Source organism: Shewanella sp. YQ_9 (assembly GCF_043103185.1).
GTDB lineage: Bacteria > Pseudomonadota > Gammaproteobacteria > Enterobacterales > Shewanellaceae > Shewanella > Shewanella algae.
Map to the genome: position 1 here is coordinate 1 of NZ_JBICJO010000076.1, position 54,846 is coordinate 54,846.

General features: G+C 52.8%; 60 protein-coding genes (1 of these 60 only partly in view). 35 read left to right on the plus strand and 25 right to left on the minus strand.

What is annotated here, in order from left to right:
* Positions 1 to 407: 407 nt before the first annotated feature.
* Positions 408 to 797: a GreA/GreB family elongation factor gene (locus ACF8D4_RS20615; RefSeq protein WP_162173448.1), complete on the minus strand. Its 390-nt coding sequence runs from the start codon at positions 795 to 797 to the stop codon at positions 408 to 410.
* A gap of 231 nt (positions 798 to 1,028) precedes the next feature.
* On the minus strand, positions 1,029 to 2,003 hold the full coding sequence (locus ACF8D4_RS20620; protein WP_392465130.1) for a LysR substrate-binding domain-containing protein: 975 nt from the start codon (positions 2,001 to 2,003) through the stop codon (positions 1,029 to 1,031).
* Between the two features lie 100 nt (positions 2,004 to 2,103).
* On the opposite strand from ACF8D4_RS20620, the gene ACF8D4_RS20625 reads away from it, so the two are divergent.
* The 4 genes from ACF8D4_RS20625 (at position 2,104) to ACF8D4_RS20640 (ending at position 5,643) form a co-directional block, all read left to right on the plus strand.
* Positions 2,104 to 3,153 carry an HlyD family secretion protein gene (locus ACF8D4_RS20625; protein ID WP_101058367.1) on the plus strand — a complete coding sequence of 350 codons (1,050 nt, stop codon included), beginning with the start codon at positions 2,104 to 2,106 and terminating at the stop codon, positions 3,151 to 3,153.
* A 13-nt stretch (positions 3,154 to 3,166) separates the two neighbouring features.
* Entirely contained in the window at positions 3,167 to 4,747 is a 1,581-nt protein-coding gene (locus ACF8D4_RS20630) for a DHA2 family efflux MFS transporter permease subunit (RefSeq protein WP_392465132.1), read from the plus strand.
* A 110-nt stretch (positions 4,748 to 4,857) separates the two neighbouring features.
* Entirely contained in the window at positions 4,858 to 5,325 is a 468-nt protein-coding gene (locus tag ACF8D4_RS20635; protein WP_025889954.1) for a GNAT family N-acetyltransferase, read from the plus strand.
* A complete protein-coding gene (locus tag ACF8D4_RS20640; RefSeq protein ID WP_025889955.1) occupies positions 5,326 to 5,643 on the plus strand; it encodes a putative quinol monooxygenase in 318 nt (105 codons plus the stop codon).
* A gap of 58 nt (positions 5,644 to 5,701) precedes the next feature.
* On the opposite strand, the gene ACF8D4_RS20645 is transcribed toward ACF8D4_RS20640, so the two are convergent.
* Positions 5,702 to 5,953, minus strand: a complete 252-nt coding sequence (locus ACF8D4_RS20645; protein ID WP_025888228.1) for a hypothetical protein — start codon at positions 5,951 to 5,953, stop codon at positions 5,702 to 5,704.
* Between the two features lie 206 nt (positions 5,954 to 6,159).
* Here ACF8D4_RS20645 and ACF8D4_RS20650 point away from each other — a divergent pair, with 206 nt between their 5' ends.
* Positions 6,160 to 7,038, plus strand: coding sequence for a radical SAM protein (locus ACF8D4_RS20650; protein ID WP_028781372.1), 879 nt, complete (start codon positions 6,160 to 6,162; stop codon positions 7,036 to 7,038).
* Here ACF8D4_RS20650 and ACF8D4_RS20655 read toward each other — a convergent pair whose 3' ends face one another.
* Complete coding sequence (locus tag ACF8D4_RS20655) at positions 7,039 to 7,884, minus strand: mechanosensitive ion channel family protein (RefSeq protein ID WP_025011552.1); 846 nt, start codon at positions 7,882 to 7,884, stop codon at positions 7,039 to 7,041.
* Positions 7,885 to 8,007: 123 nt separating this feature from the next.
* On the opposite strand from ACF8D4_RS20655, the gene ACF8D4_RS20660 reads away from it, so the two are divergent.
* Entirely contained in the window at positions 8,008 to 8,499 is a 492-nt protein-coding gene (locus ACF8D4_RS20660; RefSeq protein WP_392465134.1) for a hypothetical protein, read from the plus strand.
* Between the two features lie 19 nt (positions 8,500 to 8,518).
* Here the strand turns inward: ACF8D4_RS20660 and ygiD are convergent, their stop codons facing one another.
* Positions 8,519 to 9,298: a 4,5-DOPA dioxygenase extradiol gene (gene ygiD, locus ACF8D4_RS20665; RefSeq protein ID WP_044735319.1), complete on the minus strand. Its 780-nt coding sequence runs from the start codon at positions 9,296 to 9,298 to the stop codon at positions 8,519 to 8,521.
* A 710-nt stretch (positions 9,299 to 10,008) separates the two neighbouring features.
* Between ygiD and ACF8D4_RS20670 the strand changes: the two genes are divergently transcribed.
* Positions 10,009 to 11,184, plus strand: a complete 1,176-nt coding sequence (locus ACF8D4_RS20670; protein WP_144131716.1) for a type III PLP-dependent enzyme — start codon at positions 10,009 to 10,011, stop codon at positions 11,182 to 11,184.
* Positions 11,185 to 11,257: 73 nt separating this feature from the next.
* On the opposite strand, the gene ACF8D4_RS20675 is transcribed toward ACF8D4_RS20670, so the two are convergent.
* On the minus strand, positions 11,258 to 11,470 hold the full coding sequence (locus ACF8D4_RS20675) for a YdcH family protein (protein ID WP_025011556.1): 213 nt from the start codon (positions 11,468 to 11,470) through the stop codon (positions 11,258 to 11,260).
* 307 nt (positions 11,471 to 11,777) lie between these two features.
* Between ACF8D4_RS20675 and udp the strand changes: the two genes are divergently transcribed.
* Complete coding sequence (gene udp / locus ACF8D4_RS20680) at positions 11,778 to 12,536, plus strand: uridine phosphorylase (RefSeq protein ID WP_025011557.1); 759 nt, start codon at positions 11,778 to 11,780, stop codon at positions 12,534 to 12,536.
* A gap of 58 nt (positions 12,537 to 12,594) precedes the next feature.
* On the opposite strand, the gene ACF8D4_RS20685 is transcribed toward udp, so the two are convergent.
* Positions 12,595 to 13,347: an outer membrane protein OmpK gene (locus ACF8D4_RS20685; protein ID WP_054744496.1), complete on the minus strand. Its 753-nt coding sequence runs from the start codon at positions 13,345 to 13,347 to the stop codon at positions 12,595 to 12,597.
* Positions 13,348 to 13,758: 411 nt separating this feature from the next.
* Here ACF8D4_RS20685 and ACF8D4_RS20690 point away from each other — a divergent pair, with 411 nt between their 5' ends.
* From ACF8D4_RS20690 to ACF8D4_RS20700, 3 genes are read left to right on the plus strand one after another with little or no spacing between them, the layout of a single operon-like run.
* Entirely contained in the window at positions 13,759 to 14,220 is a 462-nt protein-coding gene (locus tag ACF8D4_RS20690; RefSeq protein ID WP_093981954.1) for an NfeD family protein, read from the plus strand.
* Positions 14,221 to 14,242: 22 nt separating this feature from the next.
* Positions 14,243 to 15,169: an SPFH domain-containing protein gene (locus ACF8D4_RS20695; RefSeq protein ID WP_025011560.1), complete on the plus strand. Its 927-nt coding sequence runs from the start codon at positions 14,243 to 14,245 to the stop codon at positions 15,167 to 15,169.
* A complete protein-coding gene (locus tag ACF8D4_RS20700) occupies positions 15,166 to 16,113 on the plus strand; it encodes an SPFH domain-containing protein (protein ID WP_025011561.1) in 948 nt (315 codons plus the stop codon). Before ACF8D4_RS20695 ends, ACF8D4_RS20700 begins: the two co-directional genes overlap by 4 nt.
* A 64-nt stretch (positions 16,114 to 16,177) precedes the next feature.
* On the opposite strand, the gene rho is transcribed toward ACF8D4_RS20700, so the two are convergent.
* A complete protein-coding gene (gene rho / locus ACF8D4_RS20705; RefSeq protein WP_025011562.1) occupies positions 16,178 to 17,443 on the minus strand; it encodes a transcription termination factor Rho in 1,266 nt (421 codons plus the stop codon).
* A gap of 212 nt (positions 17,444 to 17,655) precedes the next feature.
* Complete coding sequence (trxA, locus tag ACF8D4_RS20710) at positions 17,656 to 17,982, minus strand: thioredoxin TrxA (RefSeq protein ID WP_025011563.1); 327 nt, start codon at positions 17,980 to 17,982, stop codon at positions 17,656 to 17,658.
* 153 nt (positions 17,983 to 18,135) lie between these two features.
* Here trxA and rhlB point away from each other — a divergent pair, with 153 nt between their 5' ends.
* Positions 18,136 to 19,449 carry an ATP-dependent RNA helicase RhlB gene (rhlB, locus tag ACF8D4_RS20715; protein ID WP_025011564.1) on the plus strand — a complete coding sequence of 438 codons (1,314 nt, stop codon included), beginning with the start codon at positions 18,136 to 18,138 and terminating at the stop codon, positions 19,447 to 19,449.
* Positions 19,450 to 20,379, plus strand: a complete 930-nt coding sequence (locus ACF8D4_RS20720; protein WP_144220637.1) for an exopolyphosphatase — start codon at positions 19,450 to 19,452, stop codon at positions 20,377 to 20,379.
* Positions 20,380 to 20,465: 86 nt separating this feature from the next.
* On the opposite strand, the gene ACF8D4_RS20725 is transcribed toward ACF8D4_RS20720, so the two are convergent.
* From ACF8D4_RS20725 to rraA, 13 genes are all read right to left on the minus strand, one after another.
* Positions 20,466 to 21,002: a thioredoxin family protein gene (locus ACF8D4_RS20725; protein WP_025888240.1), complete on the minus strand. Its 537-nt coding sequence runs from the start codon at positions 21,000 to 21,002 to the stop codon at positions 20,466 to 20,468.
* A 203-nt stretch (positions 21,003 to 21,205) separates the two neighbouring features.
* Complete coding sequence (gene hemB, locus ACF8D4_RS20730) at positions 21,206 to 22,216, minus strand: porphobilinogen synthase (RefSeq protein ID WP_025011566.1); 1,011 nt, start codon at positions 22,214 to 22,216, stop codon at positions 21,206 to 21,208.
* Positions 22,213 to 24,114, minus strand: coding sequence for a diguanylate cyclase (locus ACF8D4_RS20735; protein WP_392468950.1), 1,902 nt, complete (start codon positions 24,112 to 24,114; stop codon positions 22,213 to 22,215). The genes hemB and ACF8D4_RS20735 overlap by 4 nt, the downstream gene beginning before the upstream one ends.
* The gene (locus tag ACF8D4_RS20740) at positions 24,107 to 24,910 is read right to left on the minus strand and encodes a TatD family hydrolase (RefSeq protein WP_101058375.1); all 804 of its coding nucleotides are present in this window, start codon (positions 24,908 to 24,910) and stop codon (positions 24,107 to 24,109) included. The genes ACF8D4_RS20735 and ACF8D4_RS20740 overlap by 8 nt, the downstream gene beginning before the upstream one ends.
* On the minus strand, positions 24,907 to 25,410 hold the full coding sequence (locus ACF8D4_RS20745) for a hypothetical protein (protein WP_025011569.1): 504 nt from the start codon (positions 25,408 to 25,410) through the stop codon (positions 24,907 to 24,909). The genes ACF8D4_RS20740 and ACF8D4_RS20745 overlap by 4 nt, the downstream gene beginning before the upstream one ends.
* 48 nt (positions 25,411 to 25,458) lie before the next feature.
* Positions 25,459 to 26,214 carry a twin-arginine translocase subunit TatC gene (gene tatC / locus ACF8D4_RS20750; protein WP_025011570.1) on the minus strand — a complete coding sequence of 252 codons (756 nt, stop codon included), beginning with the start codon at positions 26,212 to 26,214 and terminating at the stop codon, positions 25,459 to 25,461.
* Between the two features lie 10 nt (positions 26,215 to 26,224).
* Positions 26,225 to 26,632 carry a Sec-independent protein translocase protein TatB gene (tatB, locus tag ACF8D4_RS20755; protein WP_028781365.1) on the minus strand — a complete coding sequence of 136 codons (408 nt, stop codon included), beginning with the start codon at positions 26,630 to 26,632 and terminating at the stop codon, positions 26,225 to 26,227.
* A 6-nt stretch (positions 26,633 to 26,638) separates the two neighbouring features.
* On the minus strand, positions 26,639 to 26,884 hold the full coding sequence (gene tatA, locus ACF8D4_RS20760) for a Sec-independent protein translocase subunit TatA (RefSeq protein ID WP_044735310.1): 246 nt from the start codon (positions 26,882 to 26,884) through the stop codon (positions 26,639 to 26,641).
* Positions 26,885 to 26,943: 59 nt separating this feature from the next.
* A complete protein-coding gene (gene ubiB / locus ACF8D4_RS20765) occupies positions 26,944 to 28,593 on the minus strand; it encodes a ubiquinone biosynthesis regulatory protein kinase UbiB (protein WP_025011571.1) in 1,650 nt (549 codons plus the stop codon).
* Positions 28,590 to 29,222 (minus strand): SCP2 domain-containing protein, encoded by a 633-nt coding sequence (locus ACF8D4_RS20770; RefSeq protein WP_044735309.1) that lies wholly within the window; start codon positions 29,220 to 29,222, stop codon positions 28,590 to 28,592. The genes ubiB and ACF8D4_RS20770 overlap by 4 nt, the downstream gene beginning before the upstream one ends.
* Before the next feature lies 1 nt (position 29,223).
* Positions 29,224 to 29,979 carry a bifunctional demethylmenaquinone methyltransferase/2-methoxy-6-polyprenyl-1,4-benzoquinol methylase UbiE gene (gene ubiE, locus ACF8D4_RS20775; protein ID WP_025011572.1) on the minus strand — a complete coding sequence of 252 codons (756 nt, stop codon included), beginning with the start codon at positions 29,977 to 29,979 and terminating at the stop codon, positions 29,224 to 29,226.
* A gap of 270 nt (positions 29,980 to 30,249) precedes the next feature.
* The gene (locus tag ACF8D4_RS20780; RefSeq protein WP_025888250.1) at positions 30,250 to 31,272 is read right to left on the minus strand and encodes a formimidoylglutamase; all 1,023 of its coding nucleotides are present in this window, start codon (positions 31,270 to 31,272) and stop codon (positions 30,250 to 30,252) included.
* Positions 31,273 to 31,380: 108 nt separating this feature from the next.
* The gene (gene rraA / locus ACF8D4_RS20785) at positions 31,381 to 31,866 is read right to left on the minus strand and encodes a ribonuclease E activity regulator RraA (protein WP_025011574.1); all 486 of its coding nucleotides are present in this window, start codon (positions 31,864 to 31,866) and stop codon (positions 31,381 to 31,383) included.
* A gap of 334 nt (positions 31,867 to 32,200) precedes the next feature.
* Here rraA and ACF8D4_RS20790 point away from each other — a divergent pair, with 334 nt between their 5' ends.
* The 3 genes from ACF8D4_RS20790 to ACF8D4_RS20800 all read left to right on the plus strand — a co-directional run bounded on the left by ACF8D4_RS20790 (position 32,201) and on the right by ACF8D4_RS20800 (position 34,181).
* Entirely contained in the window at positions 32,201 to 32,443 is a 243-nt protein-coding gene (locus ACF8D4_RS20790; protein ID WP_028781361.1) for a YgjV family protein, read from the plus strand.
* 121 nt (positions 32,444 to 32,564) lie between these two features.
* On the plus strand, positions 32,565 to 33,077 hold the full coding sequence (locus ACF8D4_RS20795; protein ID WP_025011575.1) for a phosphatase PAP2 family protein: 513 nt from the start codon (positions 32,565 to 32,567) through the stop codon (positions 33,075 to 33,077).
* A gap of 9 nt (positions 33,078 to 33,086) precedes the next feature.
* A complete protein-coding gene (locus ACF8D4_RS20800) occupies positions 33,087 to 34,181 on the plus strand; it encodes an MJ1255/VC2487 family glycosyltransferase (protein WP_144218127.1) in 1,095 nt (364 codons plus the stop codon).
* A 43-nt stretch (positions 34,182 to 34,224) separates the two neighbouring features.
* Here ACF8D4_RS20800 and ACF8D4_RS20805 read toward each other — a convergent pair whose 3' ends face one another.
* The 3 genes from ACF8D4_RS20805 to ubiD all read right to left on the minus strand — a co-directional run bounded on the left by ACF8D4_RS20805 (position 34,225) and on the right by ubiD (position 37,007).
* Entirely contained in the window at positions 34,225 to 34,605 is a 381-nt protein-coding gene (locus tag ACF8D4_RS20805) for a gamma-butyrobetaine hydroxylase-like domain-containing protein (protein WP_025011577.1), read from the minus strand.
* Between the two features lie 156 nt (positions 34,606 to 34,761).
* Entirely contained in the window at positions 34,762 to 35,460 is a 699-nt protein-coding gene (fre, locus tag ACF8D4_RS20810; RefSeq protein WP_392465141.1) for an NAD(P)H-flavin reductase, read from the minus strand.
* Between the two features lie 65 nt (positions 35,461 to 35,525).
* The gene (gene ubiD / locus ACF8D4_RS20815; protein WP_054744491.1) at positions 35,526 to 37,007 is read right to left on the minus strand and encodes a 4-hydroxy-3-polyprenylbenzoate decarboxylase; all 1,482 of its coding nucleotides are present in this window, start codon (positions 37,005 to 37,007) and stop codon (positions 35,526 to 35,528) included.
* A 216-nt stretch (positions 37,008 to 37,223) separates the two neighbouring features.
* On the opposite strand from ubiD, the gene ACF8D4_RS20820 reads away from it, so the two are divergent.
* From ACF8D4_RS20820 to ACF8D4_RS20910, 19 genes are all read left to right on the plus strand, one after another.
* Positions 37,224 to 37,733, plus strand: a complete 510-nt coding sequence (locus ACF8D4_RS20820) for a hypothetical protein (protein WP_392465142.1) — start codon at positions 37,224 to 37,226, stop codon at positions 37,731 to 37,733.
* Complete coding sequence (locus tag ACF8D4_RS20825; protein WP_071238652.1) at positions 37,730 to 38,392, plus strand: SDR family NAD(P)-dependent oxidoreductase; 663 nt, start codon at positions 37,730 to 37,732, stop codon at positions 38,390 to 38,392. Before ACF8D4_RS20820 ends, ACF8D4_RS20825 begins: the two co-directional genes overlap by 4 nt.
* Before the next feature lie 136 nt (positions 38,393 to 38,528).
* Entirely contained in the window at positions 38,529 to 39,308 is a 780-nt protein-coding gene (locus tag ACF8D4_RS20830) for a thermonuclease family protein (RefSeq protein ID WP_392465144.1), read from the plus strand.
* A gap of 175 nt (positions 39,309 to 39,483) precedes the next feature.
* Positions 39,484 to 40,731 carry a malic enzyme-like NAD(P)-binding protein gene (locus tag ACF8D4_RS20835; protein ID WP_392465146.1) on the plus strand — a complete coding sequence of 416 codons (1,248 nt, stop codon included), beginning with the start codon at positions 39,484 to 39,486 and terminating at the stop codon, positions 40,729 to 40,731.
* A gap of 191 nt (positions 40,732 to 40,922) precedes the next feature.
* The gene (gene csrD, locus ACF8D4_RS20840) at positions 40,923 to 42,836 is read left to right on the plus strand and encodes an RNase E specificity factor CsrD (RefSeq protein ID WP_071238653.1); all 1,914 of its coding nucleotides are present in this window, start codon (positions 40,923 to 40,925) and stop codon (positions 42,834 to 42,836) included.
* A gap of 220 nt (positions 42,837 to 43,056) precedes the next feature.
* Positions 43,057 to 43,941, plus strand: a complete 885-nt coding sequence (locus tag ACF8D4_RS20845; protein WP_144190980.1) for an MSHA biogenesis protein MshI — start codon at positions 43,057 to 43,059, stop codon at positions 43,939 to 43,941.
* Complete coding sequence (locus ACF8D4_RS20850) at positions 43,938 to 44,537, plus strand: PilN domain-containing protein (protein WP_129979912.1); 600 nt, start codon at positions 43,938 to 43,940, stop codon at positions 44,535 to 44,537. Before ACF8D4_RS20845 ends, ACF8D4_RS20850 begins: the two co-directional genes overlap by 4 nt.
* Entirely contained in the window at positions 44,534 to 45,193 is a 660-nt protein-coding gene (locus tag ACF8D4_RS20855) for an MSHA biogenesis protein MshJ (protein WP_317058750.1), read from the plus strand. Before ACF8D4_RS20850 ends, ACF8D4_RS20855 begins: the two co-directional genes overlap by 4 nt.
* Before the next feature lie 88 nt (positions 45,194 to 45,281).
* The gene (locus ACF8D4_RS20860) at positions 45,282 to 45,503 is read left to right on the plus strand and encodes a general secretion pathway protein GspB (protein ID WP_208171572.1); all 222 of its coding nucleotides are present in this window, start codon (positions 45,282 to 45,284) and stop codon (positions 45,501 to 45,503) included.
* Complete coding sequence (gene mshL, locus ACF8D4_RS20865; protein ID WP_096141129.1) at positions 45,503 to 47,194, plus strand: pilus (MSHA type) biogenesis protein MshL; 1,692 nt, start codon at positions 45,503 to 45,505, stop codon at positions 47,192 to 47,194. The genes ACF8D4_RS20860 and mshL overlap by 1 nt, the downstream gene beginning before the upstream one ends.
* Positions 47,195 to 47,202: 8 nt before the next feature.
* Positions 47,203 to 48,114 carry an ExeA family protein gene (locus tag ACF8D4_RS20870; protein ID WP_167717167.1) on the plus strand — a complete coding sequence of 304 codons (912 nt, stop codon included), beginning with the start codon at positions 47,203 to 47,205 and terminating at the stop codon, positions 48,112 to 48,114.
* Positions 48,111 to 49,466 (plus strand): tetratricopeptide repeat protein, encoded by a 1,356-nt coding sequence (locus ACF8D4_RS20875; protein ID WP_345869511.1) that lies wholly within the window; start codon positions 48,111 to 48,113, stop codon positions 49,464 to 49,466. Before ACF8D4_RS20870 ends, ACF8D4_RS20875 begins: the two co-directional genes overlap by 4 nt.
* Positions 49,463 to 51,217, plus strand: a complete 1,755-nt coding sequence (locus ACF8D4_RS20880) for a GspE/PulE family protein (protein ID WP_107005199.1) — start codon at positions 49,463 to 49,465, stop codon at positions 51,215 to 51,217. Before ACF8D4_RS20875 ends, ACF8D4_RS20880 begins: the two co-directional genes overlap by 4 nt.
* Before the next feature lie 2 nt (positions 51,218 to 51,219).
* The gene (locus ACF8D4_RS20885; protein WP_045282601.1) at positions 51,220 to 52,440 is read left to right on the plus strand and encodes a type II secretion system F family protein; all 1,221 of its coding nucleotides are present in this window, start codon (positions 51,220 to 51,222) and stop codon (positions 52,438 to 52,440) included.
* Complete coding sequence (locus ACF8D4_RS20890; protein ID WP_107352863.1) at positions 52,440 to 52,934, plus strand: MSHA biogenesis protein MshF; 495 nt, start codon at positions 52,440 to 52,442, stop codon at positions 52,932 to 52,934. Before ACF8D4_RS20885 ends, ACF8D4_RS20890 begins: the two co-directional genes overlap by 1 nt.
* A gap of 65 nt (positions 52,935 to 52,999) precedes the next feature.
* A complete protein-coding gene (locus tag ACF8D4_RS20895; protein ID WP_044735297.1) occupies positions 53,000 to 53,602 on the plus strand; it encodes a Tfp pilus assembly protein FimT/FimU in 603 nt (200 codons plus the stop codon).
* A 34-nt stretch (positions 53,603 to 53,636) separates the two neighbouring features.
* Complete coding sequence (locus tag ACF8D4_RS20900; RefSeq protein ID WP_025011848.1) at positions 53,637 to 54,155, plus strand: type II secretion system protein; 519 nt, start codon at positions 53,637 to 53,639, stop codon at positions 54,153 to 54,155.
* A 17-nt stretch (positions 54,156 to 54,172) separates the two neighbouring features.
* Positions 54,173 to 54,673: a type II secretion system protein gene (locus tag ACF8D4_RS20905; protein WP_045282603.1), complete on the plus strand. Its 501-nt coding sequence runs from the start codon at positions 54,173 to 54,175 to the stop codon at positions 54,671 to 54,673.
* A 108-nt stretch (positions 54,674 to 54,781) separates the two neighbouring features.
* Positions 54,782 to 54,846: the 5' portion of a Tfp pilus assembly protein FimT/FimU gene (locus ACF8D4_RS20910; protein ID WP_044735296.1), read on the plus strand. 403 nt of this gene lie beyond the right edge of the window; only the first 65 of its 468 coding nucleotides appear in the window; it begins with the start codon at positions 54,782 to 54,784; its stop codon lies off the right edge, out of view.

Below are 54,846 nucleotides of genomic sequence, written 5' to 3' on the forward strand. Positions count from 1 at the left end.
TTCTTGCAAAGGACTAGGGCCATTTGCTGCGAACCACGCCTTGCATTCAGGCCTGTAAGCCGACGCAGAGCACACATGGGACTTATTTGCACCTTCCCCAAGGAGTAGTTTGGGATTACTCCTGATCTGCGCGTTTTTCGCGTTTTTCCCGTCGTTTTTCTTTCAGGGATTTAGTCGGTTTTTTCTTCGCTTTTTCTTTACTCATGAGCGTATCTCCTCTTCAATGACCTCTCTCTACGCCGCCGCTTTGCCAGAGAGAGGGCTGTTTCCCCTTCGACCGACCGGGAAAGAGGCGGTGGCCGTCGAGGATTAAGCCAAACCCCGGATCATCCTGTCCGGGCCATTCACGGCTGAGTTAAACACTTCAAGGCACTGTCTCCTCTTTTTAAGCGTCAATAAGCATGCAATCAGGCCGGCAGGCAGGGCCTTGGCTGGTTCAGGGACAGGATCTGAAACAGCACAGGGCCACCCGGTACATCCACTTCAATCAGATCATCCAGCGTACATCCGAGCAGGGCCTCACCGAGATCGGACAATACAGAGTAGCGGCCGGAGTCGGGATCATGTTGTTGTGGATAAACCAGCTCCACCTCCAGAAACTCGCCGGTTTTCAGGTTTTGCAGACGCGCCTTGGTTCCCGGGTGCACCACACCGCCGCCGGGACAGGGCTGCGCCAGCCTGGCGATCACAGATGCCAGGGTCAGTGGCCTCAAAGACACATTGAACGAGTTTTGCAGATAGAGCTGCGATGTTTTGAATGAAAATAGATCTGCCAGTGCAGACAAAGATTTATACACCACCACAACCTCACAGGCTGAAACGGAAAATGAATAGAAAACTTTGCTACTGCCGGATGCGTGGCCGCACCCGGCTTACACTGGAAATGTCAGTGAAGTGCTCTTGAGAGGTAAAGTGTGACTGTACATAATGAGACTCCGCAACATCAATGCAAGTGCAAGCACTTAAAAATAAGGGAAAAAATCTAACTGGCCCTCACCATAGCCCAAGGAGATCGGAAAAGCAAACCCTCATTGGTCACAGCAGATATTGGCCGGGGTCATCTGGGCCAAATTCTCCGGGGGAATGACATAGGGAGGGATGTCCAGTACCAGGTTGCCCCAACGTTGGAACAAGGCCTGGTAGAAATATTCGACAAAGGTGCGGCACTTTCTCGGTAGATAGGCGCGTTTGGGGTAGATGAGATTAACAGTGACATGTTCCATGGGAAAATCTTGCAGTATCGGCAACAAGTCACCCCGTTGCAGCGCATCATGGGCGATCATCATAGGTAGGCTGGCGATCCCAAGGCCATCTATGGCGGCTTCTCTGGCCAGGGTGATATTGTTGACCTGCAAGCGACAGTCGGGGACTATCTCTTGCCACTGCTTGCCATCAAAAATCCGCCAATTGCCGTCTATGTAGGGCGATGCCAGGCGTATTCCTCTGTGGTTGAGCAGTTCATCGGGTGTCGTTGGCGTGCCGAACCTCTCTAGATATTCCGTGCTGGCCATCAACACCTTGTGGGCATGTACCAGGCGAAAGTGTTCCAGTCTCGGGTCATCCAATCCCTGGACGTGAAACATCACATCGACACCTTCTTCGACCATATCCACCTTGCGGTTGGTCAGCTCGGCTTCTATCTGCATTTGCGGATAGTCTTCCAGAAACCTGGCGATTACAGGACCGAGTGCCTGTTGGCCAAACTCTATCGGGCAAACGATACGCAAATTACCACGGATTGTCTGTTGGCTGGCGCTGAGTTGATCTTCGGCGCTGCGTAAATCTGTGAGTATTTTATTGACTTTGTTGAAGTAAATTGAACCTGCCTCAGTCAGTTTCAGGCTACGTGTGGTGCGCAACAACAGCTGTACCCCTGTGCTGTGCTCCAACTCGGCTATCTTACGGCTGACGGTCGCTTTGGTGATGCCCATCGCTTTGGCTGCGGCAGTAAAGCTTCCTTTATCAACGACTTGCGCAAAAATCTGTACCCGATTGAGATCCATATTATTGTTACACCTGTGAAACAGTGGGTTGAGTGTATGGCATCTAATAAATCTGCTGAGACAGTTGTAAAATACCACTCCAAAATTCAGGAGTCTAATTATGTTGAAGCCCAAGATGCTGGTTGGGGGATCTGTGCTGCTGGTGGCCATCTTGGGCGGCGGTTGGTACTGGTATCAGCAACTCAGATTTATCGAAACCACAGACAACGCTTATGTTGAAACCGACATTTCTCACCTGAGTGTAAAGGTGCCGGGTTATGTGGTTAAAACCGATATTACAGACAACCAGCACGTAGAAGCTGGGCAGTTGTTGGCACAACTGGAAGACAGTCAGTATCAGGCCAAGTTGTCGCAGGAGCAGGCGGCACTGGACAGTGCCAGAGCGGAATTGACCACTTTGGCTGCCAAGGTCGATCTGCAGCAGGCATTGATCACTCAGGCCAAGGCTGGAGTGGTCGCCGCCGAGTCAGATTTGCATCGTGCCCGTCAGCAATTGGAGCGCTCCGAAAAACTCAGACAGAAAAATTACAGTTCCCAGGATGATGTGGATCAACTGACGGCCGCTGCCGATTCTGCCGCGGCTCGTCTGGATGAAGCCAAAGCCGCACTCAATGCCAAAGAGCGGGAACTGGCAGTATTTAATGCCCAATTAACCCAGGCCGAGGCCAAGAGTCAGGAAGCGGGTGCCAGTTTGGAACTGGCTAAAATTCAACTGGCAGATACTCAGGTGCGGGCTCCATTTTCTGGAGTTGTGGGCAAACGCGGCGCCATGGTGGGGCAATACGTCCAGCCGGGGCAGTCGCTGTTCAGTTTGGTGCCGGATGGGGCCGTATGGATCACGGCGAACTTCAAAGAGACCCAGATCCAGCATATGCAGCCCGGTCAGCCGGTGCAGGTAAAGCTCGATGCGTTTCCCGACAAAACCTTTACTGGTGTTATCGATAGCCTGTCACCGGCCTCCGGCGCCAAATTCAGTCTGTTACCGGCGGAAAATGCCACGGGTAACTTTACCAAGATAGTTCAGAGGATCCCGGTAAGGATCCGCCTGCAGTTGGCAGAAGAAGATGCCAGAGTGATGCCCGGACTCAGTGCCGTTGTCAGTGTTGATACCGAGACCGGTGGCACCCTTGATGCCATCGCCCGCCGCTGAAGCTTGAACTCAGATGACTCAAGTTGTAATCACAGCAGCCACTGCCGCGTCGCAGGATGACAGCTATGGACCCGGCTCGCGCCGCGCCTGGATAGCCGTATTCGGCGGCCTGATTGGCGCCTTTATGGCGATTCTGGATATTCAGATCACCAATGCGTCGATGAAGGAGATCCAGGGTAGTCTGGGGGCCACGTTGGAAGAGGGATCCTGGATCTCGACTGCCTATCTGGTGGCCGAGATGATAGCTATTCCCCTTTCAGGCTGGTTGAGCACAGGTCTGTCGGTGCGGCGCTATCTGCTTTGGAACGCGCTGGCCTTTATTGTGGCTTCGTTGCTCTGTTCATTCGCCTGGAATTTGGAGGCGATGATCGCCTTTCGGGCACTGCAGGGTTTCTTTGGTGGCGCCCTTATTCCTCTGGCGTTTCGCTTGATTCTCGAATGCTTGCCCACTGAAAAACGCGCCGTCGGTATGGCATTGTTTGGGGTAACGGCAACTTTTGCGCCTTCCATTGGCCCCACTCTGGGCGGCTGGTTGACCGAACACCTCAGCTGGCACTATCTGTTTTACATTAATCTTCCCCCGGGCTTGGTGGTGATGGCCATGTTGGCCTACGGTTTGGAGAAGAAGCCGATTCTCTGGGACAAACTCAGCAACGCCGACTATTCAGGGATAGTGACTATGGCGCTGGGGATGGGATGCCTGGAAGTGGTGTTGGAGGAAGGTAATCGCAAGGATTGGTTTGGCTCGGATTTGATCCGTAATCTGGCCATCATAGCGGCAATCAATATCAGCCTGTTTATCTGGATCCAGCTGCGCAAGTCTGCACCTTTGGTGAATTTAAGGCTTCTTGGGCAGAGAGACTTTGCTATTTCTACCTTAGCCTATTTCCTATTGGGGGCGGCGCTGTTTGGTGCCATCTATATGATCCCGCTGTTTCTGTCGCAGCTACATGACTACAGTCCGTTGGAAATCGGTGAGGTCATTATGTGGATGGGATTTCCGCAGCTCCTGGTGTTGCCTCTGGTGCCGAGACTAATGCAGAAAGTTGACGGCCGTTACCTGGCGGCGTTCGGTTTTGCCATGTTGGCGCTCAGCTATTACATGAACAGCCATATGACCATGGATTATGCCGGACCGCAAATGATAGCGTCGCAGGTGGTTCGAGCCTTGGGACAGCCCTTTATCATGGTGCCGATTGGGATCCTGGCGACAATGCATCTCAAGCCTGAGCAAACGCCATCTGCGTCGACCGTGCTCAATGTCGTGCGCAACCTGGGCGGCGCCTTTGGGATTGCGCTGGTGGCGACTCTGACAGACAACCTTTCCAGAATGCATCTGGCGCATATCAAGGAAACTGTGCCCGCCGTGAGTGCCGGAGCCTATGAGGCGCTCAACGCCAACGCGGCGCTGTTGCAGGCAGCCGGCTCAGATCCGGTCACGGCTTCGGCACAAGCCAAGGCCTTATTGGCGCAGACCATGACCCAACAAGCCTATGTACAGGCCTACAACGATGTGTTTTTTATCATGGGCTGCCTGTTGGTTCTTGCCGTGGTGGCCGTGCTGTCTATCCGTAAGGCGGCACCTCAGGCGTAATCCGAAACATTTTCTTCATACCCTTTGGCCCGCCCCGTTGCGGGCATTTTTTTGCGCCGGATTTCAGACTGGTGTAGGCTGAGTTCCCGATAAATAACAGAGTACTATCCGTGCAGTGGCAATTATTACCCTTTGCTGAGTTAACCTTGGACACCCTCTATGAATTGATGAAACTCAGGGTGGATATCTTTGTGGTAGAGCAAAATTGTCCCTACCCAGAGTTGGATGAAAAAGACAGAGCGGCTGGGGCCATGCACCTGCTTGGCCGCAGCAGTTCCGGGGAGCTGTTGGCCTATGCCAGGCTGCTGCCTGCCGGGGTCAGTTATTCCCAGGCCAGTATCGGCCGGGTGGCCGTTGCGGCCAAGGCCCGAGGTGGTGGCCGTGCCAGACAGCTGATGCAGGAAGCGATTGGCGGCTGCCATAAGCTGTGGCCCGCTGAAGATATCAAGATTGGTGCGCAGGAGTATCTGCGGGCGTTTTATCAGAGTTTGGGGTTTGAAGCGGTTTCAGAGGTCTATCTGGAAGATGGCATTCCCCATCTGGATATGTTGTTGCACTCTCAAAAGAAGGACACTTGAATGTCGTTATATCGTATAAACCAGCGTCAAATCGTTTGTGTGGCCAGCTTTCTGGCCAAGCCGGGTAAAGAGCAGGCCTTGATTGAGGCTCTGGGAGCGCTGATCCCGGACACCCGCAAGGAGGATGGCTGCATTCGCTACGAATTGAACCAGAGCCGCGACGAGCCGCGCAGGATCACTTTCATTGAGAAGTTTGTCGACATCGAATCTTTCGACCAGCACTGCGCCAAAGACGCCATCCAGCACTATTTCCATCAGCAGATGCCTGAGCTGGTAGAGTCCCATCACGTAGAGACTTATCAGGAAATCATCGTCTGATATTTCTGGTATGAGTTGAAAACAGCTGCAACTAAAAATGCCCCGTTAGGGGCATTTTTCAGGCTCGGAGGCGAATATCCGGTTGCAAGTCCAGCTCACCTGCCGAGGAGATGGTCGCCAGCTGCGCATGCTGAGCTATGATGGCCAAGGGGCCACTGAGCAGGTTACGTACAAACAGCAAGCGATAACCATATCCCTGTAAGCGATAGAAGGCGAGTTGTTGCTCGGCAGTCATGGCATGCCAATGAATGCTATTGCTGACCTGCTCAGCATCCGGCTTTCGTCTGTCAGGTACTTGTGTGGCAATCATAGTGATTCTTACCCCAGGTTGGCACTCGCGGACTATAAGGCGCTGCAGTTGTTACGTATTCGGCTAATATAACAGGCTTGCACGGGGTAAAATATGACTTTGGGCAAAAAATATGCAAATTAGTGCTTCGGGATTAGCATCAGGGCTTAAGCCTGCCGCCTCCGGTAACAGGGGCAAAATCGATTGAGTCATAAACAAGGAGCAGCATGTTGTCATATATTGAACCTGTGTTTCGGCCGCCATCGGAGTGGAAATCTCTCATACTGCAGGTGACCAATGGTTGCAGCTGGAATCGCTGCGCCTTTTGCGACATGTATACCCAGGAGCAGAAGCGCTTCAGGGCGTTCAAGTTGGAAAAGGTGGAAGCAGACCTGCGCCGGGTAGCGGCTTCCGGCGCCGAGGTGAACCGGGTGTTTCTGGCCGATGGTGATGCCATGACGTTGCCGTTTGCCAGGCTGGAACAGATTTGTGAGCTGATTCATCACTACTTGCCCAATGTCAGTCGCATCAGCAGCTATTGTTTGCCGCGCAACCTAGACAACAAGAGTGTGGAGCAGCTACTGCGGTTGCGGCAACTCAAGTTGTCCTTGCTGTATGTCGGTTGCGAGAGTGGTGATGATCAGGTGCTGACCCGTATCGGCAAGGGTGAGAGTTACGCCTCCTCGCTGGCGGCGCTGGAGAAAATTCGTGCCGCCGGAATAAAGTCATCTGTGATGATACTCAATGGTCTGGGTGGCGTGGCTTTATCAAAGCAACACGCACTTAATTCGGCGCGACTGATGAATGCGGCGCAGCCGGATTATCTCAGCACCCTGGTGGTGACTCTGCCACTTGGCAAGGAAAGAATGGATAGTGCGTTTGATGGCAACTTTCAAATGCCGGACCAAAGACAACTGTTGCAGGAGATGCGTTATTTGCTGCAGGAGTTGGAGTTAGAGCAGACCATTTTCCGCTCGGATCATGCTTCCAATTATTTGGTGTTGAAAGGCATACTTGGGCGGGACAAGGCCAGGTTGTTGGCGACGGTTGAGGAGGCGCTCGCAGGACGCTTCGCCCTGCGAGCCGAGTGGCAAAGAGGCTTGTGATCAGTCCTCTTGCCGCTCAGTGATCCTTATGTCCCGTGCCGGACAGGGGATCTGGATCCCTGCTTGTTGCAGACCTTGCCAAATTTGCAGATTTATTTGGTATTTGTCCTGGAAATAGCTGGCAGTGGGAACCCAATAGCGTACGCCGATATCTATGCCTGTGCTGTTGAAACCATTGATACCCACCTGTGATGGGGAGTTGGCATCGACACTGGGATGGCTGCCGAGCACAGCCTGAGCTATGGCTATCGCCTGCTGGGGATCGGCTTTATAGTCGATGTTGAAGTGGGTTTCTACCAATTTGTTGGCAAAGGAGTTGTGCAGTATCTCGCCGATAATGTGTTTGTTGGGAATACTGATCTGCTCGCCCTCCTCGTTGGTGAGTATGGTCAGCCCCAGGCGAATATCCTTGACCAAGCCTGTGACGCCTTTGACCGTGATGGTATTGCCCACGATAAAGGGACGGGTGACAATAATGGTCACCCCGGCGGCATAGTTGGACAGCATGCCCTGAATTGCCAAACCGGCGCCCAGTGATGCGGCACCTATGGCTGCCACCATGGGGGTGACGCTGATCCCCAGTTTGCCCAAGGCGATGATGGCAATCATTATGATGATCAGTATCCGCACCAAATGAGTGACAAAAGTGGCCAGAGTGACGTCGACATTGTGTTTTTCCAACTGGCGGCTGACTGTGTTGGCTACCTTGGCGGCCAGCCACAGTCCCAGCAGAAAGATGATCAGTGCCCCCAAGAGTTGGAAGCTGTATTTCACCAAAAACTCGGTTATAAGATCATAGACATTTTGCAGCTGTGCCAACTCCAGCTCCAACCCGGTATTCTTCATTGCTTGGCTCCTTTCCTGAAATGCCGCAAGATATGGAAACAATATTCCTGAGTCATGTCACTCACTTGTATTCAATAACAGGGTATTCTGCCTCTTTGTTGTGGCAAATTAAAAGGGAACTATATGAGGTCTTTTGTAATACTGCTCTCTCTGTGTCTGACCATGCTGGCCAGCCCTATGATCCAGGCTTCCGAATATGCCGTGGGTGACACGCTGAAACCGATTTCACTGCAGGATCAACATGAAGCCGCCATGGTGTTGGACACTTCAGCCAAGTATCTATTGTTTGGCCGCAGCATGAAAGGTGGTGAGATCATCAAAACCGCACTCGAAGGCCGCGATAATCAGGCGTTGCAGCAGGCGGGTATCTTTTATCTGGCCGATATCAGCGGTATGCCATCCTTGATTGCCAAATTTGTTGCCATCCCACAGATGCGGGATCTGAGTTTCAGTATTGCCCTGGACAAAGAGGGTGAGATCAGCAAATTACTGCCCGCCGCCAAGGATGCCGCCAGCCTGATCTCTCTGGACCAGTTGACCATCACCAAACTGCAATACTTTGATGACGCCGAAGCCCTGAAACAGGCTCTCAAAGACGCTGGGTTGCAAGACTGAACACTTCGCAGCTCTAGCTTCAGCCGAGCTGCAGACTCAACATACTGATAGCCCCCATCTCCAGGCTGTTGTTGAACAGCAGCCTGCGCTCTCTGGGGAAGGCACTTCCCAACAAGTAAAACAGGGGCTGCAGATGCTCATCTGTTGGATGACACAGCTCGGCCGTGTCGGCATCGACCAAGGTTTTGTAGTCCAGCAGCGCCGGATCTTCTTCAGCTATTAAACCCTCGGCAATCGCCTGATTAAACCGGGATGCCCAAGGCAATGGTGGGCTGCCTGGTGCCAAGGCGCGCAGATTGTGGACCACATTGCCTGAACCTATGATCAGTACGCCTTGCTCGCGCCAGCGCCTTAACTCGCGTCCAACCTGGAACTGCTGCTGCGCTCTGAGGTTTTGATCCAGACTCAATTGAAATACCGGAATATCGGCCTCGGGATAAAGGTGAACCAAGGCCGACCAACTGCCATGATCCAACCCTTGCGAGTCGATACGAGTGACAGGAATGCTCAGACTGGCAGCAATCTGCTTCGCCAACTCCGGCGCGCCGACGGCCGGGTATTGCATGGCAAAGAGTTCGGCGGGAAAACCGCCGAAATCATGTATGGTTTGCGGCCGACTTGCAGTGGAAATTGCGGTGCCCCGTGTCAGCCAATGGGCCGAAAGCAACAATATCGCTTTGGGCTTGGGGAGTGTTTGTCCCAGTTCTTGCCACTGCTTTGTGGTGGTGTTGTTTTGCAAGGCGTTCATCGGGCTGCCATGGCCCAGAAACAGCGCCGGCATTATCTGTGTTGCGGACATAGAGTCTCCAAATCAGCGGTAGGATGCAGTATGCAGTTCCTGACATATCTGCATTCAGCTTACCCGGATGCTCGGTTGAAAATAATCGCAAAATACTCGCCATACTCTTCCATTAAATCGAATATCCCGTGCTCTCTTGCTTGCCGCTATGCTTTAGGGAAGGTGCGAATAAGTCCTCGTGGCCTTCTCTTTTGTAGAGAGTGGCTTGCACAGCAATTGGCGTTCAAGGCATCAGACTGAAGGCATGCCGGGGCCTGTCGAAGTCGGATAACGCAGAGAGCCTGTTGCTGTGAAAGCCCCAAAGGGCGTGGCTTACAGACCTGCCTGCTGTGTTCTGCTTCTTGCAAAGGACTAGGGCCATTTGCTGCGAACCACGCCTTGCATCCAGGTCCGTAAGCCGACGCAGAGCACACATGGGACTTGTTCGCACCTTCCTTAGGTACCAGATTCGTTTCCGGTAGCTGCTTGCACCAAGCGCTCTAAAGCGAGTAGCAATCATGGTGTATATTTGAGGGTGAAAGTAGTAATTGTATGATTCTTAATGCTTTTATTTTGTATTTGCTGTGGTTTGAATTTGCGGAATAAAAAATTGATTTTAATGTATAAAAATTCATTGCGTGAGAGGCGGAAATATCGTTTACTGCGCTGGATTTTAACCCGCTTCGGCGAGGCTGTTCGCCGTACTTGAATGTCGAGGAGACACAGGGCCAATGAGCCAATTTCAATCTATTGATGTTGCTGATTACTATGACAATGAAACCTTTGAGCGTATCAAAGCTTTTGCCAGTGATAAGGTGACACCTTTTGTGGTGATAGATACCAAGATCATCGCGAAACAGTATGATGATATGGTGCAGAGCTTTCCCTTTGCCAGCGTTTATTATGCAGTGAAGGCCAACCCGGCACCTGAGATCCTCAGCTTGCTGCGAGATAAAGGGGCCAATTTTGACATAGCTTCCATCTATGAGCTGGATATGGTGATGGAGTTGGGTGTTTCCCCTGAGCGGATAAGCTATGGCAACACCATTAAAAAACGCAAGGATGTCAGAGCCTTCTACCAGCGTGGCGTGACTATGTTTGCCTCCGACTCAGAGGCCGATCTGCGGATGATTGCCGAAGAAGCCCCTGGGGCCAAGGTCTATGTGCGGATCCTTACCGAAGGTACAGAAACCGCCGATTGGCCGTTGTCGCGTAAGTTCGGCTGCCAGAATGAGATGGCCTACGAGCTTTTGGTACTCGCCAATGAGTTGGGGCTAAAGCCCTATGGCTTGTCGTTCCATGTGGGTTCACAGCAGCGGGACATAGGGGCTTGGGATGCGGCAATCGGTAAGGTTAAGGTGATCTTTGACAGGCTCAAAGAGGAACATGGCATAGTGCTGGAGATGATCAATATGGGCGGCGGCTTTCCGGCCAACTATATCGACAAGACCAATAGTCTCACCACTTACGCCGAGCAGATCATTCACTTCCTCAAAGAGGATTTTGGTGAGCAGTTGCCCAAGATAGTGCTGGAACCCGGGCGCTCCTTGATTGCCAATGCCGGTGTGCTGGTCTCTGAGGTGGTGCTCATCAGCCGCAAGTCCAATACGGCACTGGAGCGCTGGGTATTTACCGATGTCGGTAAGTTTTCCGGGCTGATTGAGACTATGGACGAAGCGATTAAGTTTCCGATTTACACTGAGGCTCAAGGGGAGCTGCAACCTTGCGTCATTGCCGGGCCTACCTGTGATAGCGCCGATATCATGTATGAACAGTACAGTTACGGTTTGCCAGAGGATCTGGCCATAGGTGACAGGCTCTATTGGTTGACCACAGGCGCTTATACCACCACATATTCGGCGGTGTGCTTCAATGGTTTCCCACCCTTGCAAGACTACTATTTGTAATCTCGGCCAAGAGTGAGGTTTTTGCTGAGATTAATTTCAACAGGGCGCCAAGTGGCGCCCTGTCTGTTTTGGATTAACCGTTAGCTTTGAGAATGTCGTAAAGCTGTTCTTTCAGCTCCAGTTTGCGCTTTTTCATCTCTTTGACTTCTTGGGTATATTCACTGGAAAGCTGCTGCTCCTTATTCTTTATCTCTTTATCCAGCAGATTGTGTTCATCAAAAAGCTTCTGAAAATGGCTATCGCTGCTCTTGAGATTGGTGATCAGATCGCGGTATTCCGGAAACATTGGCGCACTCCTGTTGGCTGGGGGATTATTGTTAACCCTAACCTGTTTGGGATGACGAATATGTGACCTTGATCAATGGAAAGATTAACCGTTTGGTGGAGGTGAGTGAGGCCTTTTACTGCTATGCTTTCGAACAATCTGTTGTAAAAACAGTCAGACAATCGTAGCAAACTTGGTAACTCTGTTACGGCTGATTATTTAATTATTGCCGTAAAATCTGTGATCAAGTTAATCTTATCCGCTTCCATACTGGGATAGAGTCTCGGTAAGACGAATTTTATAATCAAAATTGAAAGGGGTTTTCACTATGGCTGATGTATTTCACTTGGGTTTGACCAAGCAGATGTTGGATGGCGCCACACTGGCTATCGTGCCTGGCGATCCTGAACGAGTTAAACGTATCGCTGAACTGATGGACAAGCCGACTTTCCTGGCCAGCCATCGTGAGTACACCAGCTATCTGGCTTATCTTGATGGTAAGCCGGTAGTGATTTGCTCTACCGGTATTGGTGGTCCTTCGACCTCTATCGCAGTGGAAGAGCTGGCGCAACTGGGGGTTAATACTTTCTTGCGTGTTGGCACCACAGGTGCGATTCAGCCCCACGTGAATGTCGGGGATGTGATCGTGACTCAGGCTTCTGTACGTCTCGATGGTGCCAGTTTGCACTTTGCGCCAATGGAGTTCCCTGCGGTGGCTAACTTCGAATGTACCACTGCCATGGTTGCCGCCTGTCGTGATGCCGGTATTGAACCACACATTGGGGTTACTGCCTCATCTGATACCTTCTACCCGGGTCAGGAACGCTATGATACCGTTAGTGGCCGGGTAACCCGCCGTTTTGCCGGTTCAATGAAAGAGTGGCAGGAAATGGGCGTACTCAATTATGAAATGGAGTCTGCGACTCTGTTCACCATGTGTGCCTCTCAAGGCTGGCGCGCCGCTTGTGTCGCCGGTGTGATTGTCAACCGTACCCAGCAAGAGATCCCCAATGAGGCAACAATGAAACAAACTGAAGTCAGTGCGGTTTCCATTGTGGTCAACGCCGCCAGAAAACTGCTGGCCTGATTAGGTAAAAATGGAAAAGGCGCTCACTGAGCGCCTTTTTAATGAACCATGACCCGGCTCAGAAATGATATTGAGCTATCACCGAATAGGTGTTCTGGTCGACACCGTCCACACCATACTTGTTCTGCCAGTAATCATACTCGATACCTACCAGAAACTTATCCTTCTTGGCTTCGCCAAAAAGCACTGCGCCCAGGTCGTATTTGATCTGGGGGTTGATATGGATATTTTCTTTATAGCCGTCTTCATCGGCGGCAAATACCCAGTCGATAAAGCCATCGAAGACAATCTTGCTGTTGCCCACGGGAATGTCCATGCGGAACACAGGAGTCAACTGCCAGCCATCGCTGATATTGGCACTGTTTTGGGCGTCACGGCGATAGGTGTTCAGCTGGAAATAGGTGAAGTAGGGCAGCTTGAGGTCCATACCTATACCGTAGAGCAGTGTTTCCACCGGGCCTTCGCCCTCTTCGAGTGTCAGCGCCAGTGACAGATCTGTCACTGGGCCAAAACCCACAGGTTTGCCGAGAATTTTACCGGCGCTGAAGCGAGTAGAGATCTCGCCATAGGTGGTGCTGTCCTTACCGCCATTGTGGCCGTTGAAATTGATAAAGTCTTGAAACACAAACCAATCGCCGTATTTCCAACCGCCGGCGGTTTCCAGGGTAAAAGTGGTTTGCTTATCCGATGGTGCCAGGTCGTAATCCTGGCCATAGAGCGCAGTGATATTGACATCCCACCATTGCACCAGAGGTTCGCTGAATGCTTGAGGTGAGAACAACAGAGCTGCGCACAGGCAGATTTTTTTCATCTTAGAGTATCCCTTTGGTAGAGTCAGAAGCAGTTTGCTGTTGTGCCGGCGGCTATCTGTTGGCAAAACGTTTTACCAAGGCTGAATTCTGTGATTCGATTGCCGGTCAAAAAGCCATGGCAATATAGGGAAAAACGGCGTCGGACTCAAAGCTTTTTTAACCTGTTGAAACGGTCGTTGAATAATGACATTTTTTGATTTAATTCAATTGATTGGAAAGGTAAATCAAATAATTTCCAATAGCTTTGACTCACAAAGATGTAAAGAAAAGTTGAATTTTGTGAGCTGAAAGTCATTTGGTCAGCGAATCCTGAAGGTATCAATTGATTCAAGTTGACATATTATGTCGCCAAGGGATGCAACTGCTGATATAGTGCCAAGATGGACACTTGATTTCTGGGGGATGGATATATGGCGTCTTCGGATCCCATGCTTTATTGGGCCTTAATCGGTATAGTGCTGATGCTGGCTGAACTGATACTGCCTGGCGGGATAGTGGTATTTCTCGGTGCAGCCTGTTTATTGGTAGCCGGGGCTACCTGGGTGGGTTTGGTCGAGGGCTGGGCACAAAGCCTGACCCTGTGGTTTATCTCCTCAATCGTTTTGCTGTTGAGCTTCAGGCAACTGACTCAACGTTTGGTGGGAGGCGACTCTCACGTTGGCAATACCGACGAGGAGCTGGATCTGTTTAATCTGCCGGCCCGGGTCAAGGAAACCATTGGGCCGGGTGAAAAAACCGGTCGCATCGAATTTCAGGGGGCGGATTGGCCCGCACTGGGAGACGGCTCGGAGATCCCGGTCGGCACCAGAGTGAAGGTTATCTGTCGCGATAATATTGCTCTGGTAGTGGAACCACTCGACGACTCTGAATAATCAATCAAGCAGGAAGGACTCTATGTTTGCATTTACCATTTTTATACTTTTTGTTCTGTTCATTCTCTATAAGCTGATGTTGATTGTGCCCATGCGTGAGGTGCATGTCATTGAGCGTCTGGGGAAATTCCGTACTGTACTGCAGCCGGGCTTTCACTTTTTAATTCCCTTCTTCGATCGAGTCGCTTATCGACACGATACCCGTGAGCAGGTGCTTGATGTACCGCCGCAGAGCTGTATTTCCAAGGACAATATCCAACTGGAAGTCGACGGCCTGGTTTATCTCAAGGTGATGGACGGCAAGCTGGCCAGCTATGGTATTGAAGACTATCGTCTGGCGGCGGTAAACCTGGCACAAACCACAATGCGTTCCGAGATAGGTAAGCTGACTCTGAGCCAGACCTTTTCCGAGCGTGATGCGCTTAACGAGGCGATTGTCCGCGAAATCGACAAGGCGTCCGATCCCTGGGGGATCAAGATGCTCAGATATGAGATCAAAAATATCAGCCCATCCAGGCATGTGATCCACACCCTGGAGAAGCAGATGGAAGCCGAGCGCCGCAAGCGCGCCGAAATCACCCTGGCCAGCGCCGAGAAAGAGGCGATGATCAACCTGTCTCAGGGTGAGCGTCAGGAAGCGATTAACATCTCAGAGGGCCAGAAACAGAAGCGCATCAATGAGGCTCAGGGTACGGCGCAGGAGATTGCGATTGTTGCCAACGCCCAGGCCGAGAGTATGGCCATGGTTGCCAAGGCGCTGGCGGTCAACGGCGGCAACGAGGCGATGAACATGCAGCTGAAGGAACAGTTTATCGAACAGGTCGGTGAGATATTGCAGAAGGCGGATATTTCCGTGGTTCCTACCGAATTGGCAAAGATGGAAGGTTTTTTCGAGGGTATTCAGCAAGTCAGCAATACAGCTGCCGGTAGCAAAGGAGCGCGCAAATGAATCTGGGACAGATAGATACCGATATGATAGTACTGGGGATCTGGGGGCTTATCTTCCTGATCTTTATCGTCAAGCTGTTTCAGTCGATTCGCTTGGTGCCAACTAAATCTGCCTATATCGTGGAGCGTTTGGGTAAATACCATATGACTCTGGATGCTGGCTTCCACGCTTTGTTGCCCTTTATCGATAAGGTCGCTTATATCCATGACCTTAAAGAAGAAACCATAGATGTGCCACCTCAGGAGTGCTTCTCCAGTGACGAGGTGAATGTCGAGGTGGATGGGGTTATCTATATTTCTGTGGTGGATCCGGTCAAGGCCAGCTACGGGGTAACCGATTATCGCTATGCGGCCATTCAACTGGCGCAGACAACCACCCGCTCTGTGATAGGCACTCTGGAGCTGGACCGCACCTTTGAAGAGCGCGACTTGATTAGTGCCAAGGTGGTAGAGGTACTGGATCAGGCCGGCGCCTCCTGGGGGATTCGGGTGCATAGATATGAGATCAAGAATATTACTCCGCCGGAAACCGTGAAAAACGCCATGGAGATGCAGGTCAATGCCGAGCGTGAACGCCGGGCATTGCTGGCCAAGAGCGAAGGTGATAAGCAGAGCAAGATCAATCGTTCCGAGGGTTTGAAGCAGGAGATGATCAACCACTCAGAGGGTGAGATGCAACGCCGAATCAACGAGGCCGAAGGTAAGGCCGAGGAGATACTGGCGATTGCCCGCGCTACTGCAGATTCGATAGAGAAGTTGGCCGAAGTTATCGCTGCGCCCGGTGGCAAAAACGCGCTGCGGATGCAACTGGGTGAGCAGTATCTGGCGCAGCTCAGCGGTCTGAGTAAGCCTGGCAGCAAGATAGTCCTACCGGGGAATATGGTGGACTTTGAATCCTGGATGGCCTCAATTGGGCTGACGGAAGAGAAGGCCCCTGACGCTTGATAAGCTAGCTGGATCAAAAAAGCCGCTCTTGGAGCGGCTTTTTTATGGTTTACTAGTCAGTCGATCAAGACTTGGTGCGTTTCATCGCAGTGAAGAACTCTTCATTGGTCTTGGTCATTGCCAGCTTATCGATCAAGAATTCCATCGCGCTGACTTCATCCATAGGATTGAGGATCTTACGCAGGATCCACATCTTCTGCAGCTCATCCGGTGTAGTCAGTTTCTCTTCACGGCGGGTACCACTGCGGTTGAAGTCAATGGCAGGGAACACCCGCTTCTCGGCGGCCTTGCGTGACAGATGCAGTTCCTGGTTACCTGTACCCTTGAACTCTTCGTAAATTACTTCGTCCATCTTGGAGCCGGTATCGATAAGCGCAGTGGCGATAATGGTCAGGCTGCCGCCATTTTCGATATTACGGGCTGCACCGAAGAAACGCTTGGGTCTGTGCAGTGCGTTGGCATCTACACCACCTGTCAGTACCTTGCCTGATGAAGGCACAACTGTGTTGTAAGCCCGTGCCAGACGGGTGATAGAGTCCAGCAGAATCACTACGTCTTTCTTGTGCTCAACCAGGCGCTTGGCCTTTTCGATAACCATCTCTGCAACTTGTACGTGACGGCTTGCAGGCTCATCGAAGGTGGAAGCGATCACTTCGCCCTGAACCAGACGCTGCATTTCAGTCACTTCTTCAGGACGTTCGTCGATCAGCAGCACCATCAACACCACTTCAGGGTTGTTGTAGGTGATGGACTGGGCAATATTCTGCAGCAGCAGAGTCTTACCGGCTTTGGGTGGCGCAACAATCAGACCACGTTGGCCCTTACCCACGGGTGAGCAGAGATCCAGAATTCGGGCGGTGATATCTTCGGTGGAACCGTTACCGCGTTCCATACGCAGACGTTCTTCTGCATGCAGTGGGGTAAGGTTTTCAAACAGGATCTTGTTGCGGGAGTTTTCAGGCTTGTCGAAGTTAACTTCGTTGACTTTCAGCAGAGCAAAATAGCGTTCGCCTTCTTTGGGTGGACGTATCTTGCCAAAAATAGTGTCACCCGTTCGCATGTTGAAACGACGGATCTGGCTTGGAGAGACATAAATATCATCGGGACCGGCCAGATACGAACCATCGGCACTGCGCAGGAAACCAAAACCATCCTGAAGTATCTCCAGAACGCCTCCACCGAAGATGTCTTCACCACTCTTGGCGTGGGCTTTCAATATAGAGAAGATGATATCCTGCTTGCGGGCACGAGCCATATTCTCCAGCTTCATTTCTTCGGCCAGTGCGACTAAGTCTGCAATAGACTTGTTTTTTAATTCAGTTAAATTCATTTTTGGTGGGTCTTGTTTCACGCGACAAAGCTTACGCGCTCAATCTCTCAAATTGGACTTGATGGATGTTGATTGAACAGCGAGAAGTGGGTTAGTAGAAAGAATCTGGTTATTAAAGTAGCACTATCAGGACAGGGCGTCCAGAAGTTTAACTGAACCCGGCACATTTTTATTTCGGGGCGTGCCGGGTGTCACTTATTTGATTTGAGTGATCAAATCTGGGCGTCGATGAACTCTTTCAACTGAGTCTTGGACAGGGCGCCAACCTGATTGGCAACCAGTTCACCGTTTTTGAACAACAGCAGAGTAGGGATACTGCGAACACCGTATTTAACAGGTGAAGCGTTGTTCTGATCTATGTTCAATTTGGCGATGGTTAGTTTGCCGGCGTACTCTTCGGCAACATCGTCCAGGATTGGAGCGATCATCTTGCATGGGCCACACCACTCGGCCCAGAAGTCTACCAATACAGGCAGTTCTGATTTCAGGACGTCATTTTCAAAGCTGTCGTCGCTCAGGTACACAATTTTATCGCTCATGATGTTCTCCAGTTGGGTTGCCATTGCTGGTCTGTTAATGGCTTAACCTGTATATTGGGTTGGATTAACGGCAATTCAAGTCACCGTTTTTTTCTTGTCGCTATTTCAAACGATCGAGTATCTTATTGCAACCCTAACTGGTATGCTTGCGCTATGAGCGAAACACATTTATCCCAACAAAAATTTGCCGAACTGCCACTCCATCCTGAAGTAATTCAGGCACTTGCAGAAAACGGTTTCGAATATTGTACGCCTATTCAGGCGCTTTCCCTGCCGGTACTTTTGCAGGGCAAAGATATCGCCGGTCAGGCGCAGACAGGTACGGGCAAGACCCTGGCCTTTCTGGTAGCAACTTTTAACCACTTACTTTCTACCGACATCCCCGCAGAACGCCAACTTAATCAGCCCAGAGCCATCATCATGGCACCAACCCGGGAATTGGCGATTCAGATAGCCAAAGATGCCACCTTGCTGTCCAAACACACCAAACTCAAGGTGGGGATTGTCTATGGCGGCGAAGGCTATGATGCCCAGCGCAAAGTGCTGGACAAGGGCGTGGATATCCTGATTGGTACTACAGGACGCATCATAGATTACGTGCGTCAAGGGGTTATCAACCTCAGCGCTATTCAGGCCGTAGTGTTGGATGAAGCGGATCGCATGTTCGATCTCGGCTTTATCAAAGACATTCGCTTCCTGTTCCGCCGCATGCCGGATGCCAAAGACAGGCTCAACATGCTGTTCTCGGCAACCCTGTCGATGAAGGTGCAGGAGCTGGCTTATGATCATATGAATGATCCGGTCAAAGTCGAAATTGCACCGGAAGAGAAGACCTCAAAAAACATCAAGGAAGAGCTGTTCTATCCTTCGATGAAGGACAAGATCCCACTGCTGCTTACCCTGATTGAAGAAGATTGGCCGGATAAGGCGATAGTCTTTGCCAACACCAAGCATCAGTGTGAGAACCTCTGGGGCTGGCTCGAAGGTGATGGTCACAGAGTCGGTCTGCTGACTGGTGATGTGCCGCAGAAGAAACGTCTTAAGATCCTGGAGTTGTTCACCAAGGGTGATCTGGATATTTTGGTGGCCACAGACGTAGCGGCCCGTGGCCTGCATATTTCTGATGTGTCCCATGTCTATAACTTCGACCTGCCTGATGACTGTGAAGACTATGTTCACCGTATCGGTCGTACCGGCCGTGCCGGTGCCAAAGGGGTTTCAGTCAGCTTTGCCTGTGAAGAATACGCCCTCAACCTGCCGGCTATCGAAGACTATATCAAGCACTCGATTCCGGTAACCTCTTACGATGCCGAAGCCTTGCTTGATGATATTCCAGCACCGGTTCGTATTCATCGTAAGCATGCCGGACCACGTAATACCCGTGATCGCGGCCAGGGACGTCCTCAGGGAGCCCATCGTAGCGGCGGTCGTCCGCCCCGTCACGACAGGACCCGCAGACATTCCTGAATGCCGAAACCCGCCTACGCAGCCATAACCCTTGGCTCCAATAGCTTCAATATGCTGGTTGCCCGCACTGTCGGCGGCCAGCCCAAGGTTCTCGCCAAATATAAACGTAAGGTGAGGTTGGCCGAGGGAATCGAGGCCGATGGCAGTCTCAACCTGGCGGCATTCGAACGTGGCCTTGATTGCCTGGCCATGTTCGCCAATATGCTCGTCGAGCATCAAGTCGATGATGCCAATGTGGCCGTCATTGCTACCGCAACCCTGCGCTGTATCAGCAATGCCGATGAATTCAATCGTTGTGCTTTGCAAATATTAGGTCACCCGATAGAGATCATCTGTGGTATGCGCGAAGCCGAACTTATCTATCAAGGCATGGTGGCGACCACTCATGGTGAAGGGCGACGCTTGGTGATAGATATAGGTGGCGCCAGTACCGAGTTTATTGTGGGTGACGGTGAAAAGGTGCTGTTTAAAACCAGCCTGCCCATAGGCTGTGTCACCTACAATCAATGCTTTTTCACCTCAGCTCCCCTGCAACCGCTGGACTTTGACGATGTGCGAGACAGGGTGGATCAGACCTTGGCTGACCACAAATCGACTTTGAAAGCGCTGGGCTGGCATTCGGTGGTCGGCGCTTCCGGAGCAGTGCAGTCAGTGGTTGAAGTGTTGCAACACAGGCAGGAATCGGAAACTCTGACCCTGACGGTGTTGGAATCACTGAAGCAGGAGTTGTTGGCTCAGGAGAGCCTGACTCTGAATGGGATCAGCGGTCTGTGTCCCGAGCGGGCACCGACCTTTGCATCCGGTATCGCTATTCTGCTGGCGCTGTTTGAACTGCTGGGTATTGAACGCCTGCATTTATCCGGCGGCGCTTTGCGCGAAGGGGTGTTGCAGATGTTGGCCAAAAGGCAGTCTTTAGCACCGGCACAGTAAAAAGGACCTTCACCAGGTCCTTTTCTCATTTTTGGCTGCTACGGCCCGAGTGCACCATAGGTTACCCGGCCTAGTGGCTTGAAAGATTACTTGAGGATCTTGGCCAGATCCTGCTCCAGAGAGACTTCCGGGCGTTCAACGATACGGCCAATCTCTTTGCCATCCTGAAGCACAATAAAGGTTGGGATCCGCTGGAAGTCATATTGGGCGGCCAGGCCCTCCGGATCCTGTTTCTGGCGATCTACCCCGATATAACGCACCTGGATATTAGGGTTGGCCACTTGCTCCATGATACGGATAAAGCGTGGTGTTTCTCTGTGGCAGTCCGGGCACCAGGTACCTATGATGACTACAATTTCTGTAGCTTTATCGACGGCTTTTATTGGGGCCAAGGCATCTGTCTCTACCTGATAACTCTGGTAGCCACTGCTGAATTCGGGTAATTCTGTCACCAGTTTCTGCGCTTCGACTGCGCCCGTTAAGATCACTTCCTGTTTCTCCTCGCTGCAGGTGGCGATAAAGCCTTCCTGTTTGTCTTCGAAACCACAACCGCCATTGGCCATAACCTGGCAACTGAAGAATAACGCGGTGGTGGCGAGTAACGCTTTTACATTCTGGTGCATCATACTACCTCGGGTGGGGTGACTCCATACCCTGATTCAACCATTGGTGAGGGATATGGCAAAGAGACAAACACTATGTATGTTAGCAAGATCACTAAATAATTTTGATCTGAACCAACAGGGGAGTCAGCGGGGGAATTAACTCATGCCGGGAATGGGGCAAATACAAAAAAGCCGCCTTGAAGGCGGCTTTGGAGTTCAATTTACTTGGCGTCTTTCAGCCATTGGGCGGCTTGCTTGGCAAAGTAAGTGAGAATGCCATCGGCGCCTGCGCGTTTGAAGCACAACAGAGATTCCATCACTATGGCTTTTTCTGCCAGCCAGCCGTTTTGAATTGCTGCCATATGCATGGCGTATTCACCGCTGACCTGATAGGCGAAGGTTGGTACACCCAGCTCGGTTTTGACTCTGCGCACTATATCCAGATAAGGCATGCCTGGCTTCACCATCACCATATCGGCACCTTCCTGGATATCCAGGGCGACTTCATGCAATGCTTCGTCCGAGTTGGCCGGATCCATTTGATAACTGTGTTTGTTGCCGCCTTTGAGGTTGCCGGCAGAGCCGACCGCATCGCGGAAGGGGCCATAATAGTTAGAAGAATACTTGGCGCTGTAGGCCATGATCTGGGTGTTGACATGGCCGGCGGCTTCGAGTGCCTGACGTATGGCGCCGATGCGACCATCCATCATGTCTGAAGGAGCCACCATATCGGCACCGGCAGCGGCGTGGGACAGCGCCTGCTTCACCAGAATTTCAGTGGTGACATCATTGATAATATAACCTGTCTCATCGATGATGCCGTCCTGTCCATGAGTGGTGTAGGGGTCCAGCGCGACATCTGTCATCACGCCCAGCTGAGGGAACTCTGCCTTGAGCTCACGAACGGCTCTTTGCACCAAACCATCGGGATTGTAGGCTTCTTCGGCCATCAGGGACTTTTTCTCCGCCGGCGTGACGGGGAATAGGGCAATCAAGGGGATCCCCAGCTCTACCAGCTCTTCGGCTTCCTTGAGCAGCAGATCTATGCTGTAACGCTCAACGCCTGGCATAGAGGCCACCGACTCGGTACGTTTGTTGCCTTCGAGCACAAACATGGGGTAGATGAGGTCATTGACCGTCAACTGGTTTTCAGCCATCAGGCGGCGGCTGAACTCATGCTTGCGCATACGGCGCATACGACGCTGTGGGTAGGCACTGGTAATTATGTTCACTTTGGGCTCCTGGCTGGATCTGAAAGGGTATCTTGCTCGGGATCGAAGGCGTAGACCCGATCCCTGCCTGAATTCTTGGCACGATACAGCGCCTTGTCGGCTTGCTCCAGCAACTGGGTGATGTGCATGTCCGACTCTATGATGGCGACGCTGACGCCGATACTTGCCGTCAGAGGGATAGTCTGTTTATCCCAACTGACATCCAAGGCCGAGATGGCGTGACGTATCTGTTCTGCCACTCTCAAGGCCCCGCTAGTATCAGTATTGGGCAATATAATAGCAAACTCCTCACCGCCAAAACGTGATACCAGATCACTTGGACGCCTGAGGATATTCTTGAGGGTATCGGCAATACTCTTAAGGGTTTGATCGCCGGCCAGATGGCCATGCTTGTCGTTAATGGTCTTGAACCTGTCTATGTCCAGCATCAGCAGTGCCAGCGGCGTCTGTTGCCGGCGGCTGATCCGCCCTTCGGCCTGCAGACGCTTGTCGAAGGTGGAACGATTTTTAACTCCGGTAAGGCTGTCTATTGTGGCCTGCTCGGTGAGCTTCTGGTTGGCTTCGTTCAGCTCTCTGAGCGCTATTTCCAGCTCCAGAGTACGCTCTTGCACCATACGCTCCAGCTTTTCGTTGCTCTCGGCTTCCATCCTCAGGGTTTCTTCCCTGGCTTCGCGGATCCGCTCTGCCTGTTTTAGGGCTTCCTGCTGAATTCTTTGCTTGGCCTTGCGCTCATCGTTGTAGCGTATTGCCAGCACTGCTGCCATAAACACCACTTCGAAAGTGAGCCCCAACAACACTGGCGTTTGTGGCATCAAGGGCAGTTTGATAAGACCCAGATACATGAGACAGGAGACGAAGATCCCCATCGTCATTCCACTCCAGGAGACGGTGTAGAGCTTGGCGAGTTTATTGCCACGCACCGCTTGCAGGATACTGAAAATCAGCAACATCAAACTCACTGACATCACTGAGATTATCTCAATATAGATGGCGAGTGCATAATCGATAAGCACAGTCGCGAACATCAGCAGTATGGCGCAGGCCGCCGTGTAGCGACAGGCCCTCAACATGCGAATGCTGTGATATTTGAGCTGTAATACCTTCTCGGTAAAGAGGATCCCAAAGGCGATAACCAGGGGAACCAACAAAGGGATCACATACTGTTGCAACTGTGGCACATTGGGCCATAGGTAGCGAAATGCCGTGCCATTGATGCAGGCAACCAATAGGGTCATTGTGAGCACATAACCGGCGTAATAGCTGTAACTGAAGGAGCGGGTAGTCACTGCAATGAACAGTGCAAACAAGCCTATAGCGGCCAGGGCGCCTAACTGTATGCCATTGAGCATATTGCGGGTTTCATGGCTTTGCAGTAGCGCGTATGGCTCCCAAAGGTGAATAGGCAGATAGCTGCTGCCGGCCGTGGTCAGCTTCAACCAAAATTGGTGCTGTTCCTGCTGCCTGATGTCAAAGGCGTAGAGGAAGTCGGTACTCAATATGCTTCTGTGGCCAAAGGGTTGGGTATCTCCCAGAGTCAACTGACGTTTGAGACGACCATTGACGTAGTGGTAAACCTCCAGCCTGTCCATACTGGGGTTATTGAAGGCCAATATTCTGTTGAAACTGCCGGGTTCATCGGCGTAGAGGCTAAAGTTGAACCAGAGGCCATCGGTTCCCATGTCGACAAAGCTGTAGTCATTCGCTGGGTGCCAGGCTGAATCCGGCAGGTTGAGCACCTGGCTGAGGCGACTATCTGGGCCTTGCTCTGTTACTCGGGCACTGGGGCGCAAGTCCGAATCCAGCCCCTTTGAGGCTGAAACTTCGACGCTGGGCTCGGCGTTAACCGCCAGAGATAGCAAACTACAGAAGAGCAGCAGTACAGAGTAAGCATTAGCCATGGGTGCTCTCCAGCTTAAAGAAACGCAAGCTGTTGCTATAGCACTGGCGTGCCAGACTGTCCAGCGACTGACCGCGGATGTCGGCGACAGCCTGGGCGATATAAGGCAGATATTTGGGCTCATTGCGGCCGGATTTGGGCTTGGGTCTCATGCTGCGTGGCAGTAGATAGGGACTGTCGGTTTCCAGCAATAATCTGTTATCCGGGATCAAGGGCAGGGCGTTTACCAAGTCCTGCCCCCGGCGTTCATCACAAACCCAACCTGTCACACCCAGGTACAGATCTCTGGCAATATAGTCCTCGGCCTGTTTGGGGCCGTCGGTAAAGCAGTGCAGTAGCGCCGCCGGTAGTGCTTCCAGATAGTCGTCCAAAATAGCCAAAAAGTCATCATGGGCATCGCGCTGGTGCATCAGTACCGGGTATTGTAGTTCTGCCGCCAGTGTCAACTGGGCCTCAAAAGCCTGGCGCTGCTGCCGGCGCGGCGAAAAGTCCCTGTTGTAGTCCAGGCCGCATTCCCCTATGGCAACGACTCCAGGTTGCCTGGCCAGTTGCCTCAGTTCGGTGGCGCTCTCCGTCTGCCACTGGCTGGCATGATGGGGGTGGACACCGGCTGTGGTGTAGATTTTTTTGGGGTATTGTCGGCAAACCTGGATGCAACTTCGGCTTTCATCCAGATGGCTGCCAATAAGGATAAGCGGCGAGACACCCTGGTCCGCCGCTTCATTGATAACTCGATTGAGATCTTGTTCCAGGTGGCTGCCAATCAGATTGACAGCGATATCCAGGTATTGATTCACTGCAGACGCTTGACCCTGATAGTGCTGTTGCGCCCTTCTGTTCCCAACAGGAATGAGCCTAAGGCGGCTTTTTCGATATAAACTTTCTGCCCGGATTCCAGGCGGAAATTGCGGCTGTCGGTCTGTTTCCAAACCTGACCGTTACTGAAGCTGATCTTGAGGGCACCATAGGGGTCTTTACCGACCTCGCTGATGGTCAGGAAAATCTTCGCAACTTCGTTTTTCTTGCTGGCCTGGATAGTGGATTCCAGGTTGTCGGCACCGAAGTCGGCCACAGGATCGGCCTGGACACTCTTGGCCACAGGCGCAGCGGCAACCACTGCAGCCTCTGTAGGGGTGACTTTTGCATGGGTGACTTTGGCAGCCAGCTCATCGTAACAGATGAGCCGGTCAAGCTTGTCAGATAGGGAGGCACACTGAGCCAATTGCTGTTCTATTCCGGCCTGAGCCTGAAAACAAAGCAGTGCAGCAGTAGAGGCAGCAATCCAGGTTAAACGCATGAATATCATCCTTCTTTTATTCTTGTTTTTACCCTTGCTGCCCGCTGATTACGCTTGCTTTTCTTCGGTCTCGTCCTCGTCTGATTCATCCGAAGCCTTGCTGTAAAAACGGGCAGCCAAGAGTCCGCCCTCAAACAATAACAGCATTGGCACGGCCAGCATAGTCTGAGAAATAACATCCGGAGGTGTCAGTAACATGCCCACCACAAAAGCGCCGACAACGATATAGGGGCGTTTGGCTCTTAGGTCTTCCGGAGTGGTGACACCGGCCCAGCACAGCAAAATCACGGCGACCGGGATCTCGAATGCCAAACCAAAGGCAAAGAACAGCTTCAGAATAAAGCTCAAATAACTGCTGATATCGGTCGCAACCTGAACCCCTTCCGGAGCCACACTGGTAAAGAAGCCGAATACAACCGGGAACACCACATAGTAGGCAAAGGCGATCCCCAAATAAAACAGCAGAGTACTGCTGAACAATAGCGGGACTACCAGACGTTTTTCATGTTTATACAGTCCGGGCGCAACAAAGGACCAGATCTGATACAGCACATAGGGCACAGCAATGAAAAAAGACAGTACCAGCGTCAGTTTAAAGGGAGCGAAAAACGGTGCGGCCACATCCGTTGCAATCATGCTGCCGGTATCCGGCAGTGACTGCATCAATGGGATCGCCATGTAGTGATAGATGTCGTTTGCCCAATAAACCAGGGCGATAAACACGATGAGCACACTTGCTATAGCTCTGAGCAGTTTAGTGCGCAGTTCCAGCAAGTGGCTGATTAATGGCTGCTGTTGCGACATGCTTTACCCATTATTTAGTGTCAGTACCTGTCGGCTTGGGAGCCGTCTCGGTGGCAGGTGTCTTCTCCTCGACAGCGGCTTCTGCCTTGGGTGCTTCCTGGGCTGGAGATTTGCTGTCTTCAACCTGATAGGGACGGTTGACCGATTGGGCCGCCTCTCTCAGTTGGTCGATAGACTCCTGCAGTTCGGGAGACAGATTGCTGAGGCCCTTGCTCTCGGCCTTCTTCAGGTCTGCATGTAACTGCTCGATCTTGAGCTCCTGCTCAAGTTCATCTTTGACCGAATTGGCCATGCGTTTCATGGCACGGATCCAACCGGTAATTGAACGTACCGCTACCGGGAGACGTTCGGGGCCGAGAACGACCAGCCCCAATACCCCGATGAGCAGCAGCTCCATAAAGCCGATACCATCGAACATAGGGAATTACGCCTGTTCTTTGTCCTTGGACTCTGGCTTCTTATCAGCCGCCTGTGCTTTGGGGTCTGCCTGAGTGTTCTGTGCAGAAGTGTCCTCGATGGCCTTCTTGTCTTCGTCACTGGACATGGCGTTCTTGAATCCCTTGACTGCTCCGCCGAGGTCGCCGCCCAGTGAACGCAGCTTCTTGGTGCCGAACAGCAGCACTACAATTAACGCGATGATGAGAAGTTGCCAAATACTGATACCACCCATGAAGGTTTCCTCTTAGATAATCTTGGTTCAATTATGAACCTTTAATTAAAATGTACTAATTAAAATTTCTTAATTTTGGGCCTGGATCGCCATCCAATAAACCACAGGATTGCTCCGGCTCCCATACTGACATAGGAAGGCCACAGTGTAGCGTCCTGACTGAGTGAAATCGTGCCACAGATCAACAAAATTGCGGATGTGATTAACAAATAATTGCTCTTGTGCGCTTTCTGCTGGTGCTTCAGATATTTGTCCAACATCTGCTGCTGAGCTCCAAGGAGATTTCGCCCCAGCTTCAGATTGTCATATATCAGCTCCGGAAACTCTGGAAGTTTATCAGACCAGAAGGGCAATTGTGTTTGCACTTTTTTGAACATTGCCTTTGGACCGACCTGTTCGGCCATCCACTGTTCGAGGAAAGGCTTGGCCGTTTGCCACAGATCCAACTGAGGATAGAGCTGACGTCCCAAGCCTTCGATATAGAGCAAGGTCTTTTCCAGCAAGACCAACTGTGGCTGTACCACTATGTGGAAGCGGCGGGCGGTACGGAACAGTTCCAGCAGCACATGGCCGAAGGAAATCTCGTCCAGCGGCTTGTTGAACATAGGTTCACACACCACTTTGACTGCTTGCTCGAAGGCCTGAATGTCGGTATCGGCCGAAACCCAACCGGATTCCACATACAGCTGGGCGATACGGCGGTAATCACGATTGAAGAAGGCAAGGAAGTTTTCCGCCAGATAGCGTTTATCCGTGTCGTTGAGCGTTCCCATGATGCCGCAGTCCAGACCAATATAGAAAGGATCTTCCGGATGCTCGCGGGAAATAAAGATGTTGCCCGGGTGCATGTCGGCGTGGAAAAAGTTGTCGCGAAATACCTGGGTAAAAAAGAGTTCCACCCCACGCTCGGCCAGTAGCTTGAGGTTGGTACCCTGGGCCTTGAGCGCGGCAACGTCCGAAACCGGGATCCCCTCGATGCGCTCCATCACCATCAGCCTTGGATAGCACAGCTCTTCATAAACATAGGGAATATAGAGGGCGTTGGAGTCGATAAAATTGTTGCGCAGCTTGACCGTGTTGAGCGCTTCCAGTTTAAGGTTGAGCTCTCCCAGAATGGTAGTGCGGTAGTCTTCCACCACTTCGGCCGGGCGCAGGCGATTATCCGGGCCGAGAATGGTTTCCAGCAGATTGGCACTCTGGCTCATCAGTTGCAGGTCGGCGAGAATGTTTTGCTCTACATTGGGGCGTAATACCTTGAGAACCACGGGCTTGCCGTTGGACTTGAGCGTTGCCGTGTGCACTTGGGAAATAGATGCCGAGGCCAGCGGGGTATCGTCAAAGTCGTCAAACAGGGTTTCTATGGGGGCCTTGAGTTCGGCTTCAATGGCTTCCCGCGCCAGCTTGGAGTCAAATGGCGGGACTCTGTCCTGCAACATGGCCAATTCATGGGCCCATTCATCGCTGAGCAGATCGCGACGGGTGGAGAGCATCTGGCCGAACTTGATATAAACCGGCCCCAACTCTTGCATGGCCAGTTTCAGCCGTTCACCACCGGCCTTGGATTTATGTTTGTTACGCAGCCAGAACAGACTGCGGCGCCAGAGTTTGAAGTACCAAGGGGTCAACTTTTTCGGCAACAGCTCGTCCAAACCATAATGCAGGGCAATGCTGATAACCTGATATCCTCTCTTGATACTGGCGAAACTCATGGGCTTTTCTTGTCCTTCAAATTGGCGAGTCGTTGTTCCAGAGCGTCCGTGGCGGCCGCAAGCTCGTCAATTTTGTCGCAATGGTGAATAAATTCAAGCCGATGAGGGGCTAATCTGTACTCTTCGGTGGTTAATTGCGCCAGATGGGATTGGGTCTTGTTAAAAACCCGGCTTAAATCTGCCTTGGCTCGCTGCAGACCACTTAACAAGATATGAGTCGGGGCATCGCCCAGATACCGGGACAAAGGCTCGGCAAAGTCAAACCTGACCTGCTGCAGAAAATGGCTGAATGTTTGCAGCAAGGCGAGTTCCCCTTCGATTACCAGCTTATCTTGTTTGATAAGCTCGGTGAGGCTTTCGCCTTCGCCCAGGCGGTAGAGGGTGGTGGCATCGGCCTTGACGGTAACCGCTGCCTCACCTTCATAGCTGGAAAGCACCTGAATTTTTTTGGCAAACACTAAATAAAGCGGCCAGTTCAGTTGACTGAGTTGCAGACACAGGACTTTACCGTGCAGCGATTTCAACCGGGCATATTCGCCCTCGGCTTGGTCGGTGACTTTCTCTAGCGCCATCTCCAGAGCGGCGCAGCACAGCAGCCGCCACTGGGATGTCAGGCTCAGCTCATTCATCTCAGAACTTATAGCCTCGGTGCAGAGCCACTACGCCGTCGGTCATATTGATGTAATCCACCTGCTCCAGGCCGGCATCTTGCATCATCTGTTTCAGGGTTTCCTGATCCGGGTGCATACGGATGGACTCGGCCAGGTATTCGTAGCTGTCGGCATCTTTGGCAACCAGCTGACCCATCTTTGGCAGGATCTTGAATGAATACAGATCGTAGGCCTTACGCATGATCTCATGCTGTGGCTTGGAAAACTCCAATACCAACAACTTACCGCCTGGCTTGAGCACACGTTGCATGGAGCGCAGCGCCGCGTCTTTGTCGGTCACATTACGCAGGCCAAAGGCGATGGTGATGATATCGAAGTGATTGTCCGGGAAGGGCAGTGCTTCGGCGTTGGCCTGTACATAACTGACGTTGCCCACTATGCCCTTGTCGCGCAGCTTGCTGCGACCGACTTTGAGCATGGAATCATTGATATCCGCCAGGATAACCTGACCCTTGTCACCCACCAGGTGAGAGAACTTGGCGGTCAAATCACCGGTACCACCGGCCAGATCCAACACCTTCATTCCCGGACGGGCACCGGCGCACTCAATGGTGAAGCGTTTCCAGAATCTATGGATACCAAAAGAAGCAACATCGTTCATGATGTCGTATTTAGTGGCAACGGAATGGAAGACTCCGGCTACCAGGTCGGCCTTCTTATCGGCTTCGACAGTTTTATACCCGAAATGTGTACTCTTTGGTGAGTCTTCAGACATCAGTGTATTCCTATGACTAGCTCGTAGTGCAGCGAGTGTAAGCTATTGGTACAGCTTGCTGAATCTTTGCGCGGCCAAGCTGTGATCGCCGCAGTAAAAAATGCTGTTGGCCCCCAGGCCAGACTGCGCATTAGACCACAATATCCGCCGGGGGTGAATAGCCCCAGCCGCCATAGTATTCCCTATTGCGGCTGAACCTAGCTGAGCCGTCCTGCCTATTTGAGCACGGGCAAGCTTGGCGGTGCTAAAGCGAAAAGAGTGTGGCAGTGTTCAGACCTGTTTGGCCTGTAGATAGGCGTAAATCAGTTCGGCAAGGCACTGACCGACGGCCTTGTAGCCGGCGGCTAAACCTGCGTCGTGGCATGCCGGGGCGCCTTCGGCCAGATGCAGATAAACACTTGGGGTGTGGCGCGCCATATGGCTGACGTAATGTGCCGCATCCAACAACGGAATACCGGCAACGGTTGAGGCACTGGATGGCATCTGGGTTATGGCATCCAGATCCAGCTCTATGGCGACCGGTAGACCTGTATGACGCAGCTGGCGGGCAATGTCGCTCAGTGCCTGTTCTAAACTCAGCTCGCGACGTACCCAAATCTGCTGCAGGCTGTGCCAACTGCCTCCAAATGCCGTAAGTTGTTCCAGATTGGCTTCACTGTTTTTCAGTTCATGCAGCCCGAGCACGTGATAATGCCCCAGGGCGCCGTTGGCCGCGGCATAACTGAAACCATTGCCACTGTGGCGGCCTTCACGCAACCTGAAGTCTGAATGAGGATCCAGATTGACCGCCGCCAGCGGCTTGGATAATGCCGCCCGGGCGGCGCTGAGTAAGCCAAAGGCGTTGTTGTGGCCACCGCCGATGACAATGGGCTCAAGCCCGGCGGCAAAAACCGGAGTCAGGGCTTCGATGACCTGCTGATCCAGAGACTCCACCTCTTGTCTGAGTTGCTGACAATCATTGGCAGCATTGGCAACCGGGGTGATTTCCCCCAGCAGCAGGCATTCTTCACCACTTAAAAAGCGGTTGGACTGCAGATTAAGCAGCGCCGGCAACATGGCGGCAAAGGCCTGGTTGGCACCGCCTTGCCCTAGATTAGCCCTGGGCCCAAGGTCCTCCTTGATTCCGATAATGGCAAAACGGGCGCCTGCGGCTTTGGCCTGGGTCAGCGCATCCATATAGCTTGCCGCGCCTGGCAGCAGGCGCACTTTCTGACCCAGACGGGTTTCACCTTCTCTGGGGCTGAAAGATTGAGCCAGCTTGGCTTGCGTGATGGGGGAGAGCGGCAGTTCCATAGAATATCCCTTTCTCTGACGGGGCAAGAATAGCCTCTATTCTGGCCGAGGCTGAGCAAAAGGCAACAAAAAAGCCGGCAGAGGCCGGCTTTTGTGCAGAGGTCGTTATCAGTCGATATCCAAAGGCTCGGGAGAAAGAATCACCCCAGTGTTATCGGCATAGATATGATCGCCAGGCAGGAAGGTGACGCCACCGAAGTTCACCGGAATGTCCACTTCACCAATGGCATTGCCATCGGCACCAACAGGAATGGAGGCCAAAGCCTGGATACCTATATCCAGCTCTTCGAGGGCATCGACATCGCGCACGCTACCGTAAACGATAATGCCTTCCCAGTTGTTGTTGACCGCAACCTCGGCAATCGAGGCATCGATCAGCGCCCGGCGCAGAGAACCACCACCGTCTACCAGCAGAACCTTTCCTTCGCCATCGTCCTGCAATACATCGAGAATGAGGCCGTTGTCTTCGAAACACTTGATGGTGCTAATGGAGCCGCCAAATGAACTACAGCCACCGTAGTTGCTGAACATGGGCTCGACGACATCGACAACATCCAGGTACATGTCACAAAGTTCTGAGGTGTTGTATTCCATATTTACACTCCTGTTGAACCGCAGGGTCTGACAAGACCGCGGGATAACGCACTAAGTGCCAGTATATAAGGGATTCTTGAAAAGAAAAGTGTTATCAATCACGGTATTGCTGGATTTTCTCTCCGTTAACATTTGCGTGGTAATATTTCGTAACTCCTGTCTATATATGCAGCGTTTTTTGATGCAGCTCATTAAATAACGTATTTTTATTACAACTCTGTTGTGACTTTTGTTAGCATTGGCACCATTCAAACTTACTTAACTTTAACCTGCTTTAGGGGCACGGATCCCCCGTCAGGCTTATGGACGGCAGAGGGCCTTAATGAGGTGCCTTATGGAAGCTCTTAACACAGTTGAAATCGTTGGCTATTTTGCCTCCATCATGGTGGCCATTTCACTGATGATGAAGGACATTATCTGGCTGCGTTGGATCAACTTTACCGGTTGTACCCTGTTTGTGATTTACGGTGCAGCTATTTCTGCCTGGCCGGTAGCGGGGATGAACGCCTTTGTGGCTTGTATCAACATCTATCATTTGATCAAAATCTATCGTGGCCGGGCTACTGTCACTGCCTGATGTCATAAAAGCTTAGGGCAGGTGTCACCTGTCCGTCACACCCCTTGACTAGGCTCTTTACTGCTACACAGAACGGAGCCCTTGACCCGGCTCCTTACTGTCCACAGAAGGAGCCTCAGCCATGTTTACCTACCTTGCTGAACTCGATCTTCGAACCTTTCGCGCGCTGACACAATTTGGCCGCAAACATGATCTGGAAGCCAGCGCCCTCAAGTTTTCTGCATCGGGTAATGGTCCGCTTTACCTGTGTCTGGCGTTGCTTATGTTGCTGGAGCAGGATGGACAACGCTTCTTCGCTTTGTTGCTGTTGGCGTATGCCGTGGAATTGCCTTTGTACCTGTTACTCAAAAATGCCATTCGCCGTAAACGCCCATGTCATCAGGTTCTGGTGGGCTTCAGGGCCAGCTTTGAGCCCTCTGACAAATTCAGTCTGCCGTCCGGCCATACGGCGGGTGCCTTCGTGTTTGCCAGTGCGGTATGGCAAATTTACCCGCAGCTGGCAGTGCCGGCATTTATCTGGGCTGGCCTGGTTGGGGTTTCCAGAGTGTTTCTCGGTGTTCACTACCCTCTCGATATCTTGGCCGGTGCCCTTTTGGGCTGCAGTGCCACTCTCATAGCAGTAGTTTGGATATAAGGACTATCAATGCGGATACTTTACGGCGTTCAGGGCACAGGGAATGGCCATTTGAGTCGCGCCAGAGTAGTAGCCAAAGCCTTGGCAAAGCACGATATTCAGGTTGATTATTTCTTCAGTGGTCGCCAGCCGGAGCAGTTTTTTGATATGCAGGCCTTCGGCGATTACCGGGTCTGTGCCGGGCTGACCTTTGTGACTCAAAAGGGACGGGTCAGCATCCCCAAGACACTGATGCACAATTCCGCCATTGAGCTTTGGCGAGACATTCGCGAGTTGGATCTCAGTGGCTATGATCTCTTGCTCAATGACTTTGAGCCGGTTTCGGCCTGGGCCGCCAGGCGTCAGGGGGTGCCCAGCATAGGCATTAGTCATCAGGCTTCCCTCAAATACCCTGTGCCCAAAGTAGGAAACTCCTGGTTCAACGACTGGTTGCTGGAAAACTTCGCTCCCGTGGATCAGGCATTGGGGTGTCACTGGCATCACTTTGGTTATCCGATATTGCCGCCCTTTGTCGATGTCAGCCGCTGCGCCGTGGAACATTCGCACGATATTTTGGTGTATCTGCCGTTTGAGAGCCCACAAGCTATTGCCGAATTATTGCACCCTTTCCATGACTACCGTTTTATGGTGTATCACAGCCAGGCGGCGCCAGTTGCTTTACCTGAGCATATTCTGTGGCATGGTTTTGATCGTGAAGGCTTCAAGGCCGATCTCGCCAGTTGCGGTGGGGTGATAGCCAATGCCGGATTTGAACTGGCCAGTGAAGCCCTGACCTTGGGTAAAAAGCTCTTGGTTAAACCCTTGCTTGGGCAGTTTGAACAGCTGTCGAATGTGGCCGCCCTGGAGCTGCTGGCAGCGGCCGACAGCATGATGACGCTGGAGCCGCAAACGGTGAAACGTTGGCTCAAACGGGGTAGCCCTGAGCCGATTAACTACCCGGATGTGGGCGATCTGCTGGTGCCTTGGCTGTTGGCCGGCAATTGGCAGGACAGCCAATCGCTGTGCCGGGAGCTGTGGCAGCAGGTGACATTACCCGACACCTGGTTTTCCAAGCAGGATGCCAAGGCGCTCAGCGGGCTGCCTTTGGGCTCGCTGATCCGCTAGCAAAGGTACGAATAAGTCCTCGTGGAATTTGTTTGCACCTTCCTCAGTTATATTTGATATTCATGCTGATCAGGGCTTCACGGCTGCCCTTTTCGGCACGCAGCCTAGCCAGATATTGTTCCCAGAGTTCGGTGTGTTGGGTGCAGAGCTGGTGCAGTATCTGCCAGGAATAGAGGCCGGTATCATGGCCGTCGTCGAAGACCAGCTTCACTGCATAATTGCCGACCGGCTCAATGGCGCTGATGTTGACCTCTTTTTTGTGAGTCACCAGCTTGGGGTTGCCATGGCCGTGTACTTCGGCCGATGGAGAGTGAACCCGCAGAAACTCGCAGCTCAGTTGATACTGACTGCCATCATCGAAGCCTATCTCGAGCAGTTTGGATTTACGCTTCAGTTTCAGTGATGTGACTTGAGGATGACTCATGGGAACTCCATTGTGTCCGGGGTTTCTGTGTATCTGTTTATTCTATGTCAGAGCGCTGGGACTGTGCACCCCGGTGGATGAGAGCTGACACACATTAATGGTGGCAAAAAATAGCGGCCGCTGGCAGCGGCCATTATTGGATAATGATGAAGACAGTTATTTGATAAAGGCGAAGGCATCGCCGTAGAGGTGGGCTTCATCCAGTCCCATCTCGCGGAACAGCTCCCGCGCGGCACCGACCATGTCGAAACGACCGGCAATATAGATGTCATAGCCCACCAGGCTGACAAAGTCCGAGCGTATCTGCGCCAGCAGATTGGCCTGTTTCCCTTGCCAGTCGGCCTCGGCCTGTTCTACAACCGGCACGAAGTGCAACCAAGGGTGCGCTTGATGCCACTCTCTGGCGATGGCTTCGTAGTACATGGCTTCAGGATTGCGGCAGCCCCAATAGAGCAGGGTTTCAACCTTTTGCCCCAGGGCGATTTGCTGCTCTACCAGGCTCTTGATATAGGAGAAGCCTGTACCACCGGCAACCAGCAGTCTGGGCCTGATACTCTGGTGTCTGAGGAAGGCTTCGCCGCCCGGAGCTTCGATATCGATATGGCTGTTGTTTCTCAGCTGCTCGACCACTTGCATGGGATAGCTCTCGCTGACGGCTGCGCCTATGTGAAGTTCTATGAGTTCGCTGCCGGGAGCCGAAGCTATGGAGAAGGGACGCTTGTCTTTCTCACCCATTACCACACACAGGTATTGACCGGCCTTGAACTCCAGCGGTTTTTCGGGGCGCAGCAATACTTGGTACACAGCGTCATTGAATGGGGCAACTTTCTCTATCTTACAGCGGATGCTATTCATCGAACTTCCTTTTTACCTCTCTGTTGAAGGCTTATTTTAATAATGGCTAAAGCAGTTATTGCGGATTATAGGGTAGCTTGGTCTTCTATGCCCAACTGCTCCCAAATCTCGTCCACTCGCTGCTTAACCTCTTGGTCCATCACTATTGGGGTGCCCCATTCGCGGTTGGTTTCACCTTCCCACTTATTGGTGGCATCCAGGCCCATCTTGGATCCCAGTCCCGCCACGGGTGACGCGAAATCCAGATAGTCAATGGGTGTGTTGTCTATCATCACAGTGTCGCGGCTGGGATCCATCCGAGTGGTTATGGCCCAGATAACGTCCTGCCAGTCGCGGCAATTCACGTCTTCGTCAACTATGACAATAAACTTGGTATACATAAACTGACGCAGGAAAGACCAGGCCCCCATCATCACCCGCTTGGCATGGCCGGGATATTGTTTGCGGATGGAGATCACCGCCATCCGGTAGGAACAACCCTCCGGTGGCAGGTAAAAGTCGACGATTTCCGGATACTGCTTGCGCAGGATAGGAACGAAGACCTCATTGAGGGCAACCCCGAGCATGGCCGGTTCATCCGGTGGTCTTCCCGTGTAGGTGCTGTGGTAGATGGCGTCTTTTCTGTGACTGATATGGGTCACGGTAAACACAGGGAAGCTGTCGGTTTCATTGTAATAACCTGTGTGGTCACCGTAGGGGCCTTCCACCGCCATCTCTTCGGGATCGATATAACCTTCGAGAATGATCTCACTGGTGGCAGGCACTTCCAGATCGCAACTCAAGGCCTTGACCACTTCGGTGCGCTCACCGCGCAGCAGTCCGGCAAAAGCATATTCACTCATGGCATCGGGCACTGGAGTGACGGCGCCGAGAATAGTGACAGGGTCGCTGCCCAGAGCCACTACCACAGGATATTTTTCACCTGGGTGCTGCTGCTTGAAGTCGGCAAAGTCCAATGCCCCGCCTCTGTGTGACAGCCAGCGCATGATCAGCTTGTTTTTGCCCAGCAGTTGCTGGCGGTAGATCCCCAGATTCTGGCGTTTCTGTCTCGGCCCTTTGGTGATGGTCAAACCCCAGGTTACCAGCGGTGCAACATCGCCGGGCCAGCAGTGCTGAATGGGCAGGGCGGTCAGGTCGACCTGATCGCCTTGCAACACCACCTCCTGGCAAGGGGCGTTACGCACTGTCTTGGGCGGCATGTTCAGTGCTTGCTTGAACATGGGGATCTTGGCAATGGCATCCTTGAAGCCCCTGGGTGGCTCGGGCTCCTTGAGAAACGCCAGCAGTTCGCCCACGTCCCTCAGTGCCATGGGATCATCCTTGCCCAGCGCCATGGCGACCCGCTTCGGAGTACCGAAGAGATTCACCAGCACGGGCATCTGTTTGCCCTTGGGATTTTCAAACAGCAGGGCCGGGCCACCGGCACGCAGCACCCGATCGGCTATTTCGGTCATTTCAAGATAAGGATCAACCGGATAGCTGATACGCTTGAGCTCACCCTGACTCTCGAGGTGATCGATAAAACTGCGTAAATCCTTAAAACTCATGTGGAAATAGCCTCGCTGCCGAATGCATTAATGGCGCGCACTATAGCATTAATCCCGGCAGCGGTTAACTGCTGTCGCATGGGGGAGCAGAGACAAACAGGCGACCCTTGGCTGAATGCCCGCTGAGTCATCTTTATTTCTCCTGCGATTCACTGATGAATCCGGGCGCCAGCCGTAGTAGCATGAAAGCTGCGGGCCTTGAAGCCTGGAGGCTATATGAAACGAGCATTTTTCCTGAGTCTGATACTGATGAGTTTGCCACTGGTGGCTGCTGCCATGGATAACTCCCATGCCGAGCGCCACTATCAGGGTGATATTCATAGAGGAGATGACAACCGCCGGCATAACCATGGCTCACGAAGTCATTGGGGCCTGTATTGGGGCGTTAACAATCCCTGGCTATCGCCCTGGCGCTACGACCCGTGGAATCGTTGGCAGTGGGATGACCCTTGGTACAGAGATCGCTGGCAGCGCCCCTATGTATATCGCAGGCAACCCAAGCCGGAGCCTGTGGTGGTGGCGCCACCGCAGCGAGTAACGACTCACTTCGAAACCTTGGCCGACACAGGGAGTCGTGCCAGCCTACCGGCCAATGCCAGGGTGATACAACAGGGTAATCGCACCTTGTATCAATGGCAGGGCAAAACCTATCAATTTGACTGGCAAAGCCAAACCTATCGGCCTCTGTCACAGTCCCCATCTGAAGTCGGAGAACAAAGCAAATGAAATTGATCACCGGGGCCAGCAGTGGCTTGGGGGCAGCGCTGGCGAGGCATTATCATGCTGAAGGTGCGTCCTTGTTGTTAACCGGCCGCAGCGAACAGAGGCTGCAACAATTGGCGGCAGAGTTGCCTGGTGTCAGTTGCCAAGCCACAGATTTAACCAATCCGCAAGCGATTGAGGCTCTGCTCGATACCTTGGGCGAGGCCCCCGAAATGCTGCTGCACTGTGCCGGCAGCGGCCGCTTCGGTAACCTGGAAACTCAGTCACCGGTCGAGATAAAGACCCTTATCGACAATAATCTGCTGTCCACTCTGTTGCTGCTCAGAGCCATGTTGGCCCGTTGGCGGCAAGAGTCCATGACACTGGTGATTGTCATGTCTACCGCGGCGCTGCAACCCAAGGCCGGAGAGAGCAGTTACTGCGCGGTAAAATGGGCCGTCAGAGGCATGCTGGAGTCCCTGCGCTTGGAACTCAAGGGCAGCAAGATAAAACTGATAGCTGTCTACCCCGGCGGAATGGCAACCGGGTTCTGGCCCAGCAGCGGTAAATTGGTGGATACGTCGAGCTTTATGACTGCCGATGAAGCCGCAGCCATGCTCAGTCAGGCCTTGCAAAGTTGTGCCCACGGTTATGTTTCGGATATCACCTTGACCCGGGGCTAGGGGGCAACGTTAAGAGTTAAAAAGGATTTTGACCGTGATTCCACTCAGCCAAGAGGCAATTACAGCCAAGGGAGGCGCCATGATATCTCAATGGCACAGTACTAACTCAGACTCTGGCTTTGGGCGTCATTCATGCATGATTATATGTCTGTTGCTGCTGGGCAGTTTGCTGTCTTTGGGATTGGCGCAGGCCAGCACAAGCGGCAATCTGTGTATTCCCTATACTGCCAGCGAAAAGGTTACACTCGCCTATATCAATGATGGCGATACCCTTACACTCAAAGATGGCCGCCTGATACGCTTGATAGGTGTCAATGCCCCCGAGATAGATCATCAGTATCCCAGTCTCTCCCAGCGCTACAGTCTGGAGGCCAGGGCCTTTGTCGCCTCTAAGCTCAAAACGGGGGACGAGCTGGCGCTGATGTTTGGCCCAACCAAGCTGGATCCCTATGGTCGCACTCTGGCCTATGTCTTTACTCCGGATGGTTTATTGTTGCAGCAGGAACTGCTGCAACAGGGTTTTGCCATGGCCAGGGTCTATGAGGAACATCCGTTTTGGGAATGCTTTGCCAAGCTGGAGCAGCAAGCACGAACTCAGAGTACAGGTTTGTGGGTGTTTGATGACTATGCCCCCAAGGCGGTTTCGGCTATCGGCCAGCAGGATTTAAATCAGTATCGGCTGGTCAGAGGTGTGGTGACAGATTTTGAAAGAAAGGGACAGTATTTGTGGCTTATTCTGGATAATAACTTCTATGTCGGCATACCTCAGGCCGGATCTGGTAATTTTAGCAACCTTTTAGCGCTGAACTCGCTCAAAAGAGCCGTTATAGTGCGGGGTAAGTTGTATTTTTCCTACAAAAAATGGCAGATGATCGCCACTCATCCATCACAGATAAGTTTAGAAAATCCCCCTTAGAAGCAAAATGCCTGACTTAAGCGGAAAATTTCTATCTCACTGTTTTAAAACAGTGCCTTTTCGCGTATCTTTAGCGCCTTGTGATTTGAGTCACTGTAGAGGAAGTTCTGCGGTGATCCAGACCTGTGTTTGTACGGTTTTTACTTAATATCATTCCGCATTTCAGGATTTAAAAATGACAGATTTCCGTCAAAAAGCGCTCGATTACCATGAGTTCCCCGTTCCAGGCAAAACCGCAGTGACGCTGACCAAGCCCGCCGAGACCAGTATGGATTTGGCGCTGGCGTACAGCCCGGGGGTGGCAGAGCCGGTACGTGAAATCGCTTCCAATCCTGCCAATGCGTACAGATATACCAACAAGGGCAACACGGTTGCCGTGATTTCCAACGGTACCGCCATTCTGGGGCTGGGTAACCTAGGCACCTTGCCATCCAAGCCGGTAATGGAAGGAAAGGCTTTGCTATTCAAGCACTTCGCTAATATCGACGCCACAGATATCGAAGTAAAACACCGCACAGCTGAAGAGTTTATTCATACAGTCGAAGCGATTGCCGACACTTTTGGCGGTATCAACCTGGAAGACATCAAGGCGCCTGAGTGCTTTGAAATCGAGCGTGAGCTGATCGAGCGCTGCCAGGTTCCTGTGTTTCACGACGACCAGCACGGTACGGCAATCGTTACTGCCGCCGGGATGATCAATGCCCTCGAGATCCAGGGCAAGAAACTGGAAGAGGCTGTGTTTGTTTGTATGGGCGCAGGCGCAGCGGCCATCGCCTGTATGAGCATGCTGGTCAAGTGTGGAGCCCAGCGTGAAAATGTCTACATGCTGGATAGAAAGGGCGTTATCCATACCCGTCGTGAAGATCTCAACGAGTACAAGGCGCTGTTTGCCAACAACACAGACAAGCGCACGCTGCAGGATGTGATCAAGGGGGCCGACGTGTTCCTGGGGCTGTCTGGCCCTGATGTTCTCGGCGCCGAGGAAGTGGCTATGATGGCCGAGAAGCCGGTGATCTTCGCTTGCTCCAACCCGGATCCCGAGATCAAGCCTGAACTGGCTCATGAGATACGTAGCGATTTGATCATGGGAACCGGTCGCAGCGACTATCCCAACCAGGTCAACAATGTGCTCTGTTTCCCATTCATTTTCCGTGGCGCTTTGGATGTGCGTGCCAGCCGCATTAATGATGAGATGAAGATAGCCGCGGTTTATGCCATTGCTGAACTGGCCAAGGAGCCTGTGCCAGCATCTGTGTTGGCGGCTTACCCCAATGTCAGCGAGTTGAGTTTCGGCCCGCAATATGTGCTGCCCAAGCCTATGGATCCTAGATTGTTGCCCAAAGTCGCCAAGGCTGTGGCGCAAGCAGCCATAGACTCTCAGGTTGCTCAGATAGACACACTGCCGCAATACCCGGAAGTCTGATAGCAGTTTTATTCCCAAGGGGCCTTGTTTGGCCCCTTTGTTGTTTCTGCAAGGCAGACGGGGTATTTGCCGTGCTGTGCAGCTTGTCGGTTGCCTTTTGCGTATGGCTGCTGAATAATCAACAGACTGAGTTCCCGCAGTGAGGCGGCTCAATACTTAGAAGAATAAGAAGACTGGCAGGATCGCCCTCGATGAAACTCACCCGAATTCTCACAAAAAAACTCACCAGTTTTTGGCTCTTGTCGCTGACGACAGTGGCATTTGTGTTTCTGCTCTGTGCCATGATGAGTTTCCTGCAGCTGACCTACAAGTTCCAGCAACAGAAGGTCACGGAGCTGGAAACCATGCTGAGCAACCAGTACCAACCCAGCAGCAATTGGGAACTGGAGTCCTGGCTGCCTCCCATGTTGATTGCCTACAACGCCGCCAGCTTTAAGCTCTGGCATTACGACAAGTTATTGTTTGAATATAAAGGAAATATAGGCACAGAAAACCTGGTGCGTTATCAGTCACCGCTGAAGAACAACCCGGGTATCCGCATGGAGCTGGAACTGCCGCAGCCGTTTTCCCAGCACAGACCAGGTTGGTACGAAGTCTTGATCATTCTGGTCGGCGTGGGTGCCGTGCTGGCGTTTGTCCGTTTCGGCTATCTCTGGTATTCGCGGCAACTGGAGGGGATTGAAGAGCTGGCACAGCGCAGCCGTTTAATCCTCTTGGGTGAGCATGAAAAAGCGCTGGCGATGCCGGGCAAGGGTAAACCCAGATTGATTAACCGTGCCCTAAGTCGCTTGCTGGAAGAGCTGGCCGATGCCCAGAAAGAGCGGGCCAGATTTGACAAGTTTATCCGCAGCAATACTTTCCTGGATCCCGACACCCGCATAGGTAACCGCCTGTTTCTCAAGAACCGCCTCGATGCCCTGAGCAATGAACAGGGCATGATAGCCCATGGGGTGCTTTATCTGTTGGAGCTGGAGGATCTGGATCTGCTGCAGCAACAGCTGGGAGACAGCCTGACGCTGGAGCTGCTAAGACAAAACGTCAACGGCATCAGCCAGATACTGCAGTCTCAGCCCAACAGTTTCTTTGCCCGCCGTTCCCATAACCAGTTTGCAATAGTGGTGACCCAGATTTCCCTGGCGGAGGCCGATCAACTGGCGATCCGGCTGCTGAAAGTCTGCCAAAGCCAAGTGTTGCCCAAGCTGGACAACGCCGACAACTTCTATCATCTCGGCGGCGCTTACTTCAAGGTGGGCGATGGTCAGCAACAGTTGCTGGAAGAGGCGGAAATGGCCCTGAGAGCGGCTCAGCTGCAGGGGATCAATACCTGGTTTATGTATGACAAGGGCGCGGTGGATCAGGAGTTTGCCAAGGGCTCGGTGCGCTGGCGCAGCTTCCTGGAAATGGCCTTGGTCAACAAGCGTTTTCTCGCTTATACCCAGCCAGTGATGGATTGTGACGGCAAACTGCACCATAGAGAGGTGTTCACCCGGGCCAGAGATCCCGAGGGCAATCTGGTGCGGGCGACCCTGTTTCTGCCTATGGCGGTTAAATGTGGGCTGATGCCGCAAATTGAGCGCCAGACTCTGGAAAGAGTCTTGTTTGAGTTGCTGCCGAGTGAGCCGGACAAGAAGGTTTGTTTCAGCATCAACCTGAGCCTGGATTCGCTGATGAGTCGCGCCTTTATCCGTTGGCTGCGTACCACCTTGCTGGAATACCGGGATCTGACCGGCAGGTTGATCTTCGAGGTCAGTGAGGATATCGCGGCGCCCAATCAGGAGAAGATAGCCTCCAGGCTGCAAATGATCCGCAAAATGGGCGCGCGCCTGTGTGTCGATCATGTGGGGCAGCAGGTGATCAGCACCCAGTATATTCAGGACACGGGGTTCGAGCTGATTAAACTGCACAGATCCATAGTGCGGCAGATCCATTTACGGCCCGAAAATCAGCTGTTTGTTCGCAGCCTGATAGGTGGACTCTACCGCACCGAAGTACAGGTTTGCGCCGAAGGCGTGGAGCTGTTCGAAGAGTGGCAGACTTTGAGAATACTCGGCGTCAGCGCCGCTCAGGGCAGCTGGTTCAGCGAGCCTATGCCGGCCAGCGCCTGAGCTAGAGTACAAGCCTTGTATTCGTTTGACTTGTTTATCAGCATGGGTGAGCCTATCTTTAGAGCAGTTCTCAGTTTGAGAATATTTGCCTATAAAATGAAGTGATTAGTGTTTAGAATGGATACGCCAAAATATTGACTTAATTTTTAAGGTTGCAGCAAGTTGTTAACCTTAAGGCCGAGGTCAGGCCAACCACTTTCACAGGGACTCAGGGTTACCTATGACGAACAAGTCATTCATCAGTCGTCTTTTTAGCTTTGGCTCGTCCGAATCCGGCGTCGCTACCGGCATCTTCCTCGCGGCCAATCACGCCTGGGTCTTTCGCCCCGGCAGTGACAGCCAAGGCGCACTCTGCCACAGCTATTCACTGCAAAAAGATGACTGGAATGCACTGTTTTCCGCTATCTATGCCGACTTTGGCCCCTCGAAACTGCAGTTGGCGTTGGGCTTTGGTCATTATCAACTCCTGAGCGCCGACCGGCCCAAGGTAGAAGCCGATGAGATGGCTCAAGCGCTGGTTTGGGCGGTCAAGGACATGGTCAGCACGCCGCCGGCCGATATCCATCTGGACTACTTCGAATCACCAATTAAAAGCAGTGACAAACTCAATGTGGTGGTTTGCTCCCGCAGCAGCCTATCTGCTTTGGCCCAGGGAATAGACAAGGCCGGTATGGAGTTGGTGGGGATCAGCATCGAAGAGTTACTGCCCACTAACCTCTTTGGCCAAGACCCTATGGCCAGGCTGGTGATCAGCCAAATTCCCGGGCAGGAGTTACTGCTCACTGTGGTGCGCGAGGGTGAACTCTACATGCAGCGGCGCATTCGCGGATTCGCCGAACTGCACCAGACCGATGCCGAATCCTTGGGGTTCGGCGTTGCCGATACCCTCAGCCTGGAGATCCAGCGCTCGATGGACTTTTTTGAAAGCCAGCTCAGACAAGCGCCGGTAGCCTCGATTGAAATCATGGTTCAGGGGCAAACCGATGCCCTGGCGCAACTTGTGTCCAGTAACTTTAACCAGCAGGTGCGTCCGGTCAATGGCATGGATGTCGGTATGAAAATGGCTGAGCTCAGCTATCTGGAACTGGAGCGGGGTAGCAAATGAGCAAGACCCGGATCAATCTCTATTCGTCTTCACTCTTGCCTCCCAGGCTAAGGCTCAGTTTTGTTCGTTTGCTGGTTATTGCTGGTGTGTTCTTGTTACTGGGACTCTCACTTATCGGCTTGGGATGGTGGCAGCAAACGCAAGTGTCCAGGCAGTTGCTTGAGGTCGAGTCGCAGCGCCAGGCCTTGGAGAGCCAAAAACAACAACTGGAAGCCGAATTGGCCAAGCGTCAGCCTAGTGCCGAGCTGGTCATTGAGCTGGAGCGTCGTACTCAGGAGCGAGAGCTCAAGGGTTTATTGTTGACCGAGCTTGGGCAGCGGGAGCGCATGACGTCCAAGGGCTTTGCGCCTGTGCTGCAGGAGTTGGCCCAAGTGTCCGATGGCAGCGTGTGGCTGAGCCGCATCAAACTTGAAGAAGACAAGCTGGAGTTTGAAGGTTTCGGCCAATATCCGCAGAGTCTGCCGCGCTGGATAGACAAGCTCAAACAAACAGAGAGTCTGAGAGGGCGCTCGTTTGCTTCCATGACCATGGCTCGGGAGCCAGGCCAGCCACTGGCCTTCGTCCTGACCAGTGAAGCCCGGGAGGTGAAGAAATGAATTTCCTTCGGCGTCTGGGCCAAGCCTTTGATGGTTTGAGTCAAAGAGAGAGGATCATGGTGGCGGGAGTCAGCCTGTTATTGCTGCTGTTTCTGCTGTATCTGCCGCTGGAGTCTTTCTGGCTGGAGCGCCAGAGCAATCTGCAACGCCTGCATGCCGGCCAGAGTAGCATCAAACTCAGTCAGCAACAGCTGGAGCTCTATCGCCAACGCCTAGCGGAAGACCCTGATACGCCGCTTAAGGCCCGCTTGGGGCAAGTCAATCGTGATATCGCCGCGTTGGATCAACAACTGGACCGCCAGATGGTCGACATGGTGCCCGCCAGCTATATGCCATCATTGCTTACCGCCTTGCTGGAACGGGTGCAAGGAATACAGCTGACCGGCTTCAAGTCTGTCGCCCCAACACCTTTGCTGGTGGTGGGTAAGGACGATGAGCAGCAGATGAATCTCTATAGTCACGGCATAGTGCTGGAGTTTGAAGGCGACTATTTTGCCGTGCTCAAGTTTGTGCAAGCGGTGGAAAACATGCCGGACAAGCTCTATTGGAAGCGCCTGGATTACCGGGTGTCTGAGTATCCCAAGGCCAGTGTGCAACTTGAGTTATACACGCTCAGCATCAATGAGGACTTTATCAGTGTGGCATCATCCAGCTAAGTGCTTAATCTTATTGGCGATGCTCTGCAGCCAGGGTCTGGCAGCAGCCAGCCTGCGGGACCCTACCATGCCGGCACAGGGAGTAAATTTGCCAGCCAAGGAGCAGGGAGGAGGGCAGGGCCTGATACTGAGCAGCCTGCTCAGCGGACCTCAGGGCAGGCGGGCCGTGATTAATAACCAAATTTACCGCCAGGGAGACAGGATTCAAGGGGTGGTGTTAAGCCGTATCGATCAGGACAGTGTTTTACTGGCCGATGGTCGCCGACTCTATCTGTTTCAAGCGATTACCGAGCGCAAGGAAAAACATTAATGAAAACCAGACTCGCCTATATGCTGCCGTTGCTGGCTCTGGGCCTGGCGGCCTGCCAAACCACGGATAGGCCCAACCCAGCCGCCTCCAAAGAGGCGCTGCGCGATTCCATGGCGCAGCAAAATGCCAGGGCAGCAGTGCCTCCTCCGGCCAGCTTGCCTCCCGGTGTGCAGCAAGAGTTGAATGCCGATGGTCTTCTGGCCGGGCTGGCCGCACCTATGCAGACCGAGCGGCGTTTTGATGTCTCGGCCAATGATGTCGATGCCAGGGTGTTTTTCCCGAGTCTGGTGGAAGGCACTCCCTTCAGTGTGGCTGTGCACCCGCAAGTGAGTGGCAATATCTCTTTATCGCTCAAGGGCGTGACCCTGAGTGAAGCCTTGCAGGTAGTACAGGACATTTACGGCTATGAAATCAGCCGGGAAGGACGGATCCTGAGGGTCTATCCGGCAGGCCTGAGAACCGAGACTTTCCCGGTCAATTACCTCTATATGGAGCGTATCGGTCTGTCGCTGACTTCGGTCAGCTCGGGAAGGATCTCTGACAACAACAATAACAACAACAGCAATAACAACCTCAACAATAATGGCCTGAACAACGGCAATAACAGCAATTTCAGCAATAACCGTAGTAACAACAACGGCAACGACCAGAACAGCAATAACACCAACGGCACTTTCATCAGTTCCCGCACCAAGACAGATTTCTGGGGCGAGCTGCAAAAGACCCTGGAATCGATTCTCGGCAGCAGTGGCGACGGCCGCTCTGTAGTGGTCACTCCCCAGGCTGGCTTGGTTACCGTCAGAGCCAATCCGGACGAGCTGCGGCAGATCCGCAGTTTCCTCTCCACCGCCGAGAGCCATTTGCAGCGGCAGGTTATTCTGGAAGCCAAGATCCTCGAAGTGACCCTCTCCGATGGTTACCAGCAGGGGATCCAGTGGCAGGATGTGCTTGGCAGCGCTTTGGCCGACGGTAACACCAAGGTTAATTTTGGCACCAGCGAGGGCTCGTTTGGCGATCAGATCACTGAGGCCATAGGAGGGGTGACCTCTTTATCACTCAAAGGCACGGATTTCACCGCCATGATCACTCTGCTGGATACCCAAGGCGATGTCGATGTGCTCTCCAGCCCCAGGGTGACAGCGTCCAACAACCAGAAGGCGGTGATCAAAGTTGGCCGTGACGAATACTTTGTTACGGATGTCTCCTCTACCACAGTGGCCAGCACTACACCGGTGACATCGCCTGAGGTGGAGCTGACACCCTTCTTCTCGGGAATCGCTCTGGATGTGACGCCCCAAATAGACAAAGACGGCAGTGTCTTGCTGCATGTACATCCTTCGGTCACAGATGTGAAAGAGCAGAAAAAGAGCATCAAGATAAGTGACTCTTCGTTGGATCTGCCCTTGGCCCAGAGTGAAATCCGTGAGTCCGACACTGTCATCAAGGCGCTTTCCGGTGATGTGGTGGTGATTGGCGGCCTGATGAAGAGCGAGAATACCGAAGTGGTATCCAAGGTGCCGCTGCTGGGCGATATACCCTTTATCGGTGAAGCCTTTACCAATCGCAGCAAGTTAAAGCGCAAGACAGAGCTGGTGATTTTGCTCAAGCCGACCGTGGTAGTTGATGGCACCTGGCAAAAAGAACTGCAACGCTCTCAGAGCTTGCTTGACCGCTGGTATCCACAGGAATAGCCGCTTCTATGTATCTGCAGCATTTTGGCATCCAGAGCATGCCTTTTGCCCTGACCCCAAATACAGGATTTTTCCTGGGGTTGGCTCCCCATGTGGAGGCCTTGCAGGTGCTGCAGGTGGCGCTGCAAACCGGTGAAGGTTTTATCAAGGTCACCGGCGAAGTGGGAACCGGCAAAACATTGCTGTGCCGCAAACTGCTCAACGAGTTACCGCAGCAGTTTCGCTGCGCCTGGTTGCCCAATCCTTATCTGACCCCGGCAGAACTCAGACTGGCGATTGCCGAGGAGCTGGGGATTGCCGTGAATGATATTAAAGATCAGCAGCAACTCAGTGGCCTTATCCAGCAGCAGCTGCTGGCGCTCAGTGCCCAGGGGCTCAATATTGTTTTGTTGCTCGATGAAGCCCAGGCCTTGCCGGATGAGAGTCTTGAAGCCTTGCGGCTGTTGACCAATCTGGAAACCGAGAGCCGCAAGTTGCTGCAGGTGGTGATCTTCGGCCAGCCCGAACTGGATTCGCGCCTGGCGCAGCAAGAGTTTCGACAGTTACGCCAGAGGATCACCTTCAGCTATCGCTTGCGGCCGCTGACCCGGGATGAAGTCTATGCCTATCTGCGCCACAGATTGGCGGTGGCCGGCTATCAGGGGCCGGCGTTATTCAGCGCTGCAGACAGTAAACGTATCGCCGTGGCTGCCAGAGGGATCCCCAGATTGGTGAATATTTTGGCGCACAAGGCGCTGCTGCTCTGTTTCGGTGAAGGCAAACAGCAAGTGAAAACGGCGCATATCAAGGGCGCCATAAAGGATACCGAAGATGCTTCCCGTACTTCGAACTGGCGCTGGCTTTGGCCGACTCTGGCACTGCTCCTTACTTCAGTCGGCGCCTCGGTCGGGGTTTATGCCATGAAGGGAGTCTGGTTATGAGTGTGGTCAATCAGATGCTCAAGGACCTGGATAAACGCCAGCAGCCCCACAACTTAGCTCATGTGCCGGTGGGGCAGGCCAGTCAAGCGGCGGCCAATCCCTGGTGGTTGCTGCTCGGTGGCACGCTGCTTGGCATCTCTCTATTGGCGTTGGGGTTATGGTTGGGCGGTTATTTGGGAAGTGGCAGTCAAAGCGCTTCTCAAACCCTAAACCAAAGTAGTGACCGAGCAGAGCCATCGCAGACAGTGCCGTATGAGCCGGGACCCACGGGCCGTAATCGGCCGCAGCCGAAAGTAGTCTCAAGCGCTGCCGATGGCAGCGATAGATTAAGTTTGGAGCCTGAGGCGCAGAACTCGGCGCTGCAACTTCCCAGCAAGAGCCTGGCTCCAAGTGAACAATCCAAAGCTCCTGATACGGGCTTGAATGCTCAAGGCTCAGCCTTTGAAACAAAAAGCTCTGAAACGAACGACTTTGAAACAAAAAGCCCGGAAATGTATGGCTCAGAAACAGGCAACTTAAAATCAAGCCGGGCCGATGACAGCCTTGAAACCAGTGCAGTTGCCGAACGTTTGGCAGCCAAGGAAGAGCCGCTCGGACTGGAGGCTGGACAAGAGCCGGCTCAGTCAGTGCAAATAGAAAGACCTGGTCGCAATGAAAAATCAGGCTTGGATCAGAAGCCCAGCCCCAATGAGAGTGGCCGGATAACCCAATCCACATCAGGGGTTGCCAAGCCAAGCCAGGCGAAAATGAGTGTGACTCAGGTATCTCTGACCCCGGCAGAGCTGTCGCAAAAGAAATTACAACAGGGACAACAGGCTAAGGAACTGGGGCAGTTGGACAAGGCAATGTCGGCCTATGCCGAAGCCTTGCGTTTGAATGATGCCAATCACAACGCCCGCCAGGAGCTGGCGGCGCTGTTTTATGGCCGCGGCGAATTGGACAAGGCAGCAGTACTGCTGCGTCAAGGCGCCGAAAGCTATCCGCAGCAACCGACCTTTTGGTTGTTGCTGGCCCGGGTGCAGAAGGCTCGCAGCGAGTTACCTCTGGCGCTCGCCAGTTTGCAACAGATAGCCGATGGCAGCGAGCTTGGGCGCGAGAAATGGCTGCTGCAGGCGGAAATTGGCCAAAGCCTCAAGGATTGGCCCTTGGTACAACAAAGTTATCTTAGCCTGATCCGGCAGGATGCCTCCCAGGGACGCTGGTGGTTGGGGCTGGCCTATGCCCAGGATGCGAGTGGTGATTATGACGCTGCCAAGGCCAGTTACCAGGAAGCACTCAAGCGCCAGGGCTTGTCCTCGGATGCTCGTGATTACATAGAAAACCGACTCGCCCAGATAGGAGGCCGCCAGTGAAACCCAAGTTGAAAATGCGCCTCGGTGATCTCCTGGTACAGGAGCAGATTATCAGCGAGGTGCAGCTGCAAAACGCGCTGTCACAACAAAAGCAAACCGGCCGCAAGCTGGGGCGCACCCTGATAGACATGGACTTTATCAGCGAGGAGCAGCTGCTGCAGTTTCTCTCGCATCAGTTGAATATTCCCTTTATCGATATCAGCAAACGCCCCATTCCTACCGAGGTGGTCAACCTCTTGTCCGAAGTGCAGGCACGGCGTTTTCGGGCTCTGGTGATTGAAGCCGACAAGGATTCTGTGCTGGTGGCCATGAGCGATCCTGCCGATCTGCAGGCGCTGGATGAATTGGATGTGCTATTGGCACCAAGACGCCTGAAACTGGCGGTGGTCAAGGAACAGCAGCTGTTCGATGCTTTTGACAACCTCTATCGTCGCACCGGCCACATTGCCCAGATGGCCGGCAAGCTGGAGGAAGAATACGCCGCCGATGATCAGTTTGATCTCGCCAGTCTGACCGAAGGTGACAGCGACAACGAAACCACAGTGGTTAAGCTGTTGCAGTCGATTTTCGAGGATGCAGTACAGATCCGCGCCTCGGACATTCACATTGAACCCGGCGACAAGTCGCTCAGGATCCGCCAGCGGGTGGATGGTCTGTTGCAGGAAAACGTGCTCAAAGAGGTCAATATTGCCGCAGCGCTGGTGCTCAGGCTCAAGCTGATGGCCGGCTTGGATATCTCGGAAAAACGTTTGCCCCAGGATGGCCGTTTTCATATTGAAATCAAAGGCCATCAGATAGATGTGCGTATGTCTACCATGCCCATCTATCACGGCGAGTCTGTGGTGATGCGGCTGTTGGACCAATCGGCAGGGCTCTTGACCCTGAATGAAACCGGAATGCCGCCGCATATTCTCGAGCGGGTACGGCGGCAGATAAAACGCCCCCACGGCATGTTGTTGGTCACAGGTCCTACAGGTTCGGGTAAGACAACCACTCTTTACGGCATTCTCAGTGAGCTGAACAAGGCTGAGAGTAAGATCATTACCGTGGAAGATCCGGTGGAATACCAACTGCCGCGGATCAACCAGGTGCAGGTCAATCACAAGATAGGCCTGGATTTTTCCAATGTACTGCGCACCACCCTGCGCCAGGATCCCGACATCATAATGGTGGGGGAGATGCGGGATCAGGAAACCGTCGAAATCGGCTTGCGCGGTGCCCTGACAGGTCACTTCGTGCTCTCGACCCTGCACACCAATGATGCCATTACCAGTGCCCTGCGTTTGCTTGATATGGGGGCGGCCAGTTATTTGGTGGCCAGTGCCCTCAGGGTCATCATAGCCCAGCGCCTGGTGCGGCGGGTGTGTAAGAACTGCGCCACCGATTATCAGCTCACGCCGCAGGACAGGGTCTGGCTCCAGAGTATCAGCAAGCGCGACTTTTCCGATGCCAGGCTCAGAGTGGGCACAGGGTGTCAGAGCTGTTCCGGCACCGGCTATCGTGGCCGGATTGGGGTATTTGAGATCCTCGAACTGGATGAAACCATGATAGAGGCGATGCGCAGCGGTAATCCCCATGAGTTTGCCCGTGCCGCTTACGCCAGCGAGCAGTTTACCCCGCTGGCTGAATCGGCTCTGGAGTATTTACGCAGCGGCCTGACGACCATAGAAGAGGTCGCCAAGCTGGTGGAAGATGTCTCCGAGTCTCAAGTGCCGTTGGCGGCCGAGATGATGGAACGGGATGAGGTCTGATTATGCCGCTCTATGCCTATCGGGGCCGGGATGCCCGCGGTGAACAGGTCAAGGGACAATTGGATGCTGCTTCAGAGAGCGTGGCGGCCGATCTGCTGCTGGCCAGAGCCGTGATCCCATTGGAGCTCGTTGAGCTCAAGCCTGGCCCGGATCTCAGTCTCAAAGGTTTGCTCAAGCGTAGGGTTGGCCTGGATGAGCTGCAGATATTTACCCGGCAGATGTACTCCCTGACCCGCTCCGGCATTCCTATTCTGCGAGCCATTGCCGGGCTGTCGGAAACCACCCATTCCAAACGGATGAAAGAGGCATTGCAGGATGTCTCTGAACAGTTGACCGCCGGACGGCCGCTGTCGTCGGCAATGAACCACCATCCGGATGTGTTCGACGCCTTGTTCGTCTCCATGGTTCATGTGGGAGAGAACACGGGCAAACTGGAAGATGCTTTTCTGCAGTTGTCCGGTTATATCGAGCGGGAGCAGGAAACCCGCAGACGGATCAAGTCTGCCATGCGTTATCCCATGTTTGTTCTGTTGGCGGTGGCACTGGCACTGGTGATCCTCAATATTATGGTGATCCCCAAGTTCGCTGAAATGTTTTCCCGCTTCGGTGCCGAATTGCCTTGGGCGACCCGGTTGCTTATCGGTACTTCCAACCTGTTTGTCAATTACTGGCCCTTGATGCTGGTGGGGTTGGTGGTAACTGTACTCGGGGTGCGTTATTGGCATAGAACCGAGAAGGGCGAAAAACAGTGGGATCGCTGGAAACTGCATATTCCAGCGGTGGGTTCCATAATCGAACGCTCGACTCTGGCCCGTTATTGCCGCAGTTTTGCCATGATGTTGGGGGCCGGAGTGCCCATGACTCAGGCGCTCAGCTTGGTGGCCGATGCCGTAGACAACAGCTATATGCACGACAGAATCGTCAACATGCGCCGTGGGGTCGAAGCGGGGGAATCCATGCTGAGGGTTTCCAATCAGAGTCAGTTGTTTACGCCCCTGGTGTTGCAGATGGTTGCTGTTGGGGAAGAAACCGGCCGTATAGATCAACTGCTCAATGATGCCGCCGATTTTTACGAAGGTGAGGTAGATTATGACCTCAAGAACCTCACCGCCAGGCTGGAACCTATTTTGATCGGCATAGTGGCCATTGTGGTGCTGATCCTGGCCCTGGGTATCTATCTACCTATGTGGGACATGCTCAATGTAGTCAAGGGAGGTCGCTGATGCCAAGCCAGCATCAGGCCGAGGAAGATCTGCTACGAACCTTCGCCAGACTGGCCGCGCTGCTGCTGTTGTTGGTCATTCTGGCGGTGTTGGGAGTACGTTATTTTTCAGCCGTGGATCAGGTGTCGGCCAGGGGGTTGCAGCTTGAACACCACAGGTTGCTGAATGTATTGGCCATGGTGAGATCCCAGTGGCTGAGCCTGGGACGCCCTGAACAGATGCAACTGGATTGGCAGACGCTGGAACGCCCAGAGCCTCCAGGTCAATTGGCTATGAATAAGGCCGGTTGGCCACAGGCGCCCAGCCGGGATGACAGCGGCTGTGTGGCTCTTTGGCAACAGCTTCTGGGAGGCATGCCGGATAAGGCTGTTATCCGGGTGCAGTTTCTCAGCCAGGATCAAAGCTGCCGCTATGTGAGCCCTGCCGGTGAGAGCCTGAGTTATCAAATGGACACCGGCAGGGTCATTTTTTTGACAGCTGATACAGATTATTGACCGAGTTGGTTTTTTATCTTAACGGAACTGCTAAAATCAGTGGCGAACAGGTGGAGGAAACCTAGATGAAACGACAGATGCAAGGCTTCTCGTTAATCGAGCTGGTGATAGTGATAGTGATCCTGGGCCTGCTGGCTGCAACCGCTATTCCGCGTTTTTTGAATGTGACAGATGATGCCGAGGATGCCAGTCTCGAAGGTGTAACAGGTGGCCTCGCCACTGCAGTCAGTTTTGTGCGTTCCCAATGGGAGGTCGATGGTCGCCGTAACAACTCGGTGATCCTTGATGGTACGACAGTGTCTCTGGATACCCGCTTCGGCTATCCGACCGGTACTGGCAATACCTCGGCCACTTCCATGGATGATGCCAGTTGCCAGCAAGTGTTCAATACCGTGCTGCAGAGTGCACCCAAGAATGTGCTTTACAGTGCCGATGCCAGAGATCAACGCTATACCGTCAGGGCCTTGGAAGGAGCAGGTGCAAGCGCTACAGCCATTGACGGCACTGTGGTAACCGGGCTGGATCTCTGCGTCTACCATCAGGTGGCATCTCTGGTGCTGAATCAAAGCTCGGGGGTGGCGACACCGGCTCCGGATCTCAACACCACAGGCGCCAAGGGAATTACCTATAACCCGGGTACCGGCCAGGTATTGAGTTTCAGCAACTGATTGAATTGAATTTTTTGAACTAAAGGAAAGCGCTATGCAAAGGCAACAAGGTTTCACCCTGATTGAACTGGTGGTGGTGATCATAATTCTCGGTATTCTGGCGGTGGTCGCTGCGCCCAAGTTTATCAATCTGCAATCCGATGCCAGGGTGTCTACCCTTCAGGGAATGAAGGCGGCACTTCAGGGGGCCAATGCCATGGTGTATTCCAAGGCTGTTATTGCCGGTCAAGGTAAAACTACGGGTGAGAGTGTTGTCATTGGAAAGAGCGGTAACAGTGATATTAGTGTTACTGTGGATTATGGATATTTGGACAGTGCGGCCAATTCCACCACAGTGAAAACCAATCTGGAAAAAGCTATGGACAATACTTTCGAGGCTATTACCGGAACAGATACCGTTGCAACTGAAGACTTTGGGGTGATCTATGTTAGTGACACTTCTTTCATTATTGTCCCTAAGGGTAAGAAAGGCAGTGAGGCCTGTCGTATTAACTATACCCCAGCCACAGCAACTTCGTTGCCACAGTATGTGGTAACTGGTACAGATTGCTAATTTGAAAGGAATAGAAAATGAAAAAACAACAGGGTTTTACGCTGATTGAATTAGTGGTGGTGATTATCATTTTGGGGATACTGGCTGTCACTGCAGCGCCTAAGTTTTTGAATCTGCAATCTGATGCAACCAAGTCAACTCTTTCTGGTATGAAAGCAGCGTTACAGGGCGGTAATTCCTTGCTCTATTCGAAAGCTGCTATTCAAGGTAAAGAAAAAGACGACGGTAGCAATGGTGACAATGTTGATCTTACAGGGGATGGTAGTGCGGATATCACTGCTGTATATGGGTATGTGAAGGCTGATGCAACCAATATTCTCAAAATTCTGGAAGCAGATACCACCTCCAGCGGGGACTGGGTTATCGCAGCTCCCAGCGCAGCCAATGTCAGTGCTGCTGATGTGATCATTTATCGCAAGGGAACAACGCCTTCAGACACCTATAAATGCTTTGTTGAGTATTCGGAAGCTACCAGTAACTCATTGCCCGTATATGAGATCGTGGATACCAACTGCTAATAGCCTGTAGCTGAAAAGGCCTGCCAAGCAGGCCTTTTTTACGTCAGGATTCAAACTATTGGGCTTATTTGCCATACTTGACTGAGTATGGAATTGGCGGGAAATCATATGGCTGTGACCAAGGGGACAGGCACCCGGGGATTTACTCTGGTGGAGTTGGTAGTGACTATCAT

What these genes read in the sequence shown, in the direction of transcription:
- ACF8D4_RS20620 (WP_392465130.1), bottom strand. Translation starts at nt 2,003, where the DNA reads ATGGATCTCAATCGGGTACAGATTTTTGCGCAAGTCGTTGATAAAGGA.
- ACF8D4_RS20625 (WP_101058367.1), top strand. Translation starts at nt 2,104, where the DNA reads ATGTTGAAGCCCAAGATGCTGGTTGGGGGATCTGTGCTGCTGGTGGCC.
- ACF8D4_RS20630 (WP_392465132.1), top strand. Translation starts at nt 3,167, where the DNA reads ATGACTCAAGTTGTAATCACAGCAGCCACTGCCGCGTCGCAGGATGAC.
- ACF8D4_RS20640 (WP_025889955.1), top strand. Translation starts at nt 5,326, where the DNA reads ATGTCGTTATATCGTATAAACCAGCGTCAAATCGTTTGTGTGGCCAGC.
- ACF8D4_RS20645 (WP_025888228.1), bottom strand. Translation starts at nt 5,953, where the DNA reads ATGATTGCCACACAAGTACCTGACAGACGAAAGCCGGATGCTGAGCAG.
- ACF8D4_RS20650 (WP_028781372.1), top strand. Translation starts at nt 6,160, where the DNA reads ATGTTGTCATATATTGAACCTGTGTTTCGGCCGCCATCGGAGTGGAAA.
- ACF8D4_RS20655 (WP_025011552.1), bottom strand. Translation starts at nt 7,884, where the DNA reads ATGAAGAATACCGGGTTGGAGCTGGAGTTGGCACAGCTGCAAAATGTC.
- ACF8D4_RS20660 (WP_392465134.1), top strand. Translation starts at nt 8,008, where the DNA reads ATGAGGTCTTTTGTAATACTGCTCTCTCTGTGTCTGACCATGCTGGCC.
- ygiD (WP_044735319.1), bottom strand. Translation starts at nt 9,298, where the DNA reads ATGTCCGCAACACAGATAATGCCGGCGCTGTTTCTGGGCCATGGCAGC.
- ACF8D4_RS20670 (WP_144131716.1), top strand. Translation starts at nt 10,009, where the DNA reads ATGAGCCAATTTCAATCTATTGATGTTGCTGATTACTATGACAATGAA.
- ACF8D4_RS20675 (WP_025011556.1), bottom strand. Translation starts at nt 11,470, where the DNA reads ATGTTTCCGGAATACCGCGATCTGATCACCAATCTCAAGAGCAGCGAT.
- udp (WP_025011557.1), top strand. Translation starts at nt 11,778, where the DNA reads ATGGCTGATGTATTTCACTTGGGTTTGACCAAGCAGATGTTGGATGGC.
- ACF8D4_RS20685 (WP_054744496.1), bottom strand. Translation starts at nt 13,347, where the DNA reads ATGAAAAAAATCTGCCTGTGCGCAGCTCTGTTGTTCTCACCTCAAGCA.
- ACF8D4_RS20690 (WP_093981954.1), top strand. Translation starts at nt 13,759, where the DNA reads ATGGCGTCTTCGGATCCCATGCTTTATTGGGCCTTAATCGGTATAGTG.
- ACF8D4_RS20695 (WP_025011560.1), top strand. Translation starts at nt 14,243, where the DNA reads ATGTTTGCATTTACCATTTTTATACTTTTTGTTCTGTTCATTCTCTAT.
- ACF8D4_RS20700 (WP_025011561.1), top strand. Translation starts at nt 15,166, where the DNA reads ATGAATCTGGGACAGATAGATACCGATATGATAGTACTGGGGATCTGG.
- rho (WP_025011562.1), bottom strand. Translation starts at nt 17,443, where the DNA reads ATGAATTTAACTGAATTAAAAAACAAGTCTATTGCAGACTTAGTCGCA.
- trxA (WP_025011563.1), bottom strand. Translation starts at nt 17,982, where the DNA reads ATGAGCGATAAAATTGTGTACCTGAGCGACGACAGCTTTGAAAATGAC.
- rhlB (WP_025011564.1), top strand. Translation starts at nt 18,136, where the DNA reads ATGAGCGAAACACATTTATCCCAACAAAAATTTGCCGAACTGCCACTC.
- ACF8D4_RS20720 (WP_144220637.1), top strand. Translation starts at nt 19,450, where the DNA reads ATGCCGAAACCCGCCTACGCAGCCATAACCCTTGGCTCCAATAGCTTC.
- ACF8D4_RS20725 (WP_025888240.1), bottom strand. Translation starts at nt 21,002, where the DNA reads ATGCACCAGAATGTAAAAGCGTTACTCGCCACCACCGCGTTATTCTTC.
- ACF8D4_RS20735 (WP_392468950.1), bottom strand. Translation starts at nt 24,114, where the DNA reads ATGGCTAATGCTTACTCTGTACTGCTGCTCTTCTGTAGTTTGCTATCT.
- ACF8D4_RS20745 (WP_025011569.1), bottom strand. Translation starts at nt 25,410, where the DNA reads ATGCGTTTAACCTGGATTGCTGCCTCTACTGCTGCACTGCTTTGTTTT.
- tatC (WP_025011570.1), bottom strand. Translation starts at nt 26,214, where the DNA reads ATGTCGCAACAGCAGCCATTAATCAGCCACTTGCTGGAACTGCGCACT.
- tatB (WP_028781365.1), bottom strand. Translation starts at nt 26,632, where the DNA reads ATGTTCGATGGTATCGGCTTTATGGAGCTGCTGCTCATCGGGGTATTG.
- tatA (WP_044735310.1), bottom strand. Translation starts at nt 26,884, where the DNA reads ATGGGTGGTATCAGTATTTGGCAACTTCTCATCATCGCGTTAATTGTA.
- ubiB (WP_025011571.1), bottom strand. Translation starts at nt 28,593, where the DNA reads ATGAGTTTCGCCAGTATCAAGAGAGGATATCAGGTTATCAGCATTGCC.
- ACF8D4_RS20770 (WP_044735309.1), bottom strand. Translation starts at nt 29,222, where the DNA reads ATGAATGAGCTGAGCCTGACATCCCAGTGGCGGCTGCTGTGCTGCGCC.
- ubiE (WP_025011572.1), bottom strand. Translation starts at nt 29,979, where the DNA reads ATGTCTGAAGACTCACCAAAGAGTACACATTTCGGGTATAAAACTGTC.
- ACF8D4_RS20780 (WP_025888250.1), bottom strand. Translation starts at nt 31,272, where the DNA reads ATGGAACTGCCGCTCTCCCCCATCACGCAAGCCAAGCTGGCTCAATCT.
- rraA (WP_025011574.1), bottom strand. Translation starts at nt 31,866, where the DNA reads ATGGAATACAACACCTCAGAACTTTGTGACATGTACCTGGATGTTGTC.
- ACF8D4_RS20790 (WP_028781361.1), top strand. Translation starts at nt 32,201, where the DNA reads ATGGAAGCTCTTAACACAGTTGAAATCGTTGGCTATTTTGCCTCCATC.
- ACF8D4_RS20795 (WP_025011575.1), top strand. Translation starts at nt 32,565, where the DNA reads ATGTTTACCTACCTTGCTGAACTCGATCTTCGAACCTTTCGCGCGCTG.
- ACF8D4_RS20800 (WP_144218127.1), top strand. Translation starts at nt 33,087, where the DNA reads ATGCGGATACTTTACGGCGTTCAGGGCACAGGGAATGGCCATTTGAGT.
- ACF8D4_RS20805 (WP_025011577.1), bottom strand. Translation starts at nt 34,605, where the DNA reads ATGAGTCATCCTCAAGTCACATCACTGAAACTGAAGCGTAAATCCAAA.
- fre (WP_392465141.1), bottom strand. Translation starts at nt 35,460, where the DNA reads ATGAATAGCATCCGCTGTAAGATAGAGAAAGTTGCCCCATTCAATGAC.
- ubiD (WP_054744491.1), bottom strand. Translation starts at nt 37,007, where the DNA reads ATGAGTTTTAAGGATTTACGCAGTTTTATCGATCACCTCGAGAGTCAG.
- ACF8D4_RS20820 (WP_392465142.1), top strand. Translation starts at nt 37,224, where the DNA reads ATGAAACGAGCATTTTTCCTGAGTCTGATACTGATGAGTTTGCCACTG.
- ACF8D4_RS20825 (WP_071238652.1), top strand. Translation starts at nt 37,730, where the DNA reads ATGAAATTGATCACCGGGGCCAGCAGTGGCTTGGGGGCAGCGCTGGCG.
- ACF8D4_RS20830 (WP_392465144.1), top strand. Translation starts at nt 38,529, where the DNA reads ATGATTATATGTCTGTTGCTGCTGGGCAGTTTGCTGTCTTTGGGATTG.
- ACF8D4_RS20835 (WP_392465146.1), top strand. Translation starts at nt 39,484, where the DNA reads ATGACAGATTTCCGTCAAAAAGCGCTCGATTACCATGAGTTCCCCGTT.
- csrD (WP_071238653.1), top strand. Translation starts at nt 40,923, where the DNA reads ATGAAACTCACCCGAATTCTCACAAAAAAACTCACCAGTTTTTGGCTC.
- ACF8D4_RS20845 (WP_144190980.1), top strand. Translation starts at nt 43,057, where the DNA reads ATGACGAACAAGTCATTCATCAGTCGTCTTTTTAGCTTTGGCTCGTCC.
- ACF8D4_RS20850 (WP_129979912.1), top strand. Translation starts at nt 43,938, where the DNA reads ATGAGCAAGACCCGGATCAATCTCTATTCGTCTTCACTCTTGCCTCCC.
- ACF8D4_RS20855 (WP_317058750.1), top strand. Translation starts at nt 44,534, where the DNA reads ATGAATTTCCTTCGGCGTCTGGGCCAAGCCTTTGATGGTTTGAGTCAA.
- mshL (WP_096141129.1), top strand. Translation starts at nt 45,503, where the DNA reads ATGAAAACCAGACTCGCCTATATGCTGCCGTTGCTGGCTCTGGGCCTG.
- ACF8D4_RS20870 (WP_167717167.1), top strand. Translation starts at nt 47,203, where the DNA reads ATGTATCTGCAGCATTTTGGCATCCAGAGCATGCCTTTTGCCCTGACC.
- ACF8D4_RS20875 (WP_345869511.1), top strand. Translation starts at nt 48,111, where the DNA reads ATGAGTGTGGTCAATCAGATGCTCAAGGACCTGGATAAACGCCAGCAG.
- ACF8D4_RS20885 (WP_045282601.1), top strand. Translation starts at nt 51,220, where the DNA reads ATGCCGCTCTATGCCTATCGGGGCCGGGATGCCCGCGGTGAACAGGTC.
- ACF8D4_RS20890 (WP_107352863.1), top strand. Translation starts at nt 52,440, where the DNA reads ATGCCAAGCCAGCATCAGGCCGAGGAAGATCTGCTACGAACCTTCGCC.
- ACF8D4_RS20895 (WP_044735297.1), top strand. Translation starts at nt 53,000, where the DNA reads ATGAAACGACAGATGCAAGGCTTCTCGTTAATCGAGCTGGTGATAGTG.
- ACF8D4_RS20900 (WP_025011848.1), top strand. Translation starts at nt 53,637, where the DNA reads ATGCAAAGGCAACAAGGTTTCACCCTGATTGAACTGGTGGTGGTGATC.
- ACF8D4_RS20905 (WP_045282603.1), top strand. Translation starts at nt 54,173, where the DNA reads ATGAAAAAACAACAGGGTTTTACGCTGATTGAATTAGTGGTGGTGATT.